Here is a 57,671-nt window from a genome sequence, read left to right on the forward strand (position 1 = left end):
GCACTGCGGCGCGATACGACGCTGCCACGGCGGGTGTCTCGGTACGCAGTCGCTTCAGTACCGCCACACCGCGCCTGAGCAGCTCGACGGCATGCGCCTTGTTGCGCTTGCGAACTCGGACGCCCTCCTGCGAGCGGTCGGTGACGATCGCGTGGGAGAACAGCGAGACGTGCCACCAGTGCGCATCGTCGGCGGAGATGGCAACGGGGCCCGGATCCACCGTGCCGCGCCACTGGTTGAGCACGCGTTTGGCGAGCACGGCAAATTCGAGTTTAGAGTTGGGCGTCGGGCCCGCCGGGGTGATGAACATATCGGCCGGACGCACCCCCGGTACGTCGTTGGCGTTGTGCCGCTTGGTTTCTCCGTACGCTGCACGCTCACGCCGAATAGAACCGGCCGCGTCCATGCCGCCGTCGAGCAGATGTTCCGGACCGGCCAGGAAGTCCTCGACGGACTTGATCAGCGTGTACGCCATGCCGTACTGCATCGACACCAGGTAGCGAAGCAGGTCGGTGAACAGCTGCTTGGCGAGCGTCCTACCGTCGAGTTCGATGTGCAGGGCGGCGGTGATCATGCCGTTGCGCAGGTTGAAGTAGCGGTGCCACTCGTCCCAGTCCTTCCACGCGAAGTCGGCGTGCCACACCGCTGCGCCCGGCAGCGTGACGGTGGCGAATCCGTTTGCGCGCGAACGGTATCCGTACTCGATGTCGTCCCACTGGAAGAACAGCGGCAACGGGTAGCCGACCTGCCCGACGATCTCCGACGGGATGAGGCACGACCACCAGCCGTTGTATCCGGCGTCGACGCGGACGTCCTGCTGACGCTTGCGCTTGAATGCGCTCTTGTCCGATACCGCGTTCTTGACGTGGACTCCGGCCTCGAGCTTCTGCAGGTTGGCCACCTCGGCACCGACGTGCACGCGGTCGGGGTGCAGCAGGTACAGCATCTGGGCACCGATGATCGCCGGCTCGACGGTCATGTTCGCGAACGAATTCATGCGCACGATTGCCTCGGGCTCGCACAGCACGTCGTCGTCCATGAAGATCACGTTGGCCGGATCGCCGCCCTTGCCCTGCACCTCGTAGAGCCCGCGAGTGAATCCGCCCGCGCCGCCGAGGTTGGGCTGCGTGATGTAGACGAGCTTGTCGCCCAGTTCGGCCGCGACGCGCTGGAACTTCTCGCGCGTCTGCACCTGATCGGTGCCCTGATCGACGACGTAGACGTTGTCGACACCGAGCAGAGCGATGGGATCGTCGGCCATGGCAGCGACGGTGTTGGCGCAGTCGTCGGCGCGATTGAACGTGCAGATCACCACCGAGGTGGGACGCAGCTTCTCCGGTGCGGCGACGGTCCATTCCGCGTCCTGCACCGACAACTCGCTGGACGTCGTGGTGAAGCGTACGAACAGAGCGCCGCCGTCGAGGAACTGCGTCGTCGCAACGGGGACCGACAATCGCGTCGACGCGTTCGCGGAATCGACGGTGGTGCTGGCCATCGTGCGCTGGTGGCCCTTGTAGTCGGTGGCCACCAGATCCACGCGGCCCGCGCCTGCAACGGTGGCCTGGAAGACCACCTCGGTCACCGTCGTCCACCGCTGCCAGTAGCTGGCCGGGAACCGTCCGAAGTAGCTGTTGGTATGTACGACGCTGCGCTTGGCGATCCGGACACCGGTGCGGGTGCGCTCGGCGTTGCCCTTGCGGACCTCGCTGTACATGTCTGCGCTGACCAGGGGCGACGGGCCGTCGAACAGGAGCCTCTGAACTGTCAGTTCGGCCGTGTCGTCACCGCCGGCGGCAGCCGGCACGTCCGAGGAACCGAGACGATCGAGAGCAGTGCCGTCCATACCGAGAAATACCCCATCCAGTTCGAGTAGTGACAGTTCGAGCGATCACAGGTGTGGCCGTACCGAGAAGAAGACCACTGACCATGGTTGCACAGCCCACGGCCGATCCGTCCGACGCTCGCCGCACTGCTCGCCACCTACTCCCCTTCCCGCCCCCTCTCCATCAGCACGCGAGCGGCGTCGGCCGGGTGCGTGTACGGCCACCAGTGACCCGCCTCGACGTGAACGACGCGCAGGTCGGGGATCCACCGATCGAGACCGTCGGTGAGGTTCGTCGACAGCATCGGGTCGTGTGTCGGGACCACCACGGTGGTCGGGACGACGCAGCGCGGATCGGGTCCACGGAACACCCGCCGCAGCACGTTGGCCCGGTACAGCGCGATGCCGCGCTGCTGGTCGGCCGCCGTCGGGGTCGGCTCGCCCTCGGCCTGCAGTCGGGCCAGCAGAGCCGGTATTCGCGTTCGCAGGACGGGCACGTGAAACCCGAAGACGTACCAGGACCTGGCCAACTGGCCCACCAGTGACGGCCACCGATGCGGCCGGACCGACCGCGCCCGCGCCACCTGCCGCAGATGATCCAGACTCGGGCCCGACACCGACGTGTACGACGCGAATGCGGTGCTCGCCCGAGGCGAGGCCATCGCCTCCCACATCTGGACCGACCCCCAGTCGTGGGCGAAGACGTGGACCTTGCCGGTGAGGCCCGGAATCGACTCGACCACCGCGAAGGCGTCCCGCGCCAGCTGCTCGATGGCGACGTCTGCCGCGGGCTCCAGCACGGACGCTCCGCTGCCTCGTGTGTCGTAGGCGATCACCCGGACCGCGTCACCCAGCGCGGTGATCAGCGGGCCGAACACGTGACGGTTGTCGGGATAGCCGTGCACCAGCAGCACTGTGGACTCAGCCGACGGGTCCCCGTATTCGAAGACGGGAAGCTCAGCACCGGCGATGCGTACCGTCCAGTGAGTCATCCCGCGTCGGTCAGGGCGTGCAGTGCGCCACCGCGCAGCAGGTGAGCAATCATCCTCAGCCGCATGGCTTCCTGCTCGGGCTGCGGATGGACCACGGCTGCCAACGCCTCGCCGTCGAGCAGGTGGACGACGCTGAAGACCACCGTTTCCAGATGCTGCGGATCGATCACGCCGGCAACGGGAAGCGCACGAGCAAGTTCGGCGATCTGCTCGTGATATCGAACGGTGAACGGCTGCAGTCTCTCTCGCAGCTCGTCGTCGCTGCGGGCGGCGGTCAACAGCTCGTACCAGGCCCCGTTGATCGGGGCGCGGCACGCTGCTCTGAGCAGTTCGAGACAGTGCTCGATGGACGCGCTCCCGAAACCGGACAGGCCGCGGCGAAACTCCTCGAACTGACGTCGACGAACCTCGTCGGCTGCGGCGACGATCAGGTCGAGCCTGGTGTCGAAATGCCGAAACATGGCACCGGACGACACCCCGGCCCGGCTGACGATTTCACTGACACTGGTTGCGGCGTAGCCCTTCTCGCACAACGATGCAATAGTCGCGTCGAGCAGTTTTCCGATGGTCTCGGTTCGGCGCTGGTGTTGACTCGCCACTCACACACGCTCCCGGCGTCGCGGGGCCGTGGGAGTGCCTGCCCGCAGGAAGCTACCGGCCCGCTCCGACACACCGAACCAGGGCGCAAAGGTGCCGCCGGAGAACACCACTCGGCCCGCGACCAGAGTGGCGGTGACTGCTCGGTCGTTGCGATTGACCATGCGACTCAGGCCACCGAATTCCGGCATGGTCTCCTCGCGATAGGCCAGGACATCCTCGTTCAGGCCCTCCGGGTCGATCACGACGATATCGGCACGGTCCCCCACCCGCAGGTGACCGGCGTCGACACCGTAGAAGTCGGCCAGTTCGCCGGTGAGCTTGTGCACTGCCTTCTCCACGGTCATGAACGGCCGGCGATCGTTTCGCGCGTCGTGCACACGGTGCAGCAACCGAATGCCGAAGTTGTAGAACGCCATGTTGCGCAGATGAGCGCCGGCATCGGAGAACCCCACGGTCACCCCGGGCTGATTGATCAGCTTGTCCATCTGCCGCTTGCGATGATTGGCAACCGTCGTGTGCCAGCGCAACTTTCGGCCGTGCTCGACCACCAGATCGAGGAATGCGTCCACCACGTGCACACCGCGCTCGGCCGCGACCTCCGCGATGTTCTTTCCGACGACCGAGGCGTCGGGGCATTCGGTGATCTCGGCGTCGGCGAAGTCGCGATGCCAGACGCGCGAGCTGAACTTCTTCTCGAAGTCGGCACGGAACCAGCGGCGGTAGGCCTCGTCGGACAGCAACTCGTTGCGGCCCAACTTTTCTCGCAGATGCAGTGCGGCGCGGCCGGAGCCGAACTCCTCGAACACCACGAGATCGATGCCGTCGGAATACACGTCGAACGTGGTGGGGAGGTGCTGCCAGCGGAACTGGCCCTTGCCCGGGCCGTTGACCATCCGGGCGAGCGGTCCGAAGACGCGATGGATCCACGGCGACGCCTTGGCATCGGCCGCCGCCAGCAGCGAGATCTTGAGCGGAGTGCGGCCGACCCCGGTGGCCGAGGCGAGGAAGAACAACATGTCGTACTTGGTGTTCAGGTTCGGGATGCTCTGCAACAACCGACCGCGTCGACGCAGAATCTTGTGCAGAGAACGGAATTCGCTCCACCGCGCGTACGAGGACGGCAACGAACGAGACCGGTATCGATCGCCGTCCAACTTGTCCCACGGGTTCGTCATGGTCGACATTCCGAGCAGCCCGGCATCGAGCGCCTTCTCGAGCGCGTCGGACATGGCATGCCATTCCTCGCGAGTGGGCTTCTGACTGCGATCGGTCGAGCGGTCGAGCCCCATGACGTGCGCACGGAGATCCGAATGACCCACCAATGCAGCGATATTGGGACCGAGAGGAAGGTGCTCGAGTGCCGCGATGTACTCCTCGGGACTCGTCCACGTCTTGTGCGCATCGACGGCCTTCAGCACATGATCGCGGGGCAGCGCCTCGACCCGACTGAACAGGTCCGCGATGTCGACCGGAGTGGAATAGAGCGTCGACAACGAACAGTTGCCCAGGAGAACCGTCGTGACCCCGTGCCGGACGGATTCTTCGAGACCCGGCCCGACCAACACCTCTGCGTCGTAATGGGTGTGTACGTCCACGAACCCCGGCGTGACCCACTTGCCGGTGGCATCGACCACCTCGGTCGTCGCGCTCGGCTCGAGGGGAGTGGACGACACGGCCCGCACGACGCCGTCGACGATGCCCACATCCGCCCGAACTCCAGGGCCGCCGGATCCGTCGTACACGGTTCCGCCGGCGATGACGACATCGAAAGGGATGTTCGGGTTCATGTGACCTCCGTCATAGAATGACGAAACAGTAACTTAGAGAGTGGTCACTCGCAATAGCCGCTTTCCTGCGGACATCTGCGTGATGCATGCGTCGGCGTTTCGGCTCGGGAGCAAGACGACAGCTACAGTCGGGTGTCTTTGCCCGAACTCACGGAGTTGACCCTTGCCCACCACGGATACCCAGATCGCGAGCAGCTCCCTGCCCGACAGCAGACGAGAGCGCCTCGTATGGGGAGCGGCAATTGCTGCCGTCGTCGTGCTGGGCTATCTCCTGGTGCTCAGCGTCGACCCTCGCTTCTTCTACATCGACGACACCGAATCCGGTGCCATCCCCAACTGGCTTCAACTCGGGCGCATCATGCGCGACGGTCACTTCCCGTCCCTCGTGCTCGATCAGTGGATGGCGGGCAACTATCCCGTCGAAGGCCAGGGCGGACTGTGGAACCCGGTGCAGATGGCGATCAACTACGTCTCGCCCTCGATCGACAACCTGGTACTGCTCGCGACGGTCGTCAAACTGGGCTTCTCGATCCTGCTGGCCTGGGGTGTGTACCGCGTCGCGCTCGTCTACGGGGCACGCGCGAACTGGGCCGCCGTCGCAGGCGCGAGCGCGCCGTTCGTCGGATTCACCCTGTTCTTCGAGAACACCTCGTGGGTGACGGCCCTCATCGGCACCGCGTACATCACCAACGCATGGGCGAGCTCGGTGAAGTACGCCCGCGGCCACAGCGGCCCCGTCGTGCCGTTCGTGTTCCTCTACCTGGCCATCAGCGTGGGATACGTCCACGCCGCGGTCATGGCCGGCGTCATGATCGGCTCGGTCGCCATCGGTGAACGGCTGTTCCAGCGCCTGTGGCGTCCGGCGCTGAAGGTGTGCAGCGTCGGCATCGCCGCGGCCGCCTGCGGGGCCGTCACCTTCCTGCCGGGAGTACTGACCTCCGCGGTCACCTGGCGCAGTGGTGACGAGGGGACGTTCAACGACAACTTCCTGACGGCACCGTGGTCGGAATCGTTGACCGCCAGCATCCCGACGGCCGTGACCAGTATCGAATCGTGGGCAGGCGAGACCACCGAAGCCCCGGTCACCTACATCGCCTGGTTCCTCGTCCCTGCGCTCGCGTTCATCGCGTGGCGTCGGGTGCCCGCGGCCTTGCGTGAGCTGGCCGCACCACTGATTCTGTTGGCGTTCGCGCTGGTCTTCACCGCGGGCCCCAGCGATATCGGCCCCATCCGCTGGCCCGCGCGCATCCTCCCCTTCGTCGCCATCGTCGCGTTGATCCTCGTCGTCACCCTGATCAGCCGATACGGAACTCTGGACAAGCTGCGGCCCCGACTGCTCGCCGCCGGCCTGCTGACGCTGGTGTTGCTGCTGCGTGCCGGCTCGTCGGGTCCGGAGTTCTTCGGCCGCCACATCGTTGCTGCGCTCGCGATCCTGCTGGTCGGCGCACTCGCCCTGCTGCTCGCCCACCGCTTCTCCACCCGGGCCACCGCCGCGCTGATCCTGGTCACGATCGCGCCGATCGCGATGTACCAGGTGGCCGGATACCAACCGCCGTTCGCCAAATGGTGGCTCCCCACCTCGCAGTCCGAGGCCAAGGCGCAGTTCCCGCAGTGGCAGGGCTCGACGCTGCAGCTCGGCAGTCGTGCGCTGACCGAGACCGAAGCCGACGGGCCCGACGACCCGCAACTGCCGTGGCACTCGCAGGTCTACGGCAACTCCGCCAAGGTGATGGGCCTGGATTACGTCAACGCCTACACCCCCGTCGGCTACCTCGATTTCGCAAACCTGCTGTGCTTCGAGCACGAGGGTTCGACCTGCACCGACGCCTTCGATCGGCTCTTCGAGATCGAGCCGTACACCGGCAAGACCTATGCCGATCTGATGCAGCTCGACCGCGTCGTACTGCAGAAACTGCAGTATCCGCTGGCCGAGAGGGAGGCCGCGCCCGCAGGCTGGCAGTGGGTCACCGCGCCCACCCCCGACTCCGCTCGGCAGGTCTACGTCCTCGAACGCGTCGATGGATTGATTCCTGACGCGTCGGGACGCGTCGTAGCGACGGTGAACGCCTCCGCCGAACCGATCTCGTCCGACGCGGACTCCGAGCACGTCACCGTCTCCGCGCCCGCCGGCGGCAGCGTCGTCTTCTCGCGGTTGGCCTGGCCCGGCTACACCGCCACTCTGAACGGTGAGCCGCTGCAGACGAAGGGCCTGGCCGATATCTTCCTGTACGTCGACCTGCCGCCCGGCACCGACGCAGCGGACCTGGAACTCACCTTCCGGCCGCCCGGTGAACGACTCGGACTCGCTGCCATGGCCGGTGGGGTGATGGTGCTGATCGGCCTGGTCGTACTCGATGTTCGACGACGTCGACGCCCCTCCGCGCCGGAGTTCGGCAGTACGACGTCCAGCAGATAGGGTCAGACCTCGTGACGTCCGACGCTGCTGCTCCGCACCGCATCTCCATCGTGGTTCCGGTCTACCAGGGCGAACGGACGCTCAGCGCGCTGATGGACGAGATCATCCCGTTGACGCAGGTCACCTACACGCCCCTCGGGCGGCCGATGATCGTCGAAGAAGTTCTCCTCGTGTTCGATCACGGACCCGACAACTCCGCAGCCGTGATCCGGCAGCTGACCGAGGCGCATACGTTCGTTCGTGGCGTGTGGCTCAGTCGTAATTTCGGCCAACACCCCGCCACCCTCGCCGGCATGGCTTCGAGCGGCGGCGAGTGGATCGTCACGATGGACGAGGACGGCCAGCATGACCCGGCCGCGATCGGCGGCATGCTCGATACCGCCCTCGACCGGCAATCCACCGTCGTCTACGCCAAGCCGACGAACGTCGCACCGCACGGACTCTGGCGCAACGCCGCCTCACGCGGAGCGAAGTGGCTCATCGCCAAGGCTCTGGCCGGAGACAACACCGTCGACTACCAGAGCTACCGCCTGGTCCTCGGCGAAGTCGGTCGATCCGTTGCCGCCTACGCCGGCTCCGAGGCATACCTCGACATCGCACTCGGGTGGATTGCAGGCGACGTCACGACGAGCCCGGTGGCCCTGCGAGAAGAAGTGGACCGTCGATCGGGATACCGGCTGCGGACGCTTCTGTCGCACTTCTGGCGAATGGTGCTCTCCAGCGGCACCAAAGGTCTGCGGCTGGTGTCCTTCATCGGCATCGCCTTCGCGCTACTGGGCCTCGTTCTCGTCGCCTACGTGCTGGTGTCGTACTTCGTCTTCGATTCCGGTGCCGAAGTGCGAGGCTGGGCATCGACGATGGTGATCCTGCTGTTCGGCTTCGGAGCCACCCTGTTCTCACTCGGAGTGGTGGCCGAGTACGTCGGCGTCAACGTCAAGACCGCCATGGGCAAGCCGCCCTACCTGATCGTGACCGACCCTGGAAACGGGCCGCTCGGACGCACCGAACCGTCGACCGATCCCGCACCGCCGGCGTGAACGCGACGCACACCTGGGTCGTCGGCAGCGGCGGACTGCTCGGCGCATCGGTGACGCGGGAAGCTCGACGACGCGGACATCACGTGCACACCAGTGCAATCCCGTGGTCCGACCGATCACTGGCCGAAGAAACTCTGCTGCAACGCTGTTCGGCCTTCTTCGACTCGTTTCGGACCGGCGCGTGGAACGTCGTCTGGGCCGCCGGAGCCGGCGTGAACGGCACCAGCGCAGCACAATTCGCCGAAGAGAACGATCTGATCCGGACCGTACTGGCCCGGGTCGAGTCCGTCGCTGCGGACCGCACGGACACCGGAACGGTGTTTCTCGCGTCGTCTGCCGGAGGCGTCTACGCCGGCGCACCGGGAGCCCCACACGACGAAGAAACACCGCCGATCCCGTTGGGTGACTACGGTTTCGCAAAACTGCAGTCCGAGTCGGTCGCGACCGAATTCGGCGTCCGCACCGGGGTCAACGTTGTCGTCGGCCGATTCGCCAACCTCTACGGCCCGGGACAGAATCTCGCGAAACCTCAAGGGTTGATCTCGCACCTGTGCCGCGGATACCTGATGGCCTCACCGGTGTCGATCTACGTCCCCATGGACACCCTGCGCGATTACCTCTACGTCAGCGACGCCGCCGAAATGGTGGCCGACGCCCTCGCCGTGTCCGCCGAACGACGTATCGCGCCGACCGTCAAGATCTTCGCCTCGGGTGAGGCCGTCACCATCGGTTCCATTCTCGGCGCCTGCCGAACGGTCTTTCGTCGACGCCCCAACGTAGTGCTGGCGGCCTCTCCCCTCGCGGCGTTCCAAGGACGCGACCTACGACTGCGGTCGACCGTCTGGCCGCAGATCGATCGACGCACCCACCGCACACTGCCTGCGGGTATCGCCTCGACCCTGTTCGCGACGCGTCAGGCACTGGCGGTGGGCCGATGACCGAACCGCAGACTCCCGCGCCTCCGGCCGGCATGAACGGTGCCCCGGGACCACTGATGCGCATCGTCAAGAATCAGAAGATCGCATTTCTGCTCGTCGGCGGCGTCAACACCGCACTGGGCACCGCATGGTTCATCGTGTGGCAGTTGCTGATCGGCGAGCGATACGGCTACCACGCCGCCATCGTGCTCGGGTATCTCTGCAACGTACTGTGCGCGTTCGCGATGTATCGCTACCTCGTGTTTCGCGTTCGCGGGCACTTCTTCAGAGATCTGCTCCGGTTCTTCGTGGTCAACTTCGGAGCGTTCCTCGCCAACATCTCACTGATGACCCTCGCCGTCTCGGTGTTCCACTTCCCGCCCATCCCTTCCCAATTGGTCGTCACAGCAGTGATGGCAGTCGTCAGCTTCTTCGGCTACCGCGACTTCTCGTTTCGCAGAAAGAGCCAGGACCCCACACCATGACACCCCGAGTTTCCGTCGTCGTCCCGGCGTACAACAACGCCGAATACCTGGCCGAGACCATCGATTCGATTCTCGCCCAGACGTTCACGGACTTCGAGCTGGTCATTGCCGACCACTCGTCGACCGACGGCACCCTGGCCGTTGCCCAGAAGTACGACGATCCACGCATTCGCCTCCTCACCACACCCGCGGGTGGCGGGGCACAGGCCAACTGGAATCGCGTCACCGAGGAAGCGTCGGGGGAGCTGATCAAACTCGTGTGCGGTGACGACACCATCCACCGCACCGCGCTCGCCGCCCAGGTACAGGCCTTCGACGCCCATCCGACCGCGGTACTCGTCGCCGCGCAGCGCACGTTGATCGACGCCAACAGCAAAACCGTCATCGCCGCGCGCGGACTCGGCGGACTACAGGGAAAGACGTCGGGTCGAGTGGCCGCGAGAACAGCAGTTCGGGCCGGAGCCAACATCTTCGGTGAACCCGGTGGCGTCATGATGAAGCTCTCGGAACTGCGCGCAGTCGGACTGTGGGACAACAGTCATCCGTACCTGATCGACCAAGCCACCTTCATCGCCGTAGCGCTGCGCGGCGACATCGTGGCCATTCCCCAGCCGCTGGCGTCGTTTCGCATCAACTCGGGACAGTGGAGCGTCGAGCTTGCCACCCAGCAGGCCCGTCAGGCCGCCGACTTCCACCGCTCCCTCCAGGCGAGCGACCCGACGTTGTTGTCCGACAGTGACGTTCGCATCGGCAACGCCAAGGCACTCATGACCTCGTTCATGCGGCGCGCCGTGTACCTGCTGCTGCGACATCGGATGTCGCGCAGCAGCTAGCGTTTCGGATTTTCAGGGCAGTACGGATTCCTTCGTCGCATAGACGGCCTCGGTGGCGTCCTTCTGCGGTCGCCACCACTGCTCGTTGTCGCGGTACCAGTCGACGGTCGCCTTCAACCCTGCTCGGAAGTCGACATAGGTTGGTGTCCAACCCAATTCGGTGCGGAGTTTGGTCGAGTCGATGGCGTAGCGCAGATCGTGGCCGGGGCGGTCGGTGACGAAATCGAATGCGTCGGGTGCGTTGCCGGTTTCTTCGAGGATCGCTTCGAGGACGGTGCGGTTGTTGGCTTCGCCGTCGGCTCCGATGAGGTAGGTCTCGCCGATGCGGCCACCGTCGATGATGGCCCAGACGGCGCTGTTGTGGTCGTCGACGTGGATCCAGTCGCGCACGTTCTGCCCGGCACCGTAGAGCTTGGGGCGTGAGCCGCTGAGGATGTTGGTGATCTGACGCGGGATGAACTTCTCCACGTGCTGGTACGGGCCGTAGTTGTTGGAGCAGTTGGAGATGGTGGAGCGGACCCCGAACGAGCGGGTCCAGGCGCGCACCAGCAGGTCGCTCGACGCCTTGGTCGACGAGTACGGGCTCGACGGGTTGTACGGGGTCGATTCGGTGAATCTCGCCGGGTCGTCGAGTTCGAGGTCGCCGTAGACCTCGTCGGTGGAGATGTGGTGGTAGCGGACGTCGTGTTCGAGGACCGCATTGAGCAACGTGGTGGTTCCGATGACGTTGGTGTGCACGAACGGCCACGGGTCGGTCAACGAGTTGTCGTTGTGGGATTCGGCGGCGAAGTGGACGACGAGATCCGTTTCGCGAACGAGGCGGTCGACGAGATCGGCGTCGGCGATGTCGCCGTGCACGAAGTCGATGAGATCGGCAACGGGGTCCAGGGAGGCCTTGTTGCCGGCGTAGGTGAGCTTGTCGAGCACGGTGACCTGGGAGTCGGGGCGCTGCGCGAGGGTCTGATGTACGAAGTTCGCGCCGATGAACCCGGCCCCACCCGTGACGAGAATTCTCATGAACAGGCACTTTACCGGTGGAGGGTCGTGCGGGCCGTTCTTGTCGGGCGCGCGTGCTAGCTTCTGTTCGACTTCGGGGGGAGTACGTCAATGGGTCTGGGAAAAATTCTTGTCCGTCTCGCGGCACTGATAACGCTGCTGTTCGGGCTCATGTGGGCAATTCCGCAGCTGGCTCCGCAAGTGCCGGAACCGTACGAGGGTGTACGGGCTCTGCCACCGGTGTCGCCGAAACCCACGGGCTCGACGACCGTGCCGCCGCCCCTGCCGCCGGGTTTTCCGTCGATGGAACGCCCGCCACCGCGAATCGACGTACCCGACGGGCAGCCGCAGCCCATCGCCACCAAATTCGGCTGGACTTACGACATTCCGGCTGACTGGGAGAATTGGAACGACGGATTCTCGGAGTGGGTCGGCGAGGACGGATCGACCGCAACATACGGCGCAATGGGTCTCCACGGACGATTCGATTGCGAAGGCGGTGAGTTCGAGTCTTCGGCAATCAGCGGAATGACCGGTCGTCGTGCCGGTGACTTGACTGTCCTCGCCTATCGAGAGGTGCAGAAAGCGTCGATGATCTTCACCAACGAAGATGGGTCTCTGGAACCCACCGTTCGCATCGAGGACCCCAAGTATCTGCAGATCGACGGAGCTCCGGCTGTCCACTACACAGCCCTGGTGGAAGACATACCGGATTCGCCGTACTGCCCTCCTCCCCGCGCCACATTCGACGTCGTCACGACTACCGGTTTCGCCACCGCAGAGGTCGCGGTCTTCGTCGTGCTTGCCGACCGTGATGTCGAGAACGCACTGACCGACGAAGACGTCGAAGGCCTCATCTCCTCACTACGGAAGAGCTCGACGGAATGACCGAACAGCTCGCGGCAAAAACACCCGAAATCGCCGGTCTCGGTAATCTTCTCGATCGCATCGGTGCCGATACCCTGGCCAGTCACCACTACTTGCTCGACAACGCCGGCCTCGGCGAGAACGTGGTCGGAGAAATTCTGAAGAAGCTGCGTCCGTATATCGCGCGCTTCCAAGAGATGACCCGCACCCGACACGTTCACCTGTCGGCCAACTGCGGCGAGATGGGGGCCGAGCTGAACAAAGCTGCCTGGTTGTATGCCGATCAAGACCGAAAGAATTACGACCTGCTCAACGCCCACACATCTCTGCCACCGCTACCCGGCAGCGACCGCGGGAGTTCGGATCACGCCGCGGCCGGGCATGTAGACGAATTCGACGGTGCCGCTGACTACGGTCATCCTCACAAAATCGATTATCCTCCAACCAATCCCGCCATCGACGACATCCGCGACGTGCTCGCCGATGCCTCCGAGTGGCTCGGCGAGATCGACCGAACGATCTTCGAACTCTCCGGGTGGAGTCCGCTACGCGAAGCGACCATTCCTGTCACCGGCAACTGGAACGAAATCCGTCGAATCGGTCAGGCGTACCAGATTGCGGGCGACGCCATGGAAGCCGCAGCCGAGTCGTTGGCTGCAGGAGTACGCCGCGTCGACGGTCACTGGAACGGTGCAGCCGCACAGGCATTCACCGACTATGCCGACCGACAACTCGCCGCAATGCGATGGGAAGGGCATGCCGGCCGAACGATCGCCGCAATCTGTACAGCCATCGCCGAGCAACTTCGTGGCGCAGCGCTGGCAGTGGTCCGCAAGATCGTCGAATTGCTCGAGTCCGAAGTGGCCGTCGACAACGCCCGCGGTGCGCTGAAGGTCGTGCTCAAGAAAGTGCCGGTGGTCGGCACTGCATGGCAGGTGGAGAGCATCATCGAAATATGCTTGACGGCAATGGATCTGACCAAGGATCTCATTGTGAAGATCGAGCAGGTGGTCGACGACTTCGGCGGGTTCCTCGACGCGCTCGGCGACCCCGAAGGCCAGGTGGGCCAGAAGATCGACGACACACTGCGGCCGCTGAACGACCTCCTCGACTACGGCAAGCAAGCCGTCGAAGCGGGCAAGACCGCGGATATCCGACCGGTACTCGACACACCGGACGAGGACTTCTCCGTCGGCACCGGCGACGAACCATGGCGGGACGCATGATCGAGTCACTGCCTCCGCACGCCCGCGCTGCCTACGACCGACTGATGGCATCCTGCGGAGAGCTCGAAGCCACGCGTACACGCGCCTCGAACGCAGACCTGAAAACCCGGACCGTCACAACGGAACTACTGGCCCGCGTGGCGTCCTCACCGCGAGCGTCGGCCGACCTGATCCACTACGCACGCCGCGTCGCGTCGGGTGAATGCAGTTGGGAACGAATCCAGGTGGACGCGAATCCGCTGCCTCCGGAGGTGGACGAGCTCACAGCCGATCCGCTGATCGTGTGGCCGTCGGAATGGCCGACATCGACGACCGAAGCCCCGTCTCAGCCCTATCGAATCCCGTGGGAGTGAGTGCCGCTGGACGTGTCAGGACCGTCGAACAGTGCGCCCGGCAAAAGCCGCGATGCGCTCGTACGCGTTTGCTCCGTCGGGTGCAGGCTGCTCGGGATCGAAGGCACCACCCCTGCGCTCATCGGTCATATTGGCCGACATGAACACCATCCCCTCCTCCGCCACGGTCTGGTCGAAGTCGTCGGTACCGCGCCCGAGCGCGGTCGCAAGGTCCCACGCGTGCACCGAAAGTTCAGCAGCGACCATGCCGGCCGGCAGCGGTGAACCTGCGTCGAGCTCGGTCAGCAGTTCGCGGGTCCGGGCGGTCCACAACGGAACCGGATCCGAGGAGGGCTCGGGTGCGGCCGACCAGTCGAGCTCCCCACCTCGCGCCATCGTCACCAGGTTGGCCGCGGTGTGCACCAGGTGGTCCGTCAGGTCAGCGACTGTCCACTCCGTGCAGGGCGTGGCCGACGCGCGCTCGGCGTCGGTCACTGCGGCCAGCAGTTCGGTGATCTGAGTGGCACCGGTGGCGATCTGGCTACTCGTCGTCACGTGGCTTGTCCTTTGTTCGGTCGACGGGCGGATCCGTCGGAACGGGGCAGGGCTGGCCGGAGTCTATGGGCAGTTGCCACCTCGCGCGCCGGAAACGAAGGTGCACGACCGAGCGGGTGATCGGAGGGTCTGGAAGACTTCGGGCTCATGCGGGGAATCATTCTGGCGGGCGGCACGGGCTCACGGCTTCATCCGATCACGATGGGAGTGAGCAAACAGCTGGTCCCGGTCTACGACAAACCGATGATCTACTACCCCCTCTCGACCCTGATCCTCGCCGGCATCCGCGAGATCCTCATCATCACCACACCCCAGGACGCCGACCAATTCGCACGACTGCTCGGCGACGGCTCCCAATTCGGCATCTCCCTGACCTACAAGGTCCAACACGAACCCAACGGCCTCGCCCAAGCCTTCGTCCTGGGAGCCGAACACATCGGCACCGACTCCGCCGCCCTGGTGCTCGGCGACAACATCTTCTACGGCCCCGGCCTGGGCACCCAACTCTCACGCTTCGACACCATCGACGGCGGAGCCGTCTTCGCCTACGAGGTCTCCGACCCCACCGCCTACGGCGTCATCGAATTCGACGACAACCGAAAAGCCGTGTCGTTGGAAGAAAAACCCACCGCCCCGAAATCCAACTACGCCGTCCCGGGCCTGTACTTCTACGACAACGACGTCATCGCCATCGCCCGCGACCTCGCCCCCTCCGCCCGCGGCGAATACGAGATCACCGACGTCAACCGCCACTACCTCGACGCCGGCCGCCTCCAGGTCGAAGTCCTCCCCCGCGGCACCGCCTGGCTCGACACCGGCACCTTCGACTCCCTCCTCGACGCCTCCAACTACGTGCGCACCATCGAACAACGCCAAGGACTCAAGATCGGATCCCCCGAAGAAGTCGCCTGGCGACGCGGATTCATCACCGACGACGAACTACGCGCCCGCGCCGAGACACTCGTCAAATCCGGCTACGGCCGCTACCTGCTCGACCTGATCGACCGAGGAAACCGATGACCTTCCGTGAACTGACAATATCCGGCGCCTACGAATACACCCCACGCCAGTTCGGTGACGACCGCGGCGTGTTCTTCGAATGGTTCAAAGCGAGCCTGTTCGAGGAAACGACCGGGCGAGCCCTGGATCTGAAGCAGGCGAACTGCTCGGTCTCCGCCGCCGGAGTGCTGCGCGGAATCCACTTCACCACCAACCCACCCGGGCAAGCGAAATACGTCACCTGCGCCCGCGGAGCGTTCCTCGACGTCATCATCGACCTGCGCGTCGGCTCCCCGACGTTCGGGCAATGGGACAGCGTGCTGATCGACGACGTAGACCGCAGAGCAGTGTTCCTCTCCGAAGGCCTCGGGCACGCCATCTTGTCGTTGGAAGACAACTCCACCGTCATGTACCTGTGCGGCCTCGAGTACACCCCGGCACTGGACCGCGACATCAACCCCCTCGACCCCGCCCTGGGCATCGACTGGCCCACCACCGGCCGCGACGGATCGCCTCTCACCTACGAGCTCTCCGCCAAAGACAAAGCCGCCCCCACCCTCACCGAAGCCCTCGAAGCAGGGAACCTGCCCACCTTCTGAGTAAGTCGTTGCCGGGGCGACACCGCGGCCGTGCGGCGTCGCCCCAACACCCGATGCGAAGGCTACAGACGGTCTTTCCGTCGACCGCGCGTGCTCCACAAAGGTTGAGCCGCAGCAAGTTCCGTTTCCGTCGCCGTCCGGAACGGAGACGCCGACTGGTCGACCTCCGGGCGCGCATCCTGCCCTCGGGTGGCTCGCAAACTGAGTATCACGGAGACCGCGAGAATCGACGAGATGACACCGAGCGAGACGGCGGTGGGGATGTAGAACACGTCGACCTTGAGTGCCATCTTGATGCCGACCCAGATGAGGACCAACGCCAGTCCCACCTTCAGATACACGAATCGGTGCATCAGGTCCGCGAGCAGAAAGTACATCGCGCGCAGTCCGAGAATGGCGAATGCGTTGGCGGTGAACACCAGGAAGGGGATGTCGGTGACGGCGAAGATCGCCGGGATGGAATCGACAGCGAAGACGATGTCCGTGACCTCGACGAGTACGAGCACCGCCAACAGTGGAGTGGCCAACGCAACGCCCCCGATGCGCACCACGAACTTCTGCCCGTAGAACGCGTCGGTCATGGGAACGTAGCGACGGAACAACCGCAGCGTACGAGACTGTTCGGGATCGAGATGCTCGTTGCGCTGACGCACTATGCGGTATCCGGTGAAGATCAAGAAGGCCGCGAAGAGGTAGAGCACCGCGCTGAAGCTGGCGATGAGGGCAGATCCCCCGGCGATGAAGATGCCACGAAAGACCAGCGCACCGAGTACGCCGAAGAACAGGACGCGGTGTTGCAACTCCCTGGGCACCGCGAAATACGTGAAGATGATGGCCCACACGAACACGTTGTCGACCGCCAGCGACTTCTCGATCAGGTAGCCGGCGAAGTACTGCTGGCCGAACTCGGCACCGGCGGTGGCCCAGATCAGTGCACCGAATCCAACGCCGAAAGCGACCCAGATACCGGACCAGACAGCCGCTTCGCGCACTCCGATGACGTGTGCTCGCCGATGGGCGAACAAATCGACCGCAAGCATAGCGACGATGAAGCCGAGTACTGCCACCCAAGCCCAAAATGGAACGGACATGACAACCTCCAGTTCGGTGAACTGGAGGTCTCTCCCGCCCGACGTGGGCCGCTCGCCGGGCCCGGATTGCCGGGCCGTGGTGACGACGAAGCTGCTGGGGGATACTCCCCTCCTGGGGCACATTGAACCAGGACTTCGGCCCGGGATCAAGGAAACTCAGCGCCCCACAACAGTTACCGAATTTTGAAGATCACGAACCGCTGCACCAGGAAGTTGATGACCGTCGCCGTTCCCTGCGCGACGACGAACGCCACGTTGGCGTACCAGAAGCCGTCGGGCAGAACCTGGTAGAGCCAGGTGTAGATCCCGACCTGGACGGCGAAGGTGACTCCGTACAACGCGACGACGGCGAAGAACCGAGCACGGGACGGTGCCGCGTTGAACGTCCACCGACGGTTGATCAGGTACGCCGTGGTGGTGCCGAGCACGAACCCGATTGCCTTGGCCAGAGTCACCCCGACGCCGAACACGAAATGCAGGATCAGATTGACGCCCTGATCGACGATCGCCGACAACACACCCGTCGCCAAGAACCGCACTACCTGCGTCTTGAGATCGAGGGCCGCGTCGGCGATGTTCTCGGTCAGTGGCAGCTCGACGGGCAGCGGGACGTGATGCTGCAGCTCGTCGTCCTCGGGCGACCAGTCGTCGTTCCCGGAGCCGTCTTCGATGGAGCGATCAGGGGTGGACACGAGGACTGACATTAGCTGCTATCGCAATGCGGGTACCCTCTTGAGCGATGTCCACGACAGCCGACGACGCACTCTTCCCCCTGGAACCACAGGCCGGGAACACTGCGCCGCTACCCACGCAGACCCGCACACTCACTGGTTGGGGCCGCACTGCGCCCTCCACCGGCGAGGTGCTCTCGACCTCCGACCCCGAGCTCATCGCGAACGCGGTCAAGCAGGTCGCCGAGCAGAACGACTCCAAGCCGGCTTACCTCCGACGCGGCGTCATCGCCCGCGGCCTCGGCCGCTCCTACGGCGACAACGCGCAGAACTCCGGCGGACTCGTCATCGACATGAATGCCCTCAACGGCATTCACAGCATCGACGCCTCGACGCGCATCGTCGACGTCGACGGTGGCGTCAACCTCGACCAACTGATGCGTGCTGCACTGCCGTTCGGTCTGTGGGTTCCGGTGCTTCCTGGTACCCGTCAGGTCACCATCGGCGGAGCAATCGGCACGGACATCCACGGCAAGAACCACCACAGCGCGGGCAGCTTCGGCAACCACGTCCGCTCGATGGAACTCCTCACCGCTGACGGTCAGATCCGCCACCTGACGCCGACCGGCAAGAACGCCAAGCTCTTCTGGGCGACGGTCGGCGGCAACGGCCTGACCGGCATCATCCTGCGCGCGACGATCGAGATGACGCCCACGGAAACGGCCTATTTCATCGCCGACGGCGACGTCACCAGCACCCTCGACGAGACCATTGCCCTGCACAGCGACGGCAGTGAGAACAACTACGACTACTCGAGCGCCTGGTTCGACGCCGTCGCTCCGCCCCCCAAGCTCGGCCGCGCAGCTCTCTCACGTGGATCGTTGGCGCGCCTCGACCAGCTTCCCGAGAAGCTGCAGAAAGATCCGCTGCGCTTCAACGCCAAGCCGCTCGTGAAGTTCCCCGATATCTTTCCGAACGGGCTCGCCAACAAGTACACGTTCTCCGCCGTCGGCGAGGCCTGGTACCGCAAGGCCGGCAACTATCGGAACAAGGTTCAGTCCCTGACAGCGTTCTACCACCCACTCGACATGTTCAGTGAGTGGAACCGCGCCTACGGCTCCAAGGGATTTCTGCAGTACCAGTTCGTGGTGCCGCCGGAGGCCGTCGACGAGTTCAAGAAGATCATCGTCGACATCCAGAAGTCCGGGCACTACTCGTTCCTCAACGTGTTCAAGCTGTTCGGGCCGGGAAACAAAGCGCCACTGAGCTTTCCGATTCCAGGCTGGAACATCTGCGTGGACTTCCCGATCAAGCCGGGCCTCAACGAGTTCGTCCGCGAACTCGACAAGCGTGTGCTCGAGTTCGGCGGTCGTCTGTACACCGCGAAGGATTCGCGCACCGACGCCGAGACGTTCCACTCGATGTACCCGCGGATCGACGAATGGATCAAGGTCCGTCGATCCGTTGACCCCACAGGCGTTTTCGCCTCCGATATGGCTAGAAGGCTGGAACTGCTGTGACGATAGACGCCGTAGGTAACCCACAGACGATTCTCGTTCTGGGTGGCACCAGCGAGATCGGTCTCGCGATCACCGAGGAGTACCTCTCGAAGTCTCCGGCACGCGTCGTTCTCGCTGCGCTGCCCAACGATCCGCTGCGTGAGAGTGCCGTTGCACAGCTCACCGCCAAGGGCGCGAAGTCCGTGGACGTCATCGACTTCGACGCACTCGACACCGCTTCGCATCCGAAGGTCATCGACGCGGCCTGGGCCAAGGGTGACGTCGACGTCGCGATCGTTGCCTTCGCCGTCGACTTCGATGCCGAGCAGCTCTGGCAGGACCAGCGCAAGGCCGTCCTGGCCGCGAACATCAACTACACCGCATCCGTGTCGGTCGGCGTTCTGCTGGGCGAGAAGATGAAGGCGCAGGCGTACGGCCGCATCATCGTCATGTCCTCGGTGGCAGGCGAGCGGGTCCGTCGCTCCAACTTCGTCTACGGCTCCACCAAGGCCGGTCTCGACGGTTTCTACCTCGGACTCGGAGAAGCGTTGCGCGAGTTCGGTCCTCGGGTCACGGTCGTTCGTCCGGGCATGGTGCGCACCAAGTTCAGCGACCACGTCAAGGAAGCGCCGATGACCGTCGACAAGGAGGTCATCGCGAAGCTCGCGGTGAACGCTTCGCGCAAGGGCACCCCGCTCATCTGGACTCCCGCACCGTGGCGTCTGGTGATGATGGTGCTGCGACACGTGCCGCGGCCGATCTTCCGCAAGCTGCCCATCTGATCTCGATGACTGACGGGGTTGCACCGGCTCGCAGAACCGCCTCTGCCGTCGGGGAGATCGTTCTCGGTGCGCTCGTCGCAGTCGTGGTGGCGACGGTCGGGCTGTACGCCTTCTCACTGGTTCAGTGGCCGGCGTTCAACTCGTCCAACGTCACTCGCGCTCTGACAACTCTGGGCCAGGTGGTAGCCGCGGCTCTGTTCGCGTCGTCGATCTACCTGTACCGAATCCGTAAGTGGCCGTGGATCGCTCGAATCACAGCGTGGGTCGGGCTGTCCGGCTTCGTTACCGTGACCCTCGGAATGCCCTTGGCGGCAACCAAGCTGTACCTGTTCGGCATCTCCGTCGACCAGGAGTTTCGGACCGAATACCTGACGCGGCTGACGGATTCGGCGTCGTTGCGCGACATGACGTACGCCGACATCCCACCGTTCTACCCCGCCGGTTGGTTCTGGCTCGGTGGACGGGTCGGCAACCTGCTGGGTATGGACGGCTGGGAAGTGTTCAAGCCGTACGCAATCGGACTGCTTGCTGTCACGTCGGTGGTCGCTTTCGTACTGTGGAAGGCCCTGATCCGCAGTGACTGGGCTGTCGCCGTCAGCGCTGTCACGACTGCATTGGTTGTCGCCTACGCCTCGCCCGAGGCCTACAGCGCCGTCATCGTGCTGCTGTTCGCCCCGGCATTGCTCCTGGCCTGGGGCGCGTTGCATCGCCCCGTCGGGATGAATGCGGCATCCAGTCGGTCAGACGGCAAGAATGGGACATTCATCCCCACGGGGGGACGCGCAGCAGGCGGCTGGGGAGCGGTAATCGGTACCGGCCTGTTCCTCGGCCTGGCCGCGACGTTCTACACCCTGTACCTGGGTCTGGCCGCGTTCACCGTCGTGCTGATGGCCTTGTTCGCCGCCGTTCTCGCCTGTCGCGAGCGCAAGACCTGGCGGGCCCTGATTCCCATTGCACTCAAAGTGGCTGCGATCGCCGTCATCTCGGGCCTCATAGCGGCGACGGTATGGCTGCCGTATCTCGTCGACTTCCTCCGCGGCGCACCGTCCACATCGGGCACCGCACTGCACTACCTGCCCGAGGCCGGTGCAACGCTTCCGTTCCCGATGTTCGAGTTCTCGATGATGGGCATTCTGTGCCTCTTCGGAACGGTATGGGTCGCAGTACGTTTCTCGTCGTCGCGTCGAGCACAGGCACTCGGAGTCGGCGTCGTCGCGGTCTACCTGTGGACGTTGCTGTCCATGGCGGCCACGGCTGCGGGCACCACACTGCTCTCGTTCCGACTCGAAGCGGTTCTCATCGTATTGCTCGGCAGCGCAGGCGTTTTCGGATTCCTCGAAGGCAGCCACGCGATCTACCAGGCCATCAACGAGCCACCGAAGTTCCGCATCGCTGCCGTCGTCGTCGCGACCATCGGCGCAATGGCCTTCGCGCAGAACATCCCCCAGGTACTGCAGAGCGAGATCACCGTCGCGTACTCCGACACCGACGGTGATGGCAACCGTGCCGATATGCGTCCGCCGAGCGCCGTCTCGTACTACCGCGAGGTCGACGACGCCCTGACCGAACAGACCGGTCGACCGCGCGACGAAACCGTCTTGCTCACTGCGGACACCTCGTTCCTGAGCTACTACCCGTACTTCGGATTCCAAGGACTGACGTCGCACTACGCCAATCCACTGGCGCAGTTCGATCAGCGGGCCGACGCCATCGAGCGGTGGACCGAGCTCGAGACCCCCGACCAGATGATCGAGGCGCTCGACACCAGCCAGTGGCGCGCCCCCGACGCCTTCCTGTTCCGCCGCGGTGCCGACGGCTACACCTTGAGACTGGCGGAGGACGTCTACCCGAACGATCCGAACGTGCGGCGCTACACCGTCACCTTCCCCGAGTCACTGTTCGAGGATCCACGCTTCACCGTGACCGATATCGGCCCCTTCGCACTGGCGGTGCGCACTGCATAAACGCCATGCGCGCCGGATCGAGACCGCGGCCGCAGGCCGAGTACGTCACGGCACAAGCGGGTTACCCGCGGCAGGCGCCGGCAGCACCTGACGAGCCGTGATCTCATCGCCACACGAGTCACACTCGAGCCTCACGTGTGCGTTGCCCCCACAGTCGCGGTGCGTGTAGTGCACGGGGACACCGTCGGGTGCCATGTACGCGTCGCCCCAGTCTTTGAAGGCCATCAGAATCGGATAGATGTCGTGGCCCTTGCGGGTCAGCCGGTATTCCGCGTAGGTGGAATCGGTCTGCACCTTGGCGAGAATGTCGTGCTCGACGAGGCGGTCGAGTCGATCCTGCAGCCGACTTCGTGAGATCCCCATGGCGCTCTGGAAGTGGTTGAAACGGCGAACCCCTGCGAACGACCACTTCAGAATCACCAGCGTCCACCGGTCACCCAGAACGGACAGAGACCTCGAAATCGAGCAGGGCACATCGGCCAGCTCCGCATGACGCATACCGTCGACCTTACCCAGCAGTCTCGAAACGAGACTATTGCTGCTACTTTGTAGTCTCGAAATGAGACCAGGGGTGTACATGGACGCTGTGACAGACGATCGAGGGCAGCAATTCTCGGCACTCGCCGGAATTCTCGAAGAACGCTGGACGTGCAGACAGTTCCGGCCGGATGCAGTGCCACGCGGCGATATCGAGCGTGTGCTCGCCCTGAGCCAGCGCACACCGTCGTGGTGCAACACCCAGCCGTGGCAGGTCATCGTGACGGAAGGGGAAGGGACAGACCGCTTCCGCCGGACACTCCAGGACCACGTCCGCGGCGGCGGCCCCGTGCAGAGTGACATCCCCTTCCCCACCCAGTACGCCGGCGACTATCGCGACCGTCGCCGTGCGTGCGGACTGCAGCTCTACGACAGTGTCGGCATCGAGAAGGGGGATCCGCGCGCCCTTGCTCAGATGCTCCGTAACTTCGACTTCTTCGATGCGCCACACGTCGCCGTGATCACCACCGAGGCCGATCTCGGCGAGTACGGAGCGATCGACTGCGGTCTGTACGTCAACACCTTTTTGCTCAGCGCACACAGCCTCGGCATCGCAACCGCCCCACAGGCCGCCCTCGCGTCGTACTCCGATTTTCTGCACGATTACTTCGACATACCGGAGCACCGGCGCATCGTGCTCGGTATCTCGTTCGGATACGCGGACCTGGAGCACCCGATCAACTCGTTCCGAACCGAACGGGCAGACGTGACGAACGTGACCACCTGGATCGGTGACTGATCCGTACATAGGGGTGGGGCGGCGTCGCACTCCAGCCGGTGTGACCCAGCACGTTCGAGTTTTCGCCGACCGTGATCTTTCTGTAACCTCGACGCGATGACCACCCACGACCAGAGAGTTCTCGAGCGGCAGCCGACCACGGCACCGGCTCGACACTCCGGCGTCGGGCGAGGCGACCTCGTGGCGGCCGTCGGATTTCTGATCGCCGCCGTGTACGTCCTACAGGGTCAGTGGCGCAATCTGAACGGCGGCTACCTCTACAACAGCGGCCAGGACCAGACGATGTGGGAGTGGTTCTTTTCCGTCGCCGCCCATGCCGTCGCGCATCTGGACAATCCACTGTCCAGTGACCTGCAGAATTACCCGCTCGGGGTGAATCTGATGGCGAACACGGCGATGTTCGGCATCTCCATCCCGCTCGCTCCGATCACGCTGTTGTTCGGACCCACCGTCACCTGGGCAATCGCCCTCGCCGCCGGCCTCGCAGGCACCTCGTTCGCCTGGTACTGGCTGTTCTCGCGTCAGCTGAACGCGTCCAAGGGTGCCGCCGCAATGGGCGGCGCACTGTGCGGGTTCGCGCCCGGTGCCATCTCCCATGCCAACGGCCACCCCAACTTCGTGGTGCTGTTCCTGCTCCCGGTCATCGCGATGCTGGTCACCCGCATCGCACACGGCGGCGGAACCACCAAGAACACCGTCGGGCTCGGCCTGATCGTCGCGCTGCAGATCCTGCTCGGCGAAGAACCGCTGCTGATCTTCGCGATGTCGTTCGCCATCTTCGCCGTCGTCTACTACCTGTCCCGGCCGCGTTCCCTGTGGCGGGCCGTACGCAATGCCGTACCCCGGCTCGCGGTGTCGGCGACCATCGCGCTGGCCATCGTCGCCTTGCCGCTGTGGTGGCAGTTCTTCGGACCGCAGTCGTACTCCTTCCTCGAACACGGCCCGATGGGCAACGACGCCAAAGCCCTGTTCCAGTTCCCGACGCAATCCATCGGTGGCGTCGCCACCCCAGGTCAGAACGTACGGATCAACGCCACCGAGGAGAACGCCTACTTCGGCTGGCCGCTGCTCGTGCTGTGCCTCGTGGCGGCAGTGTGGATGTGGCGTGTTGCCTGCGCCAGAGCCGCGGCTGCCACGGCCATCGTCATGAGCGTGCTCTCGCTCGGCGCAACGCTGATGATCGGCAAGAACGACACCGGCATCACCCTGCCGTGGACGAAACTCGCCGAATACCCACTCGTCGAATCCGTCCTCGAGACCCGCTTCGCCCTCGGCGCGGTCCCCGCACTCGCTCTGTTGCTCGTCCTGGCCACCGATCGGACGTTCCGCAACGGACTACGGCCGTTGCCTGCATTCTGGATCGCCGGACTCGCCCTCGCCCTCGTTCCGCTGATCCCGACGCCGCTGGTCACCGTCGACAAATCCCCCACACCTCGGTTCTTCGCCGACGGCGATTGGCAGAACTACGTCGACGACGGTTCCGTCGTCACCGTCCCTCTCCCACGGCCCGAGGACGCCCGGCCGCTGCGTTGGCAGATGGACGCGGACATGGGCTTCACGCTTGCCGCCGGATACTTCGTCGGACCGAGCGATCAGGAAGAGAAGGTCGCCAAGTACGGTGCCGTCGATCGCCCGACGGCGCTGCTGCTCGGCTCGGTCTACGACTCCGGCACCGTTCCGGAAATCACCGCCGATCAGCGCAGCCAGGCGGCGCAGGACATGAGCTTCTGGGAAGCCGACGTCGTGGTACTTCCGCCGAGCAAGAACACCGTCGCCCTGCGCAGCACGGTCACCGAGCTGCTCGACGTCCAGCCGCAATACACCGGCGGCGTATGGGTGTGGGATGTGCGCTCGCTCGTCCAATAGCATCGCCGGTGTGCCTGCGACCGCTCCGAACATCACGACTGCCCGGCTGATAGCGATCGTCACCGGCATCATCGGTGCCGTCCTGGCCATCGCCACTCCGCTGCTGCCGGTGCAGCAGGACGTCTCCACGCTGTCGTGGCCGCAGAGCTCGTTCGGTAGTGTCAACGCTCCGCTGGTGAGCTACTCCCCGCTCGATCTGGACGCGACGATCCCGTGCAGTACTGCCACTCGGCTCGACGGCGGCGGCACGGTGATGTCCACCGCTCCGATCGCAGCGGCGAAAACCGAGCAGCGAGCACTGACCGTGCGGGTCGACGACGATCGACTGCAGGTGCTGCTTCGCGATCGCGTTCTCGCCGAGGCTCCCGTATCCGACCTGGCCTCCGATTGCGCGCTGACGATCTCCTCGAACGCCGCTCGCACGGTGGTCGACCTCGGCGGCGCGGCCACCACTGTCGACGGCGACGTCCGACCTCAGGTCGTCGGCATCTTCACCGACCTCACCGCGTCGGTCGACGGTCTGAACGTGCGCGTGGACATCGACTCCCGTTACTCCTCGACCCCGACGACGTTCAAGCTGCTGGCGATGATCGTCGGCGCGCTGGCCGTCGTCGCCTCCCTGTTCGCATTGCATCGCCTCGACAGCGTGGACGGTCGGCGTCACCGCCGCTTCCTGCCGTCACGCTGGAAGTCGGTGACCGGCGTCGACGCCGTCGTCGTCGGGGTGCTGGTGTTGTGGCACTTCATCGGTGCCAACACCTCCGACGACGGCTACCTGCTCAACATGGCACGCGTCTCCGAGCACGCCGGATACATGGCCAACTACTTCCGCTGGTTCGGCGTTCCCGAAGCACCGTTCGGCATGCCGTACTACGACATGCTGGCCGCCCTCGCCAAAGTCAGCACCGCCAGCATCTGGATGCGCCTGCCTGCCACCATCGCCGCACTGCTGTGCTGGCTCGTCATCAGCCGCGAGGTCATCCCCCGCCTCGGGCGCGCGGTACTGACCAACCGCGTCGCGCTGTGGACCGCAGGCCTGGTGTTCCTCGCCTTCTGGCTGCCCTACGACAACGGACTGCGCCCGGAACCCGTCATCGCCCTGGGCGCGCTGCTCACGTGGTGCTCGATCGAGCGTGCGATCGCCACCGGACGACTGTTGCCCGCCGCGGTCGGCACACTGATCGCCGCCTTCTCGCTCGCCGCCGGACCCACCGGACTGATCGCCGTCGCCGCGCTGCTCGCCGGACTCCGCCCGATCGTGATGATCATCGTCAAACGAGCCCGCCAAGTGGGGTTGCTCGCGGTCCTCGCGCCGCTGATCGCGTCGGGACTGGCCGTGGTGATCGCGATCTTCGCCGACCAAACTCTGAGCACCGTGCTCGAAGCGACCCGGGTGCGCTCGGCTCTCGGACCCAACGTGCCCTGGTTCGAGGAACGGGTGCGCTGGGACGCGTTGATGACCATCTCCCCCGACGGCTCGCTCGCCCGACGATTCGGCATGTTCGCGATGCTGCTCTGCATCGTCGTCTGCATCGCGGTGATGCTCCGCAAGAACGGACGCATCCCCGGTACCGCCACCGGGCCATCGCGTCGGATACTCGGAATCGTCTTGGGCGCACTGGCTTTGATGATGTTCACCCCCACCAAGTGGACCCACCACTTCGGTGTGTACGCCGGTCTCGCCGCGTCTCTCGGCGCACTGGCAGCGGTGGCCGTCACGGCGGCTACCGTCCGATCCCCGCGAAACAGAACGCTGTTCACCGCCGCAGTGCTGTTCCTGACGGCCGTGGCGTTCACCAGCTCGAACGGCTGGTGGTACGTCTCGAGCTACGGCATTCCGTGGTTCGACAAGCCGCCGTCCATTGCCGGCAAGGGCTTCTCGACCATCCTGCTCGGCCTGACCGTGCTGACCCTGCTGTATGCCGCGTACCAACATGTCCGATTGCCTTATCGCACAGCAGAAACCACCACGCGTCGACGCTTCGCACCCTCCGCGTTGACCATCGTCGCAGGCGGTGTCGTCGCATTCGAAGTGCTCTCGTTCGCCAAAGGTGCTGTGGCCCAATACCCTGCGTACTCCATCGCGCGATCCAACTTCTCCGCACTCGCCGGCAACTCGTGCGGACTCGCCGGTGACGTGCAGGTGGAGACCGACGTCAACGGGTCCGTCCTGCAGCCGATCGACCCCGCCCCGGACGCGCTGGGAGCAGGTGGCAGCACCGGATTCACCCCGGACGGCGTCGCCGAAGACCTCACGGCCGACTCCGAGGACACCGCCCAGGGCAGTGCCAACTCCATCCGCCCCGAGGACTCCGAAGAGAGCGCGTCGGCCACCTCGTCGAACTCCGCAGGCACCTCGGGCGGAACCAACGAGAACGTCGGAATCAACGGCAGCACAGTCGCTCTGCCGTTCGGACTGAACCCCGAAACGACCCCGGTCCTCGGCAGCTTCGGAGCGACCGAGCCCGCGTCACTGACCTCCGGTTGGTATTCGCTGCCTGGAGAGGGCGACCTGATCGCCATCGCCGCCGCAGGCCGAATTCGCTCGGTGGACAAGGACGGCATCGTCACCCCGGGCCAACGCGTCGAACTGGAATACGGACGCCGCGACGGCGGCGACGTCCAGGCACTCGGCCGTGTCACGCCTCTCGACATCGGCCCCGCACCGTCGTGGCGCAACCTGCGCGTACCGATGAACGACCTACCCGCCGACGCGAACGCCGTTCGCATCGTCGCCGAGGACAACGACCTGGCCGGAGATCAGTGGCTCGCCGTCACTCCCCCACGCGTCCCGAAAACTCAGACGCTGAATTCTCTGGTCGGGTCCACCGACCCCGTTCTGCTCGACTGGGCGGTCGGGCTGGCGTTCCCGTGCCAGCGTCCGTTCGATCATCGCTACGGCGTCGCCGAGGTGCCGCAGTACCGCATCCTGCCCGACCGAACCGGAGCCGAATCCACCAACGCCTGGCAGGATTCTTTCGGTGGCGGCCCGCTGGGGTGGACCGAACTGCTGCTCGGTGCCCAGACTCTGCCGTCGTATCTGGCCGACGACTACGCCCGCGATTGGGGGTCGATCGAGAGATACACGCCACTCGATCCGGCTGCCGCGACCGCCCGGATCACCGTCGAGCAACAGTCTCGGTCGGGACTGTCCAGCGACGGCCCGATGAAGACCGGCTGATTCCCTGTTTCTCCATCGGATCCGGGGACGGCGCCTGTGTGACCTCGAAGTCACGCTCGCATAACATCGACAATCGTGCCCGACGTCGTGACAGATTCATCAGCTGGTCCCCCCGTCCCCGCTCCGCTCGGAGCCTCGGACGAACTTCGTGCTCAGGTACGGATTCCCCGGCTGATCGCGATGGTGGCCGGCATACTCGGCGTGCTGTTCGCACTGATCACTCCGTTCGCACCCGTCACGCAGACCACCGCGAGTATCGAGTGGCCGCAGAACGGCCTCCTACAGGACGTGGACGCCCCGCTGGTGTCCCAGGCACCCCTGCGACTGTCCGCAACCCTCCCGTGCTCTGCTGTGGCCGCACTACCCGCGTCGGGCGGGCTGTTGCTGGCGACCGCACCCCCGCAAGGTGAGGGTGCAGCCCTCAACAGCCTGTTCGTTCGCGTCGGCGAGTCGAACGTCGATGTCCTCGACCGCAACGTCGTCGTCGCGACGGCACCGCGCGCCGACGTCCAGAGCACGCGCTGCGCCGCCATCGAGATCACCTCGAACGACCAGTACACCTCCGCAGCCTTCACCGGGCTGACCGACGAGAGCGGCCAACCCGTCCAGGGTCGGCTCGACGGCGACCTCCGTCCGCAGGTCGTCGGCATCTTCAGTGATCTCAGTGGCGCGGCCCCGGCCGACATGTCGGTCACCGTCGACGTCGACTCCCGCTTCTCGTCGACTCCGACCATCCTGAAGTCGTTGATCATGGTGCTGGCGATCGCCTGCACGTTGCTGGCCATGGGCGCGCTCGCACGGCTCGACGGCACCGATCGCCGCGCGCACCGCCGCTTCTTCCCGTCGCACTGGTGGAAGTTCACCGGCGTCGACGTCACGGTTCTCGGAGTCCTCGTCGGCTGGCACTTCGTCGGCGCCAACACCTCCGACGACGGCTACCTGCTCACCATGGCCCGCGCGGCCGAACATTCCGGCTACATGGCCAACTACTTCCGCTGGTTCGGCGTCCCCGAGGCACCGTTCGGCTGGTACTACGACGTCCTGGCCGTCTTCGCCAAGATCTCGACCGCAAGCCCGTGGATGCGCCTGCCCGCCCTGATCGCCGGAGTCCTGTGCTGGATGGTGATCAGCCGCGAGGTGGTGCCGCGACTCGGACGCGCGGTGCGCAAATCGAACGTGGCGCTGTGGACCGGTGGACTGGTGTTCCTCGCCTTCTGGCTCCCGTACAACAACGGACTGCGTCCCGAGCCGATCGTCGCCCTCGGCGCATTGCTGACCTGGTGCTCGATCGAACGCTCCATCGCCACCGGCAGACTGCTTCCCGCAGCCGCGGCCTGCCTCATCGGTGCCTTCACCCTGGCCGCCGCACCCACCGGATTGATGTGTGTGGCAGCGCTTCTCGCCGGAGCCCGACCCATCGCTCGCATCGTGGTCCGACGCCACCGGCAGGTCGGCACCCTCGCCATGCTGGCACCGTTGGCCGCGGCCGGAGTACTCGTCCTCGTCGTCGTGTTCGCCGACCAGACCTTCGCGACCGTCATCGAGTCCACCCGAGTGCGCACCATCATCGGCCCCAACGAGGCGTGGTACCAAGACTTCCTGCGGTACTACTACCTCTTCGTCCAGACCGTCGACGGTTCCGTGGCCCGCCGCTTCGCGTTCCTCGCGATGCTCCTGTGCCTGTTCACCACGCTGTTCGTGCTCCTGCGACGCCGGCGCATTCCCGGCATCGCGAACGGGCCTGCCTGGCGACTGCTCGGCGTCGTCCTCGGAACCATCTTCTTCATGATGTTCAACCCCACCAAGTGGACTCACCACTTCGGTTCCTACGCCGGAATCGCCGGTGGGCTCGCCGCACTGACCGCAGTGGCCGTCTCGGCCAGTGCACTGCGCTCACGCCGAAACCGATCCCTGTTCACGGCCGGCCTGATGTTCGTTCTGGCACTGTCGTTCTCGGGCATCAACGGCTACTGGTACGTCTCGAGCTACGGCGTGCCGTGGTTCGACAAGACGGTCTCGCTCGGCGGAAACGAATCCGGCTCGCTGTTCCTCGTCCTCTTCGGACTGGTTCTCGCCGTCGCGGCATTCCAATACCTACGTGAGGGATACGCTCCGCCACAACCGAAACCGACGTCGGCCCGCGGTAGACGCATTCGCACGTTCGCTGCCGCACCACTGACCGTCATCGCCGGAATCATGGTGCTGTTCGAGGTCCTCTCCCTCGTCAAGGGTGCCGTCTCCCAATATCCCGCCTACTCGCTCGCGCGCTCCAATGTGCAATCGGTACTGGGTAATTCGTGCGGACTCGCCAACGACGTGCTCGTCGAAGCCGATCCCAACGCTGATGTGCTGAGCCCCCTGCCGGGTGAATTCGATCCCGTCGCAGGCCCCCTCGGCGGAGCCAGCGACACCCTGCGCAACTTCACCGCCAACGGGATCCCCAGCGACCTCAGCGCCGACGCCGTGGAAGTCAAACCAGGACAGGGCAATACCGACCAACAAGCCGTCGGACCCGCCTTCGAGGAAGGCCAGAGCTCGGGCACAGCAGGAGGCACCGGCGCACTGGGCGTCAACGGCTCCACCGCCGCCCTCCCCTTCGGACTCGACCCCGCCACCACACCCGTCCTCGGCTCCTACCAAGAAGGAATCCAGGAACCGGCCGAGGCCACCTCGAGCTGGTACCAGCTACCCGCCCGCAGCGACGACGCACCACTCGTCGTGTTCTCCGCGGCCGGACGTATCTGGTCCTACGACGACACCGGTGCCCTCACCTACGGCCAGTCGCTGCTGCTCGAATACGGCAAGCGCCAGCCCGACGGAAGCGTCCAGGCGCAGGGCACCTACCTACCTCGGGACATCGGACCCGCACCCTCGTGGCGCAACCTGCGAGTTCCGTTGGCAGACATCGCACCCGACGCCGACGCCGTCCGCATCGTCGCCAACGACCCCAACCTCACCGGCGACCAGTGGCTCGCATTCACCCCGCCGCGAGTACCGGTGATGGAGAATCTGAACACCATGATCGGCAGTGAGCAGCCCGTTCTGCTCGACTGGGCCGTCGGACTCCAGTTCCCGTGCCAACGGCCGTTCGACCACCGCTACGGCGTCGCCGAGGTACCGGGCTACCGCATCCTCCCCGACCGCCCACTGGCCGTCAGCTCCACCGACACCTGGCAATCCGGCGAGAACGGCGGACCGCTCGGATGGTCCGAACTACTCGCCAAGCCAGTTGCCGTCCCCACCTACCTCAAAAACGACTGGGCCAGGGACTGGGGCTCACTCGAGCGCTACGAGCAGTACTACCCCAGCGCCGTGCCCGCCGACCTGCAAACCGGAGAAACCACGCGATCGGGATTCTACGAGGACGGAAAGCTGCGAGTCTTCGAGAAATAGTCCACCCAGCCTCACCCGCCCCTCCGCGTGGTGTCGCCCGCTCCTTTTTGGGATCAATGTCCCTTTGTTGCACTCTGACTGACTGAATCCCGCATTCATGCGGACGGGGGTTGGCGTACGGCCGATGGAGCGGGGTTTGGCGCACGATCGATGGATCGGGGGCTTACCACCGACCCCCGACAGTCTTCGGTGCACAAGACACGCCCTCGAGGCATTTGTGCACAACCTCGTCGACCATCCACAGGGAACCCCTGAACGGCCGTTTTCGACGTCGAAGTGTCAGTGTCGCGTTCGACAGTCGAGGCATGAAACGGGGAGTTTGGGCCACAGACCTATCGATGCTCGAGGACGTCGCCGATCACGGCGTCGTGACAAGGGCACAGCTTCGCTCGGCCGGTGTCGCGGACGGGACGGTAGCCGGCCGATGCGCAGCCGGCGGACCTTGGCAGCACTTGCTCCCAGGGGTGGTGCTGCTGCACAACGGCTTCCCATCTCACCGACAGCGAATGGCTGCTGCCCTGGCGTACGGCGGTCCACACAGCATCCTCACTGGGAACGCGGCATTGAGTGTGCATGGCTTGGGGCCGAATCCACCGTCGAATGAAGTTCACATTCTCGTCCCGAACGAGATGCAGCGAGCATCCGTCAAATTCGTCCGATCCGAACGCACCTGGCGCATGCCCGAAACGGTGTTCGACCACGGTCCGCGCTGCGCTCCGGTATCCCGGAGTGTCGTCGACGCGACCCGCGCACTACGCGGACGATCTCAGTGCACGGCTTTGATTGCGGAGATCATCAGACGGGGTGCGGCATCACTCGAAGAGCTGGCAATCGAATTGGCGGAGGGGCCGAGACGCTACAGCGCATCGACACGGTTGGCGATCAGGGATCTGGAAGGAAACGCTCACTCCGTCGCCGAGGCGGACGCTCAACGGCTCTACCGATCGAGCGGACTCCCACCAATGATTCACAATGCCCGGCTGTTCACCTCGGACGGTACATTCCTCGGTAGCCCCGACGGCTTCCTCGACACAGTCTGCTTCGGGTGGGAGATCGACTCCCTCGCTCATCACCTCTCGCCGATCGATCATGCGAACACGATGGCTCGCCGAGCTCTCCTGCAACGCCACGGCGCGATCGTGGTGTCACATCTGCCGCAGGACATCCGGGACGACCCCCAGCGCGTACTCGCGGATCTTCGGGCCGGCTATCAACAGGCTCTGGCGCGGCCCCGTCCGAACCTCGTTCTTCGACGGAGCGCGACGTCGACCGGATGAATGTCTCTTGCAAGCACTCCAACTGCAACAAAGCCACATTCATTCGCTTCTGGCTCGGGGAGACAGACGAATGAATGTGGCTTTGTTGCAGTCAGAGCGACTGAAACCCACATTGATCCCAAAAGGGAGCGAAGCGACCCCGACGCAGGACCGGCGCGCTTGGCTAGATCGGCAGCAAAGAGTGCTTACGCGGACTCTTGTGTACTTCCTTGTCTTTCAAGATGTGCAAGGCCTTGCGAATTTCGAGGCGCGTCTGCGAGGGCTCGATGACGGCGTCGATGTAGCCACGTTCGGCAGCGATCCACGGCGTTGCGACATGCTCGTTGTAGAAGTTGATGAGCTGCTTCCGCAGCGCCGGAGCGTTCTCGCCTGCCTCGGCGAGTTGCTTGCGACTCATGATGTTGATGGCGCCCTCGGCACCCATGACGGCGATGCGGGCTGTCGGCCAGGCGAGGTTGATGTCGGATCCGAGCTGCTTCGAGCCCATCACCGCGTATCCGCCGCCGTACGACTTACGAATGACGACAGTCAGTTTCGGCACCGTCGCTTCGACGAACGAGAAGATGAAGCGGCCACCGCGATGGATGACGCCGAGGGTTTCCTGGTCGACGCCGGGCAGGAAGCCGGGTGTGTCGACGAGGAAGATGATCGGAATGTTGTAGGCGTCGCTGAGGCGAATGAACCGCGCACATTTGTCCGCTGCCTTGGCGTCGAGTGCCCCGGACAGGTGCATCGGCTGATTGGCGACGATTCCCACCGGCCGACCGTCGACGCGGGCGAAGCCGGTGATGACGTTCTGTGCAGTCTGGGCGGCGATCTCGTGGAACTCGCCGTCGTCGAAGATGCGCAGGATGATGTCGTGCATGTCGTAACCGGCGTTGTCGGCGTCGGGCATGAACGAGTCGAGCGTGCGATCGGATTCGGTGATCTCCGGCTCGAGCCCCGGGTTGATCACCGGCGCCTCTTCCTGGCAGCTCGACGGCAGGTAGCTCAGGTAGTTCCGAATCCAGTCGAATGCGGCCTTCTCGTCGGCAGCGACGTGGTGCACGTTGCCGTTGATGGCCTGGACACGGGCACTACCGAGTTCGTCGAGGCTGACGTCCTCGCCGGTGACGGACTTGATGACGTCCGGTCCGGTGACGAACATGTACGCCTCTTCGGTGGCGACGACGATGTCGGTGTTGATCGGTGCGTACACCGCGCCACCGGCGCATTTACCGAGGATCAGAGAGATCTGCGGGCACAGGCCGGAGAGCGCCTCATGGCGTCGACCCAGTTCGGCGTACCACGCGAGGGAGGTGACGGCGTCCTGCACGCGAGCTCCACCGGAGTCGTTGATGCCGACGACCGGGCAGCCCATCTTGATCGCGAAGTCCATGATGCCGGCGACCTTGCGGCCGAACATCTCGCCGACGGTTCCGCCGAACACGGTCTGATCGTGCGAGAACACTGCGATCGGACGGCCGTCGACGGTTCCGTGCCCGGTGACGACGCCGTCGCTGTAGAGGGCACCCGGATCGTTCGGGGCCTTTACCAGCGCGCCGATCTCGACGAAACTGCCGGGGTCGAGCAGCGAGTTCACGCGATCTCGGGCGCTGGGTATGCCCTTCTTGGCGCGCTTGGCGATGCCGATCTCGCCGGCCGGTTCCTTGGCCAGCTCCAGCCTCGCCCGTAGCTCGGCCAGCTTCTCCGCAGTGGTGCCACTCAAAATCTACGCTCCGGTTCTTGCAGACTCGATGTTCTCGAGCGTCTTCGACAGATGGGCCGCAATTTTTCCAATGTACGGCTCGTCGACGACCGCGAGGTGGTCGCCTCCGACGTAGACGATCTCGAGGTCCTTGACCACCGGTCCCCAACCACCGTGCTCTTCGCGGGTGGCGTATGCGGGCTCGAGGGCGATCGCGTCGTCGTGGTACTTATCGGCGAGGTACAGCGTGACGTGCCCGCCGTACTCCTTGAGCTCGGCTGTCTGGATAGCCCGATTGTCGAGCCACGACGTCCGCTGATGCTCGATGATGCCGCCGGGAATCTTTGCCCCGCTGAGCTTGACCAGATCAGTGATGATCCGAATCTGACCCTCGTCGTCGGAGTCGACCAACTTGTCGTACGGGATCGGGTAGTCGACGTTGTACGTCTTCTTGGCGAACGCCGCGTACCGCTCCCAACGCTTGCGGACTTCGACCTTGGTGTCGGGAATCTTGGTGCCGGGCATGACGGTATCGAGCAGCCCCACGTAGGCGACCTCGATGCCTTCCTCTTCCATCTGACGCGCCACCTCGTAGGCGAGGATGCCGCCGAGCGACCATCCGACGAACACGTACGGTCCCTCGGGCTGGATCGCCTTGATCAACGGCACGTACTCCGCGGCGCGCTTGGCGATGGGCCCTTCGACGCGCTCGAGGCCGTACATGGGCGTGCCTGCCGGCAACTTCCGCAGCAACGGCTCGTAGGCGACGGTGGAGCTACCGGCCGAGTGGAACGCGAATACCGGTGTGGCCGTAGAGCCCTCGGGACGGGCCCGAAGATTGCGCACGACACCGTCGATCTCGCCGTCCTCGAGATGCGGGCGTACCTTGTCGGCGAGCTGCTCGATGGTCTCCGAGTCCAGTACGTCGTCGAAAGTGATCTCGCCGCCGGCCCGCTCGGTCAGGCGAGCGGCCAACTTCTCGGCCGTCTCGTCGTCGAGGATCGGCAGAGTGTTGAAGATGCCCTTGGCTGATTCCTTCGTCACCACTGCCCACGTTGCGAACGTCATCCGCTCGGCGTTGTCACGTGGGGGCACATCTGATCCGGCGGCCTCGGCGAACGCTTCCTTGCCGCCCAGGTCGGTCTGCGCTGCGACCACCGGTGCGGGTTGGTATTCCGCACTCGGCACCGCGGTCTCCGGTGCGGCGACGGCCGTCTCCAACGCTTCGTCGCGTGCAGTCGCGCCACTCTCGGCAGCCTGCTCGGCAGCCTTTTCGGCGGCCTGCTTGTCTGCCAGCGCCTGCACCTCGTCGCGGTTCTCGATCGCGTAGCGCAGGTACTTCTCCACCTCGCGCAGGTTCGCATCACGCACGGCCTGCAATTGCACTGTGGGGATGTCGAATTCGTACTCGACGCGGTTCTTGATCCGAACGGCGCTGAGCGAATCCAGCCCCAGTTCGATCAGCGGCACCTCGGGAGGCAAGTCCTCGGGTGCGTAGCCCATCGACTCGGCGACGATGATCGCCAACCGATCTTCGAGCTTCTGATTGCCGTTGGGATCCCAGCGGTCACCGAACGTCTCGACGACCTCGGGCAACTCTTCCATCGGAGACGAGGACCGCTCTTCCACCGCCACAACGGGTTCCGGCCGCACATCGCCCGAGGTGACTACAGCCTCGTGCAGCAGGGTGAACGCCGAGCCCTCGTGCGCATGGACCTGGACCGACGCACCACCGAGGTGCGAGGTCAATGTGGTGACGACCGTGCCGGCCGCGGGCACCGATGCGTGCGAGACCGAAGCACCCAGAGCCACATCGGAGAACACCTGCGACGCAGCGGCGGTGACCAACGCATCGAATCCCGAGACGGCCGAGGCCTGAACTTCCCAGACGTGGCGGCCGTCGGGCAGTGCCACCCGGGCACCGGGAACGCGAGAGTTACCGCTGGAGCTGACCTGCGAGTTGAGCCAGAACTCCTTGCGCAAGTACGCAGTTCGCGGGATTGCAGCGTACGGACCCGACTCGAACAGCGTCGCCAGTTCCAGCGCATGACCGTGCACGTACAGCTGCGCCAGCGCGGCGAGGAACGTGTCTGCCTCGTCTTCCTTGCGCTTGAGCGTCGGAATCAACGTGGCGTCGGCCAGGCCGGCAGCCCACGCGGTAGCAGCGACCGACATCAGCGCGACGGGGTTCGGGGCGAGCTCCACGAACGTTGTGTGCCCGTCTCCCACAGCAACATTGACGGCCTGGGTGAACCAGACCGGGTGACGCATTCCCTTGGTCCAGTAGTCGACGCCGTGAATCGCCGCATGTCCGACGCGGTAGTGCGCCTCACGATCGACCGAGGAGTAGACCCCGGCGGTGAGCTTGCTCGGTTCGATTCCGGCGAGCTCGGCGGCGAGCTCACCGAGCAGTACGTCGACGGCTGCGGTGTGTCCTGCTCCCTTGACGTCGAGCAGACGGGCCATTTTGCCTGCGGCCTCGGCCTTTTCGACGAGGGCTTCGACCTCGGCGCGGGGTCCACCGACCGTGGTGTGCGTCGGCGCGGCGTACACGCAGGGCTCCACGTTCGGGAACTGATCGGTGAGGGTCTTGACCTCGTCGGGGGTGTACTCGACGAGTGCCATGGCACCCTGCGAGGCGGCACCGAGGCCGTCCTGGCCCTCGGCCAGCAGCCGCGAGCGGGCGTAGATGATGCGGACGGCGTCTTCGAGGTTCAGGCCTCCGGCAACGTACGCGGCGGCGACCTCACCCATCGAGTGGCCGATGACGGCCGACGGCTCCGCACCGTGTGCGCGAAGCGTTGCGGCCAAGGCGATCTGGATGACGAAGATAGCGACCTGGGAGTTCTCGAACTCGTAGGTCTGCGAGTCGTCGAGGATGATCTCGCGGATGGAGTAGCCGGCTTCGTCGACGAGCAGCTCGTCCACCTTGTCCACCTCGGCGGCGAACACGGCGTTGGTTCGGTACAGCCGCGATGCCATCTTGCGGTGCTGCGAGCCGAATCCGGAGAACACCCACACTGCGCCGTTGGACGCAGGCGAGTCCGCGGAGAACACGCCCGGTCCGGGCTTGCCTGCCGCGATGGCGCGCAATCCGGCGATGGCCTCGGCCGTGGTGGACGCGAGAACCACTGCGCGCGAACGCCCGTGGTTACGCCGAGCCAACGTGCGGCCGACATCGACGAGAGGCGTCGTGCTGCCCTCTTCGGTCTCGAGCCAGTCGGCCAGTTCCGACGCCGCGCGCTTACGACGCGACGGCAACGCCGCAGACACCGCGAGAATCACTGTCTCCGGAGCACTGTCGGACTCCGCCAGGATGGTCTCGGCCTCGGCGACCGGGCTGGTCGTCTCGGCATCGAGCTGCTCCTCGTAGACGCCCTCCACCACCGCGGCCTCCGGATCCACGGCAGCGGGGTCGAATTCGGCCGAGGTCTCACCCGGTACGTACTCGCGTACGACGACGTGGGCGTTGGTGCCGCCGAAGCCGAAACCGGAGATGCCGGCGACGGCCTTGCCGGTGTACCGCGGCCAGTCGGTGGCCTCCGGGATGACCTTCAGGTGTGCTTTGTCGAAGTCGATGTACGGGTTGGGGCCCACGTAGTTCAGTGACGCCGGGAGTTTGTTCTCCTGCATCGCCAGCACGACCTTGATCAAACCTGCTGCGCCTGCGGCAGATTCGAGGTGTCCGAAGTTGGTCTTCGCCGAGCCGAGCAGTGCCGGCTTGTCCGCGTCGCGGCCACGGCCGACCACGCGGCCGAGCGCGTCGGCCTCGATGGGATCGCCCAGGATGGTTCCGGTGCCGTGCGCTTCGATGTAGTCCACGCCCGACGGGTTGATGCCGGCGTCGCGGTACGCGAATCGCAGTGCGTCGGCCTGTGCATCGGGGTTCGGCGCGAGGAGTCCGTTGGAGCGGCCGTCCTGGTTGATGGCGGATCCGGCGATGACAGCGAGCACCTGATCGCCGTCTCGCTCGGCGTCCTCGAGTCGCTTGAGCACGACGAGGCCGCCGCCCTCGGAGCGAATCATGCCGTTGGCGTCGGAGGAGAAGGCCTTGATCCGGCCGTCGGGAGCGAGGACACCGGTCTGACCGAAGCCCACGGTGATCGGCGGGGCGAGCAGCATGTTGACCCCGCCTGCGACGGCGAGATCGGATTCGCCGGTGCGCAGGCTGCGCACTGCCTGGTGGACGGCCACGAGGGACGACGAGCAGGCAGTGTCGACGGCGATCGACGGCCCGCGGAAGTCGTAGAAGTACGACACGCGGTTGGCGACGATGGCGGTGGAGGTGCCGGTGAGTGCGTAGGGGTGCACGGCCGGATCGCTGACGGCGATGAGCTGGTAGTCGTTGGACGAGCTGCCGATGAAGACGCCGACCTGGCGGCCCTTGACCGAGCTGGCCGGGATGTGCGCGTGCTCGAGCGCTTCCCAGGTCAGTTCCAGCGCGAGGCGCTGCTGCGGGTCGACATTGACGACCTCGTTGGGCGACATCGCGAAGAACTCGGCGTCGAAGGTCTTGACGTCGTCGAGGTAGCCACCCTTGGTGACCGTCGCATCGACGGCTGCGGCGATGACGGGATCGGAGGTGAATTCCTTCCACCGGCCCTCGGGCAGGTCGGTGATGCCGTCGCGGCCCTCGATGAGCAGCGACCACATCTCCTCGGGGGTGTGACCGGTGCCGGGGAAGCGCGACGACAGTCCGACGATCGCGATGTCGTGGGCGTCGCCCGACTGCACTCCGCTGGTGTAGAACGCGTCGTCGACGGTACCCACCGGCTCGTCGGGTTCGCCCTCGATGATGATCTTGGCCAGAGACGCGATGGTGGGGTGCTGGTAGACGACGGTCGCGGTCAGCGTGACCCCCACCAGCTCCTCGATCTCACCGCTCAGTGCGACGGCATCGCGAGAGGACAGACCGAATTCCTCCATCGGACGGTCGTCGGAGATGGCCGACGCGGGTTGACCCGTCGCGTCTGCAACCCAGTTGCGTAGCCAATCCCGCAGTTGGGCGACCGTGAGGTCCGTCCCGTCGGCACTCTGAATCTTGTCTGTCTCTTGTTCAGCCATTACTCACCAAGCTATGTATCGAAGGAACGGGAGGCCCAGAGATCAGTCGGGTAGTTCGGCGTCCGGGAATGCCGTCTGCTGGTAACCGCCGCGCAGGGTGCCCTCGATGTAGGCGGCCTTGCACGCGCGTCGGGCGATCTTGCCGCTCGACGTACGCGGGATGGAACCGGCCGGGACGAGCAGGACGTCGCGGACCGTGACGCCGTGCCGCGCCGAGACTGCGGTGCGCACCTCGTCGGCGATCGGAGCCGGGTCTGCCTTGCCCGAGCCGGGAGCGCGCTCGGCGACGATGACGAGCTGTTCGGAGCTGTCGTCCGAATCCTTGGTCAACGCGGCACCACTGAACTCGAACACGACGTCGGGCAGCTGGTTGAGCGGCACCGCGAACGCCGCCACGAAGCCCGGCCGCAGAGCCTTGCTTGCTTCCTGCGCCGAGAACTCGATGTCCTGGGGGTAGTGATTGCGGCCGTCGACGATGACGAGGTCCTTCACGCGGCCGGTGATGTAGAGCTCGCCGTCGTGATAGACGCCGAAGTCTCCGGTGCGCATCCAGTTGGCACCCTCGGGGGCACCCGTGGCGTGCGACCCGTCGGCGACGCGGTGGACGAGCTTGTTGTGGAAGGTTTCGCTGGTCTCGGTCTCGCGACCCCAGTAGCCCTTGCCGATGTTCTCGCCGTGCAGCCAGATCTCGCCGACGTGTTCGTCGGGCACCTCGGTGGCGGTTTCGGAGTCGACGATCGCGGCCCACTGACTCCGGGCGACGGTTCCGGTCGATACCTGCGGGATGGCTCCGGGAGCGTCGGGTGCGACGACGACGAAATTGCCTGCGTTCAGCTCGACACGGTCGACGTAGACGACCTTGGCCTCGTCGGCGTGCTTGCTCGTCGAGACGAACAGCGTGGCCTCGGCCATGCCGTACGACGGCTTGATCGCGGACTTCGGCAAACCGTACGGGCCGAAGGCCTCGTTGAACTTCTTCATCGACGACGTGGTGACGGGCTCGCTGCCGTTGATCAGGCCGATGACGTTCGACAGGTCGAGACTTTCACCGTTCTTGGGCAGTCCGCGCTGGGCGGCGTGCTCGAACGCGAAGTTCGGTGCCGCGGCGAACGTGCCTGCTCCGTCGGAGACCGCGGCGAGTTCCTTGATCCAGCGCCACGGCCGCTGCACGAACGCGCGCGGGCTCATGATCGTGATGTATTTGCCACCGAGGGCCGGGAGGATGACGGTGAGCAGACCCATGTCGTGGAACATCGGCAGCCAGGTGACGCCGCGCGAGTCGTAGTTGATCTCCATGCTGTCGACCATCTGCAGCGCGTTGACGCCGACCGCGCGGTGCGTGATCTCGACGCCGGCCGGGGTCCGCGTCGAACCCGACGTGTACTGCAGGTAGGCGATGTCGTCCAACCCTGCCTTGGGCTCGACCCACGTCTCGCCGACGCTGTCGGGAACGGCGTCGACGGCGATGATGCGGGGCCGCTCGGCAGCGGGGAGCGCGCGGAAGAACGCGCGAACGCCCGCCGCGGAGTTGCTGGCGGTGAGGATCGCGCTGGGCTTGCAGTCGCCGAGGACGGCATGCAGGCGGTCGGTGTGGCCGGGCTCGTCGGGATCGAACAACGGCACCGCGATGGTGCCCGCGTAGATCGCACCGAAGAACGCGATGACGTACTCGAGGCCCTGGGGAGCGAGGATCGCCACGCGGTCACCGGGCTCGGTGACCTGCTGCAGACGGGCGGCGACAGCGCGCAGCCGCTTGCCGAACTGTGACCAGGTCAACTCGTGCGCTTCACCGTCCCGTTCCCGGGAGTAGTCCATGAACCGGTACGCGAGCGTGTCGGCGTTCTCTTCGACGTTCGCCTCGACGTGGCGGACGAGTGTCTGCCCTTCACCGATGGTGATGTGGCCGTTCTCATCGATGAAATCATCGAACGTGTGGCTCATTTGCTTCAATCTCCTCCGACACGAATCGCTGCCACACATCGTGCGTGACCTGGCCTTGCATCGACGACGTTCATCGATGCAGACCCCGAACAGCGTTTTATGTTACTAAGTGGTAACTCCAGCGGTGGCGGTTTCGGTCGACCTCGAGGCCGACTCCATGCTACCGACACGCGCCTGCGTCACTCGCCTTTCAGCAAGTCGACAACCGGAGCGAATGCTTCCATTTGTGTGGGGAAAACCCCGACATAGGACATCGTCGTCCGCGCGCGAACGTTACGGATCTGATCGGCGATTTCCTCGTACGTTCCGAAGGCGAGGTACGGCGACGACAGAATGTCCTCGACTGTGAGCTTGACATCGACGTCCACATTGGGCGGATAACCGTTGTCCAGCGCGGCCAATGCCATCTCGGCCATCTGCTCGCGATCGTCGGTGACCACGATGGTGGTGATCGCCCAGTTCAGCTCGATGTCGTCGAACCGATCCCCTGCGGCGGCCCGGATGAGCTCGACGCGCTCGAGAGTCTTCTCGATGGTCATGCCCGAGAGCAGCAACTTACCTTCCTTCGAGGTGCTCGGCACCACGGAGATGATGTCGGCGTGCTTGGCCGCCAGCGCGAGCATCTTGGGGCCGCCGCCGCCGATGCAGATCGGCGGACGCGGTCCCTGACGCGGACGAGGGCTGCCCTTGAGACCGGTGATCGTGTAGTGCTTGCCCTCGTAGTTGCATTCCTGGCCGCGCAGCAACACGTCGAGAATGTCGAGGGTCTCCGCGAGCTTCTCGATGCGGACGCCGGGACGGTCGTAGGTGATGCCGGCCTTGTCGTATTCCTCGCGCATCCAGCCCGCGCCGAGTCCGAGTTCGAGCCGTCCGCCGGAGAGCACATCGATGGTCGCCGCGTCCTTGGCGAGCACCGCAGGATGGCGGAAGCCGTTGGCGAGCACCGCCGTGCCGAGCCGAATCTTGTCGGTGGCGACGGCGAGAGCTCCGAGCGCCGCGATCGGCCCGACCTGATTACCGAGATGATCGGGAATCATGAAGCTGTCGTAACCCAGTTCCTCGGCCTGCTGAGCCAGCTTGATGAACTTCCGAGCCCCGCCCTCCTCCGCGTTTCCCTCTCCGCCTGCAGCGAAGCGGAATTTGCGCGGCCCGGGGGTCGCGGCCTCGGCGGAACTCATCTATTGCTCTCCTCTGGGGTCTGGAGCGGCCGGCACCTGGGGTCTGAGGTGGTCGGCACCGGGGGTCTGGGCACACCGTGCGGGCAGTCGGCCGGGGCCGATCCGCGCAGGTCCAAGGCGTCACTCTAGCCGCTCGCGGGAGCGGATCCCACCGACTGGGGGTCGCAGACCACAGGTTTGTGCCCTGCACCAGTTGGCGACACGCCGCGTTGTGACCTGTCCGTTATCCATGACACCGGTCACTGCGCTACCCACGACCCCGATCACGCCGTCGTCCACACGACCCGATCACGAGTGCGGAGGCGTCGGCGCATTCTCGATCAGATCGGCCGCCCACGCCGCCGTCCACTGGGTGGCCGTCGTGCCGGAACCGTCGACGACGAAACTGTTGTACGACGCGTGCACCGGATTGCCCGCCGCCCCGATCAGAATTTGGATGCTCTGCGGAATGTTGCGCAGCGACAGTCCATCCGACGGGGACGCACAGATCAGGTCGCCGGGTGCACAGATCTGATTGGTCCGGTCGTCGAGCGCGCCGAATCCGCCGTCCCGACGCCCCGTCATGGTGATGCCGGGGAGGTCGAGTCCCCCGAGGGCGACCTCGGCTCCGACGCCGTCGAGCGGTCCCGGCACGTCGGTACCCGACACTCCGTCGCGGCGGCCGTCGGCGATGAGGGTGACGCCGAGGACACGATCGGCGGAGATGGGTCCGTTACCCGCGCCGATATCGGCCGCGATGTCGCCGGAGATGACTGCTCCCTGAGAGAAGCCGGCCATGACGAAGTTGGTCAGTGGGCACCGCGCTGCGACGTCCGACATCTTCTGCACCGCAACGTTTTTGCCCTCGGTACGGCTGTTGTTGTACGACTGTTGGCCGTCCGGCGGCAGCGCGATGGGGTTCGAGAACTGTGCGACGTAGGGCACCGTGTAGACGTCCGCGCGAGATCCGGGGAACTGCTCCTGCAGCGGCCGGGTGACGTTGAGCATCAGCGACACCGGATTGGCGGTCGGGTTGTACGGGTCGTCGGTCGACGACGACTCCCACGTACCGGGGATGGCAATGACCTGGACGTCCGGGCAGTCCGCCGGTTGCGAGGTCGGCTGCTCGGGCCCCGGCGGCGGTACCGGTCCCGGTCCGGGTCCGAGACGCCCGGCGAGGAGGTACCACAGGGCCACGATGACGAGCCCGATTATCACCGCGAAGGCGATCACCGGTAGAACTCTGCGTTTACGTTTGGCCATCAGCGCGAACTACGGCGTGCAGTACGTCGCCTGCGCGGCGGCGATGTAGGTCTGGGCAGCCTGCTGGGCCTGCGTCTCGTTCATCTGCGTTCCGGCTGCACTCGCCTCGACGCCGACGTTCGCGGTGACGTAGGTCGTGATTTCGTCGGCTGCGACGCCCTGCGCCTGCGCGGCACAGATGTAGTTGGCCGTCGACACCGCGATGTCGCCGTTGCCCGCCGGAGTGACGCCCTTGCTCTTCAGCTCGTCGAGGAAACGCTGGCCGCGGTTGTCGATCTGGCTCTCCGTCGGCCCCGGGAAGTCGTCCGGCACGGCCTGGGGTTGCTCCGGCGGTGCCGTCGCAGCCTCGCCCGGGCTGGTGGTAGGAGCGACAGTAGTGGTGGTGCTCTCGGCCGCCGACGTCGACGAACTCGCCTCGGTCGTCGTCGCAGCTGCCGTGGTGGTGCTCGTCGGCGCGCCGGTGGCCGTCGAGTCGTCACTTCCACACGCCACCAGCATCGAGCTCGCCGCCACGGCGAGCACGCCGAGTGACAGAGTTCTGGCCAGAGAGTTACGCGTCATCGATCGAAATCCTTCGGTCGTCGGGTCGCAGGCGAGAGTACAGCCACGCTCTGAGAGAACTCTGAAGCCGTGACTGCCTCCGGTCACGGAGCGATCGTGGCCTTGCCGTCCTTGACGGTGATGATGCCGAACTGGAAGTTCTGTTGCTTACCGCCACCGTCGATGTCGAACTGATCGCTGGTGGGGTAGCCGAGGCGGCCACCTTCGTAGCCCACCGATCCCCAGGCGTCGAAGATCGGGCCGTACGGCATGGACCAGGCTCCGCTGACCGGGCTCCAGTAGATGTTGCCGGTCTCGAACTGATTGAACCGTCCGCCGTCCCGGATGGGGCCGATCTCGTTGGACTTGGGGAACCCGAGAGGTCCACTCTCCCAACCCAATTCACCGTACTTACCGAGAATCATGCCCTGCACAGAATGCACGCCCGCGTCGGGAGAGGTGTAGATCGCGCCGATCTCGAAGCCCTGCACCGAGCCGGGCTTGTTGGGTGTTGCCACCTCGTCGAGCACCGGGTATCCCAGAGGACCGCCCTCGTACCCCTGGGCTGCCCACTCGTCGAGCACGGCACCCTTGACCACATGGGCTCCGGTCTGCGGCGTGAAGTAGACCATGCCGTTCTGGAAGGCGTTGAAGCGACCGCGGCCGTCGGGAGTGGCGATCTCGCCGGTCTTCGGGAAGCCGAGCGCACCCTCGGGGCCCTTGTTGCCCTGGTAGATACCGCCGATAGCGCCGGCAACCACCTGCGCCCCGGTGTCAGGCGCGAAGAAGACCCGACCGAAGGTGAAGTCCTGAGCTCGTCCGCCTGCGACGTTGTACTCCGCGGTGAGGCAGGGACCCAGCCACGAGTTCGCGCCGCTCGCATTGCCGATCATGCCCGCGACACTGCAGGCGGGCTTGTCGACCTCGACGCCGAGTGCCGTGGCGAGCTGCGGCCACAGCTGGTGCAACTCGAACTGCCAGTACGGCCACGAGTGCGTGCCCGACGGGCGGTAGTTGACCTGCGCGGGGATTCCGAGCTGGTTGAGCTTGGTGGCGAAGGTCTGGGAAGTGAGTCGCGAGAGGATCTCGAGCCCCATACCCGCGTAGTTGGTGCTGACGCCCGGAATCGGCGACGGCTGATCGTACGGGCCGGTCGAGCCGTTGCCACTCGAGATGTAGAGGCTGACGCCCTTCAGCTTGTCGGCCAGCAGGTACGGATCGTGCTGAGCCCACAGCGAGTTGGACGGTGCGCCCCACATGGCCTTGGAGTTGTAGCCGCCGGCGTCGGTCATCGCGTACTGGATGGCCTGCGGCATGCCGAGCGAGGTGGTGGTCAGGATGCCCGACAGCGAACCGGCGAACTTGAAGAAGCCGGGGTTGCGGGCCGCGAGGAACATCGCGGACGTGCCACCCATCGACAACCCGACGACGCCGCGGTTGTCGGTGCTGCGCCAGTCCTTGGCCAGGATGGGCGGCAGCTCCTTGGTCAGGAACGTCTCCCACTGGTAGTTCTTGCCGTTGTCCTGATCGACCCAGTCGGAGTAGAAGCTGGACTGTCCGCCGATCGGCAGCACGACGTTGACGTTCTTGTCGGCGAAGTAGGCCTCGGCGTCGGTCTCGGCCGTCCAGCCGTTCTCCTGGTCGGTCGCCCGGAGGCCGTCCAACATGTACACCTGCGGGAACGTGGCCTGCGGGTTGATGTTCCAGTCACGCGCGAGCAGCAGCTGCACCTGGATGGGCGTTCCCATCGAGGGCGACTGGATCCACAGCGCGACGCGGCGATCGGAGAGCCAGTCCACCGAGGTGACGGTTGCTCCACCGGTCTGGGTGTAGGCGGGGCCGGTCTGCGCCATCGGGGCGGCATGAGCAACCGGGGCTGCAGTGGCCAGCGTCGTCGTCGCGAAGGGAATCATCAGCGCGGAGGCGACAGTCACTGCTGCTGCCGCTCGCCGAGCCCGTGTGCCGGCCGATGGGGTACGACCGAACCGAACAAGCTCAGTGCGCATGATGGTGACTCTCTTTCCTGTGACGACCGAAGGTCTCGTCTCGAGACATGCTTCGTATGTCTTTCTACACGTGCCCGATGGCCACGAACAGCAGACTCGCTGTGACTGGTGGTGCGAATGTGAATTGGGGAGGCTCGAAGAGCCTGCGCTTGAACCGACAATGCCGCCCGACGCGAGAGCGTGGGGCGGCATTGTCGGAGAGCACGTTACGGAACCGAATCAGGCGTTCAGCGCGTCCAGGATCTGGGTGCGTGCCTTCCACAGCTCGGCACCCCAGTACGGCCAGGCGTGGATTCCGTTGGCCGGGAAGCTGTAGGTCGCCGGGATACCGAGGGTGCCCATGCGGATCTGGAATGCACGGGTGTTGGCGAGCGAGAGTGCCTCGAGCGCCATGCCGTTGGCGGTGTTGTAGAAATCGATCGGCGCGGCCGGGCGGTCGAACTGGCCGGGCAGGCCACTGGCTGCGGAGATGTACAGCGACAGACCCTGCAACCTGGGTGCGAAGACGAACGGGTCGTTGCGCAGCCACGCCGGGTTCCAGGGCGGTCCCCACATGGAGTCGACGTTGAAGCGACCGGCATCGAGCATCGCGATACGAATCGCCTCACGCATGCCCGGGGCCGAGATGTTCAGGTAACCCGAGAGCGAGCCGGCGAACTTGAACTGGTCGCGGTGGTACGCGGCGAGCGTCAGGGCAGCCGAACCACCCATCGACAGTCCGAGAACACCGTTGTTGTTGCGCGAGACGCCGTAGTTCTCCAGGAACGCCGGGAGCTCCTGCGTCAGGAACGTCTCCCACTTGTAGGTGACTTCCTGGCCGTTGAAGTTCGACGAGGTGTACCAGTCGCTGTAGAAGCTGGACTGTCCACCGACGGGCATGACCAGCGTCACGTCGTCGTTGGCGAACTGATCCTGCGCGTTGGTCTCGAAGGTCCAGGCGTTGCGATCGTCGCGGGCACGCAGGCCGTCGAGCAGGTAGAGAGCAGCGTTTCCGCCGCGCGCCGCCCACTGGACCTGGACCTTGATCGGACCCATCTCGGACGGGACGATCAGGTCCTCGCGGCCACCGGCCGGGGTCTGATGGACGACGGCAGTGGGGGCAGCGACTGCGACTGCGCCGCCGACGACACCGGCTGCGATCGGCAGAACGAGTGCGGCAGCACCCACGCCGAGCAGGCGCTGACGCCAGCGTGATGACGCCTTCGGGTTACTGCTGAGGCCGGCAAATCGCATGAATCGTGCTCTCTCTCATCTACGCGGTCTCCGCTGTCGTAGCGGCCCCCGGCAATCGAACAGGGCTGACTGACGGCCCATGAGGCCGGGGTGAAGCTGTGGTGTGTCGAAAAGTTGAGGTTCTGCTGCATAACAGGCGAACCGCTCGATGGAGGTTATTCCATCGAGCGGTTCCAAGGCAAAACTGTGATCAGCGTCCCAGTTTCGCCTCTGCAAGTTTCTGAAACAGGAGACTATCCTGCGCGGTCCCCGCTGAACAGCCCTGAAAAGTCGTGAAATATCACTACAGGGCCGAAAGCGGGGACTGCGACAGTAAACGCTGCCGGGTGGATCAGTTACCGATGTTGGCGCTCAGGTCCGGTGCCATGACGCGGATCTGCTCGCCCCAGTAGCCCCACTGGTGGGTACCGACGGCCGGGAACGCATACGTGACGTTGTTGGCACCGATGCTCGCCATGCGGATCTGGAAAGCACGGCTGTTCGCCAGGGCGATGGCCTCGAGGCCCATACCGTTCGCGGTGTTGTAGTAATCGATGAAGCTCTGTGGGCGATCGAGACCGCCGGGCAGACCGCTGCCTGCGAAGACCCACACGCGCGTGCCGTTGTCACGCAAGCGAGGCGCGAAGACGAACGGGTCGTTGCGCAGCCATGCCGGATCCCACGGCGGGCCCCACATCGCGTCGATGTTGTAGCGGCCGGAGTCCAGCAGAGCCAGGCGCATCGCCTCGCGCATGCCGGGCGCGGAGATGTTCAGGTAGCCCGACAGCGAACCGGCGTAGCTGAACTGGTCCGGGTGGTACGCAGCCAGCGTGAGGGCTGCGGAGCCGCCCATCGAGATGCCGATGACACCGTTGCGGTTCGGGTTGAAGCCGTAGTTCGCGCGCAGGTTCTCGCGGAGGTTCTGCGTCAGGAAGGTTTCCCACTTGTAGGTGGTCTTCTGACCGTTGAAGTTGGACGGTGCGTACCAGTCGGAGTAGAAGCTCGACTGTCCACCGACCGGCTCGACGACGTTGATGTTCCACGAGGCGAGAACTGCTCCGGCGTCGGTCTCGTGCTCCCAGCCCGAGATGTCGGTCGTGGCGCGGAGGCCGTCGAGCAGGTAGACGACGCGGTTGGTGTTACCGTCCGCTGCCCGCCACACCCGGCTCTTGATCGGGCCCATGCTCGAGTCCGTCCAGACGTCGATGGCGTTGCCGTCGAACGCTGCGTTGGCAGTTGCGCCACCGCCCGCCACGGCCAAGCCCAGTGGTAGCACCACTGCCATCAGCATGGATGTTGCGGCGCGGCGTCCCCAGGAGCCCGCTCGCTTGTCCCCGGACCGGCTCTTCCATCTACCCAGCATGCACTCGACCTCTCAGCAGCTTCGTCACATCGGTTACGCAATCAACGATTGATCTCGCAAGTTCATCATGTACGCGCCCGACCCAGGGTCTGGCGCATACATATCCTCCGCACTTATCGCACGAAGTACGTCGTCCGTTACAGGATCGAGACAGCTCATCTTCGCGTCGAGACCGAATCGGCGCAACCCGGTGATCTTCTCGTGTTCTGTCGGCTAATTATCGGCCTTCAATACAGGTGCCGGAAGATCACATCGCTGTATTTCGTATTTCGGCACCCGGTCGAATCGATAACCGGCATAGAACAACGAACGTTTCACATTCCGGACGAACAGATCCTTCGTCAACGGTGCTCGGTAGGACGTCAGCATTTCTTGGGTGTCCGGGCAGGTCAACGCCACCTGAGCTTCGGTCACCCAGTCCTCGTCCATGTACCAGGGCAGGTACGGATGGATGCCGACCAGCCCCAGATCGGCGACGACCCAGTCCGGGTAGAGGTTCTTGTCGTGACCGATGCGGCCGTTCTCGAGGCGTTCGGTGTGCGATGCCAACGGGTACGCCAGCCCCATCTGATCGATGACCCGCACGTCGAGGCCGACGTTCATGCTCGTCATCCCCAGGTTGAGGAAGTAGACGGTGTGACCGAATCCACCCTCGGGGATCGGGAGGGGCGGCGGGACGACATCCCAGTAGGTGAATTGCGCGGACGGCAGCAGCAATCCGCCGTCCGGGGTGTCGTCGATCGCCTGAACCATCGCCCGCATCCGCGGATAGTCGAGATAGTCCGACGCCAGGATCGGATGAGCGTGCCCGGTGTTGAGCGAATAGAACGCTCGTTCGTCGACGATTCCGCTTCGTCCGACGATCGAGCCCTGGGGCATTCCCGTCGTGTTCGCCGCAATCACAGCCCAGACGACGATCCCACCCCAGACGAATACATCTGCGACGAAAACAGCAGTCGCACGATTACCGGACCATCGTTGCGGGAGCGCGACGGGCAATATCGAAATGGGCAACAGCAGCGTGAACAGGGCGGGCAACAATGTTCGCCCGTGCATGAAATCGCCACCGACTCGAATTGCGTAGACCGCGAGCAACAATCCACTGACGAGCACGAATACGACGACAGCGGTCGGCGTGCGCAACGCGGCGAGCAGGCCGCCCACTGATCTGGGAAGCGTCGGGCGCACTCGTGTCACCGACAGGGCGGCACCGAGCAGGAGCAGCACCAGCGGGAGCCACAGTAGGTACGGTCCCATCAGGTTGGTCAGATACGCCCACCCTTGCGACCACTTGGCACCGCCGGCGTCCTTGGACACTGCGGTGTTGGGGTACGGAAGGCCGTAGTAGCCCATACGCCAAATTTGGTACAGCACGGGAACCGCGCCGGCGAATGCGAACACGCGCAGCCTCGACAACCACGTCTGTGGGGCGAGGAAAAGCATCGCCAGTGCCAGAACCGACACGATGGACAGCTCGGGGCGCACCAGCGGGCCCAGGCCCGCGAAGAAGGCCAGCAGCAGCAGTTCGACGCCACCGCCGCGGCGTTGCCCCCACCGCACCATCAGCAGCCACAAAACCGCCAGCCAGAAGATGACCAGGCAGGTCTCTAGCCCGGACGTCGCGAAGTCACGGGCCGGCGGTACCGCGATGTACACCAGGACGCCCGCGGGGAGGAAGAGAGTGCGTGACGCAGTGCGACCACGCAGGGCGAATGTGCCGATCATCGCGATGACGACGGCCGCTGTGGACAGCACGAGCGCGATCGTCAGGACCACGTACTCGAGCCGGCCGTCGCTGAGCCAGCTACCCGCGTAGACGAGGTACGTCCAGATGGTGCTCGTGTTGGTCTCGACCCGCTCGCCCGCATTGAACACCGGGCCGTTGCCGGCCAACAGGTTGCGGACGGTGCGCAGGACGATCAGGCCGTCGTCGGCGATCCAGCGACGTTCCCAGGCACCCCACAGAAACAGGGCACCGGTGACGACGGTCCCGACCCAGAAGACCGCCCTGGTCGAGACCGCCGGTGCCGGGGTGTCTTCTCGCGTGTCTCGCTGGTCAGGCGAGGTAGACAGCGACACCAACCACTCCGATCCACGCTATGGCGAGTAGCTGGAGAACCCTGTCTCCCAACGCGATCTCTTCGGGTTCGCCTGCCTCGCCGCCGTCTACGTCCACTGCGTATCGCAGGATTGCGATAGTAAACGGAATCATCGAGATGGCGAACCAGTTGGAGTCCGTTTCGGCGTCCTGTTGAAAAGCCCACAGGCCGTAGCAGATGACGACGGCCGTCGCGGACAGCGTCCACACGAAGCGCAGATATGTCGTGGTGTAGTTCTCGAGCGACTTACGGATCTTCGCCCCGGTGCGTTCGGCCAGTTGCAGCTCGGCGTAGCGCTTGCCTGCCGCCATGAACAGCGAGCCGAACGCCATGATCAGCAGGAACCACTGCGAGAGCGGGATCGAGGCAGCGACGCCACCGGCGATCGCGCGGAGCAGGAAGCCCGAGGAGACGATGCAGATGTCGAGGACGGCCTGGTGCTTGAGGCCGAAGCAGTACGCCAGCTGGATGACGATGTAGACGCCGATGACCAGCGCGAGCTTCCAGTTCGCGAAGAACGACAGGCCGACGGCGAGCCCGAGCGACACCACGGCCATCGCGTAGGCGATCGTGACGGGCAGGACTCCTGCAGCGATCGGCCGGAACCGCTTGGTGGGGTGCGCGCGGTCGGCCTCGACGTCCATGGCGTCGTTGACCAGGTAGACGCCGGAGGCGGCGAAGCAGAACACGATGAACGCGAGCGCGACGGACAGCAGCACGTCGCGATCGGTGACCGAGCCTGCCGCCAACGGCGCGGCCAGGACCAGCACGTTCTTGACCCACTGACGCGGGCGAAGCGCCTTGACGATGCCGTCCGCCAGATTCTTCGGCGGTGCGCCTACGGGTGCGGCATCCTCGCTCATTTGTCTCCTTCGAACTTCACGACGGCAGCAGCCGTCAACGCGCCGAGTGCAGATCCGGCCAGCACGTCGGTGGGGTAATGGACTCCGAGCACCAAGCGCGAGAGCAACATGGGTGGGACGAGGACCGCCGGTAACGGTAGCCCGGTCACGCGGCCGAGGAGAACCGCAGCCGCTGTGGTGGATGTCGCATGTGACGACGGGAAACTCAGCTTGCTCGGCGTCGAGACATTGATCCGGACGGCCGGATCGTGGGGACGTGGCCTGCGCACGATGCGCTTGATGACGATGGACGCGGCATGCGATCCGACGGCACCGACGGCCACCGACGCCCACTGGCGTCGCCGCGGCGCGTCCAGAGCAGCGCCGATACCTGCGATCGCCACCCAGCCGAGGGCATGTTCGCCGAAGTGCGACATCCCGCGCGCAACGGTGATCGCACCGGGGGCGCTACCGACCGTGGCCTGCACCTTCTCGAGGATGCGCACTTCGGTCGGCACCTCGGTCTGGCCTTTACGCCTGGTAACGAAAGACACGTTCCCACGTTTCCTTACTGGTCAGGTGCGGCACGGCATCACGGTAGCGGGCCTTGAGAGCAGGGAATTCGGCTGCCAACTGTTTGCGCAACGACAGCGCTTCCTTCAGCAACGCCGCGGCCTGCGCGCGGTCGCGCTTGCGGTAGACGACGCCCCGACCGTCCGCGGTGGTGACGGTGACGCCGTCGACCTGGGACAGCAGGAACCAGCGTGCGTCGAGAGTCGGCACGTTGAGCTGCGGACGCTCGTGGTGCTGCTCGTGCGCAGGCTTGACGTTGTGCAGCAAGCCCTTGGCCAGACGACGGACCTTGGAGATCGGGTTGGTCGGCAGGCCGACGGCTCCGACTTCCTCACCCGATGCGAGCGGCAACTCCGTGGAACTGCCGACAACGACGGCGTCCGGGAATTCCTTGCGCAGTGCATGCACCGTCGGCAGCGCCGTGGGCAGAATCTCGAGGATGTGCTCGGGACCGGCCAGGAAGTCACGGATCGCAAGGTTCTGGATGGCGACCGTCGAGTACTCGAGGCACAGCAGGTGTTTGACGGTGGCCTTGATGGTGTCGAGCACCAGGCCCTTGCCGTCGCCGGGCATGTGCAGCGACGCGACAACGAGACGGTTGCGCAGGTGGAAGTACGCCTGCCAGTCGATGGCGTCGTCCTTGTCGCTCCACGCCATGTGCCAGATCGCGGCACCCGGCAGCGTCACCGTCGGGTAGCCGGCTTCGCGTGCGCGCAAGCCGTATTCGGCGTCGTCCCACTTGATGAACAGGGGCAACGGCTGCCCGAGTTCCTCGGCGACGACGCGCGGGATCATGCACATCCACCAGCCGTTGTAATCGACGTCGATGCGGCGGTGCAGCAGCTTGCTGGTGCGCAGCGGGTCCTCGGAGAAGTCGTGGTCGTATTCGACGTTCTGCGCGCCGGTCCACATGAAGTTCCCGCGGTCGATCACTTCACCCATGACGTGCAGGTGACTACGCGCCTGCAGATTCAGCATCTGGCCGCCGACGAGCGTGGGCACCTTGGCGAAACGCGACATCGCCAACGCCCGCAGAATCGAGTCGGGCTCGATCTCGATGTCGTCGTCCATGAACAGAATGTGTTGGCAAGCAGTGTTGTTCAGCGCCTCGTACATGATCCGGCTGTAGCCGCCGGACCCACCGAGGTTCGCCTGATCGTGGATCGCGAGACGGCCACCGAGCGCAGCAGCGGCCTCGTCGAAGCCGGGTTCGTCCTTTGCCTTGCGGGTGCCCTGATCCGGCATGATCACGGCCTGGATCACGTCGAGCACCAACGGGTCCGAGCCAAGGGCGACAAGCGCTTTGACGGCGTCGGTGGGTCGATTGAACGTGGGGATGCCGACGGCGACGGTCGCCTCACCGGGAGCGTCGATCGGCGCGTACCAACCGGCGCTTTCGAGGACCACCTCGGAATCGGAGGTGATGTCGAACCAGATCCACCCGCCGTCCTCGAACGGGCCGAGGTCGATCAGAAACTCTTGCGCCGCATCGCCGTCCACGGCCTCGCGGCCCTCGACGTGGATGCGCGACGCATCGGCCTTGGACCGGTAGACGTCGATTCGGCAGTGGCCGGACACCTCGACGCGCAACACCACGGACTTCAGGATGCTGTAGCGCCGCCAGTAACTCGCCGGGAATGCGTTGAAGTAGGTGCAGAACGACACCTCGGACTCGCCGCCGATGGTGAGCGAGGTACGCGAGAGCGAGTGCGCGCGTTTGGCATTGGTGGTCGCTTCTTCGAGGTACAGCGTGCGCACGTCGAGCGGCTCACCCGACCGGGGCAGCAGTACTCGCTGCAACAGCGATTTTCCGAGGACCGGCGCGACGTCTGCCACCCCGTCCTCGAGCAGGTGCTTGGCGGTCATTTGTCCCCCGCCAGGGCGGTGCCGGTCTCGAAGTGCGGGGCCAGGGTGTTGTCGTACATGTTCAGTGCGCTCGCGATGGCCATGTGCATGTCGAGGTACTGGTACGTGCCGAGTCGACCACCGAACAGCACACCGTTGGAGGCCGTCTCGGCCTTCGCGCGGTTGCGGTACGCCTCGAGCTTCTGCCGATCGTCGGGGGTGTTGATGGGGTAGTACGGCTCGTCGCCGCTCTCGGCGAAACGTGAGAACTCGCGCATGATGACCGTCTTGTCGGTCGGGTACTCACGCTCGGGATGGAAGTGGCGGAACTCGTGGATCCGAATGAACGGCACGTCGCCGTCGTTGTAGTTCATCACCGGCGTTCCCTGGAAATCGCCGACCGGGAGCACCTCGGTCTCGAAATCGATGGTGCGCCAGCCCAATTCGCCCTCGGAGTAGTCGAAGTAGCGGTCCAGCGGCCCGGTGTAGACGATCGGGGCGTTCGGGCTCTCGGCGACCAACTCGTCGCGAACATCGAACCAGTCGGTGTTCAGGCGGACGTCGATCTTCTCGTCGCGTGTCATGTTCTCGAGCCACGCGGTGTAGCCGTCGACCGGCAGCCCCTCGTAGGTGTCGTTGAAGTAGCGGTTGTCGAAGGTGTAGCGCACCGGCAACCGGGTGATGTTGCCCGCGGGCAGTTCCTTCGGATCGGTCTGCCACTGCTTGGCCGTGTAGTCCCGGATGAACGCCTCGTAGAGCGGACGTCCGATCAACGAGATCGCCTTCTCCTCGAAATTCTGCGCGTCCTTGGAGTCGAACTCACTGGACTGATCCTCGATCAGGGCCCGCGCCTCGGCCGGGGAGAAGAACTTTCCGAAGAACTGCGAGATCAGCCCCAGGCCCATCGGGAACTGGTACGACTGACCGTTGTGCAGCGCGAAGACGCGGTGCTGGTAGCCGGTGAAGTCGGTGAACTGGTTGACGTAGTCCCACACGCGCTTGTTGGACGTGTGGAACAGGTGCGCACCGTACTTGTGAATCTCGATACCCGTCTCGGGCTCGGCTTCCGAGTACGCGTTGCCGCCCAGGTGGTGCCGCCGGTCGAGAACGAGAACACGCTTGCCCAGCTGGGACGCCGCCCGTTCTGCCACGGTCAGACCGAAGAACCCGGATCCGACGACGATGAGGTCGTAGCGGCCGGTCGCGGTGGCGTCGGAAGAGGTGGTCTCGGGGCTTACAGCAGTCACGGGCAACCAGGGTATCCGACGATCGTGACGGCTCCACCCCGCCAGGCATCGCCCGGCCGGTCCGGTGTCAACCCGGCAGGCGTCGGAGCAGGTAGGTATCCATCACCCAGCCGTGTGCCTCTTTGACCTCGGCGCGGGCGCGGCGAATGTCGTCGAGCACGTCGTCGAGCGGCCCGGCCACGAGCTTCTCGTCGGTCGTACCCAGGTTGGCTCCCCAGTGGATGCCCCACCCTGCGCCGGTCAGCGCACTGCAGGCCAGGTTGCCGTCGAGCATGACGACGAGGTTGTCCAGCCCGGCTGCGACGTCGCCGGCCAGGTTCCTGCCGGTGGTGATGACGATCGGGCCCCCGATGCGATTGAGCACGAGTCGATGACTCGCCGCCAGCATGGACACGCTGGAGATGCCGGATGTGACATCGAACTCGATGTCGCCGCGCAGTTCGGCGATCCGCTCGACGACGCGGATGGTGCTGTCGTAGAGCGCCGGGTCGCCCCAGACGAGAAATCCGACGACGGTGCCGTCGGCGAGACCGTCGAGCACGTCGGCGTACGCCCGGGCGCGGGCGTCGTGCCAATCGAGGACCGCGGTCTCGTACTGCCGAGGTGACCGGTCGCGTGGGGGATCGGGCACCTCGATGACCCGGTAGCTGCCACCGTGGTGGCGCTCGAGGATCTCCTGCCTGGCTGCTGCCAGATCCCCGACGGACGCGCCCTTGTCGGCCACGACGAACACGTCCACGGCCCGCAGCTTCTCGACGGCCTGCACCGTCACCTGATCCGGGTGACCACCGCCGATGCCGATCAGATGGATTTTCACGAGCGGTCCCGGCAGGCGTCGTACAGGTGGGATTCGGCGACGACGCGACGAGCGAGAGCAGGACCGACGAGGATCACTGCGGCCTGACGCAGGCCGGCGGCCTCGACCTGGTCGGCGATGTCGGCCAGAGTGCCGCGCAGAACCATCTCGTCGGGCTTGCTGGCATGAAAGACGACCGCGGCGGGGCAGTCCGAGCCGTAGAACTGCGCCAACTCGTCGGCGAGGACACGGGTACGGGTGATGGCCAGATGCAAAGCCAACGTGGCGCGAGTGGCGGCGAAGTTGGCCAGCGCCTCGGTGTCCGGCATCGCCGTCGAGCGGGCCTGCGCGCGAGTGAGGACCACCGATTGCGTCACCTCGGGAACGGTCAGCTCGACGCCCAACGTGGCCGCAGCGGCCGCGTAGGCGGGCACTCCCGGCGTGATGTCCCACGGCACACCCGCGGCGTCGAGTCGAGCCGACTGTTCTGCGATCGCGGAGTAGAGGGACGGATCACCCGAGCACAGGCGTGCGACGTCGTCCCCGCGCTGGTCGGCGGCGACGAGTTCGGCG

Annotated in this window: 43 protein-coding genes (2 of these 43 running past the window's edge); 18 read left to right on the forward strand and 25 right to left on the reverse strand. The window is 65.2% G+C overall.

The features are described from left to right. From VF34_RS12810 to VF34_RS12825, 4 genes are all read right to left on the reverse strand, one after another. On the reverse strand, nt 1-1,843 hold the 5' portion of the coding sequence (locus VF34_RS12810) for a glycosyltransferase (protein WP_032374157.1). It extends 53 nt beyond the left edge of the window; the window shows 1,843 of its 1,896 coding nt (coding positions 1-1,843); its start codon is at nt 1,841-1,843; the stop codon falls past the left edge of the window. A 137-nt stretch (nt 1,844-1,980) separates the two neighbouring features. After that, nucleotides 1,981-2,814, reverse strand: coding sequence for an alpha/beta fold hydrolase (locus tag VF34_RS12815; RefSeq protein ID WP_032374158.1), 834 nt, complete (start codon nt 2,812-2,814; stop codon nt 1,981-1,983). Continuing rightward, complete coding sequence (locus tag VF34_RS12820; protein WP_032374159.1) at nt 2,811-3,413, reverse strand: TetR/AcrR family transcriptional regulator; 603 nt, start codon at nt 3,411-3,413, stop codon at nt 2,811-2,813. The genes VF34_RS12815 and VF34_RS12820 overlap by 4 nt, the downstream gene beginning before the upstream one ends. Further along, complete coding sequence (locus VF34_RS12825; RefSeq protein ID WP_032374160.1) at nt 3,414-5,201, reverse strand: N-acyl-D-amino-acid deacylase family protein; 1,788 nt, start codon at nt 5,199-5,201, stop codon at nt 3,414-3,416. 163 nt (nt 5,202-5,364) lie between these two features. Here VF34_RS12825 and VF34_RS12830 point away from each other — a divergent pair, with 163 nt between their 5' ends. Genes VF34_RS12830 through VF34_RS12850 form a run of 5 tightly spaced genes read left to right on the forward strand, consistent with a single transcriptional unit; the run spans nt 5,365 to nt 10,889 of the window. Beyond that, nucleotides 5,365-7,617: a hypothetical protein gene (locus VF34_RS12830; RefSeq protein ID WP_155289563.1), complete on the forward strand. Its 2,253-nt coding sequence runs from the start codon at nt 5,365-5,367 to the stop codon at nt 7,615-7,617. A gap of 41 nt (nt 7,618-7,658) precedes the next feature. After that, a complete protein-coding gene (locus VF34_RS12835) occupies nt 7,659-8,654 on the forward strand; it encodes a glycosyltransferase (RefSeq protein WP_032374278.1) in 996 nt (331 codons plus the stop codon). Continuing rightward, nucleotides 8,651-9,592, forward strand: a complete 942-nt coding sequence (locus tag VF34_RS12840; protein WP_032374161.1) for an NAD-dependent epimerase/dehydratase family protein — start codon at nt 8,651-8,653, stop codon at nt 9,590-9,592. Before VF34_RS12835 ends, VF34_RS12840 begins: the two co-directional genes overlap by 4 nt. Continuing rightward, nucleotides 9,589-10,056, forward strand: a complete 468-nt coding sequence (locus VF34_RS12845) for a GtrA family protein (protein WP_032374162.1) — start codon at nt 9,589-9,591, stop codon at nt 10,054-10,056. Before VF34_RS12840 ends, VF34_RS12845 begins: the two co-directional genes overlap by 4 nt. After that, nucleotides 10,053-10,889, forward strand: a complete 837-nt coding sequence (locus tag VF34_RS12850) for a glycosyltransferase family 2 protein (protein WP_032374163.1) — start codon at nt 10,053-10,055, stop codon at nt 10,887-10,889. The genes VF34_RS12845 and VF34_RS12850 overlap by 4 nt, the downstream gene beginning before the upstream one ends. A 12-nt stretch (nt 10,890-10,901) precedes the next feature. Here VF34_RS12850 and rfbB read toward each other — a convergent pair whose 3' ends face one another. Continuing rightward, nucleotides 10,902-11,906: a dTDP-glucose 4,6-dehydratase gene (rfbB, locus tag VF34_RS12855; protein WP_032374164.1), complete on the reverse strand. Its 1,005-nt coding sequence runs from the start codon at nt 11,904-11,906 to the stop codon at nt 10,902-10,904. 90 nt (nt 11,907-11,996) lie between these two features. Between rfbB and VF34_RS25290 the strand changes: the two genes are divergently transcribed. From VF34_RS25290 to VF34_RS12870, 3 genes are read left to right on the forward strand one after another with little or no spacing between them, the layout of a single operon-like run. Next, entirely contained in the window at nt 11,997-12,773 is a 777-nt protein-coding gene (locus tag VF34_RS25290; RefSeq protein ID WP_052063013.1) for a DUF8017 domain-containing protein, read from the forward strand. Continuing rightward, nucleotides 12,770-13,978, forward strand: a complete 1,209-nt coding sequence (locus tag VF34_RS12865) for a WXG100 family type VII secretion target (protein ID WP_032374165.1) — start codon at nt 12,770-12,772, stop codon at nt 13,976-13,978. Before VF34_RS25290 ends, VF34_RS12865 begins: the two co-directional genes overlap by 4 nt. Beyond that, nucleotides 13,975-14,331 carry a hypothetical protein gene (locus VF34_RS12870; protein WP_032374279.1) on the forward strand — a complete coding sequence of 119 codons (357 nt, stop codon included), beginning with the start codon at nt 13,975-13,977 and terminating at the stop codon, nt 14,329-14,331. Before VF34_RS12865 ends, VF34_RS12870 begins: the two co-directional genes overlap by 4 nt. A 15-nt stretch (nt 14,332-14,346) precedes the next feature. Here the strand turns inward: VF34_RS12870 and VF34_RS12875 are convergent, their stop codons facing one another. Further along, complete coding sequence (locus tag VF34_RS12875) at nt 14,347-14,865, reverse strand: maleylpyruvate isomerase family mycothiol-dependent enzyme (RefSeq protein WP_052063015.1); 519 nt, start codon at nt 14,863-14,865, stop codon at nt 14,347-14,349. 147 nt (nt 14,866-15,012) lie between these two features. Here VF34_RS12875 and rfbA point away from each other — a divergent pair, with 147 nt between their 5' ends. Together rfbA and VF34_RS12885 are read left to right on the forward strand one after the other, a co-directional pair. After that, nucleotides 15,013-15,885 carry a glucose-1-phosphate thymidylyltransferase RfbA gene (rfbA, locus tag VF34_RS12880; RefSeq protein WP_032374166.1) on the forward strand — a complete coding sequence of 291 codons (873 nt, stop codon included), beginning with the start codon at nt 15,013-15,015 and terminating at the stop codon, nt 15,883-15,885. Continuing rightward, complete coding sequence (locus VF34_RS12885; protein ID WP_032374167.1) at nt 15,882-16,463, forward strand: dTDP-4-dehydrorhamnose 3,5-epimerase family protein; 582 nt, start codon at nt 15,882-15,884, stop codon at nt 16,461-16,463. The genes rfbA and VF34_RS12885 overlap by 4 nt, the downstream gene beginning before the upstream one ends. Before the next feature lie 62 nt (nt 16,464-16,525). On the opposite strand, the gene VF34_RS12890 is transcribed toward VF34_RS12885, so the two are convergent. Both VF34_RS12890 and VF34_RS12895 read right to left on the reverse strand, forming a co-directional pair. After that, nucleotides 16,526-17,554 carry a TerC family protein gene (locus tag VF34_RS12890; RefSeq protein WP_032374168.1) on the reverse strand — a complete coding sequence of 343 codons (1,029 nt, stop codon included), beginning with the start codon at nt 17,552-17,554 and terminating at the stop codon, nt 16,526-16,528. A 173-nt stretch (nt 17,555-17,727) separates the two neighbouring features. Next, the gene (locus VF34_RS12895) at nt 17,728-18,246 is read right to left on the reverse strand and encodes a GtrA family protein (RefSeq protein ID WP_080733317.1); all 519 of its coding nucleotides are present in this window, start codon (nt 18,244-18,246) and stop codon (nt 17,728-17,730) included. 47 nt (nt 18,247-18,293) lie between these two features. On the opposite strand from VF34_RS12895, the gene VF34_RS12900 reads away from it, so the two are divergent. The 3 genes from VF34_RS12900 to VF34_RS12910 are packed head-to-tail and all read left to right on the forward strand — an operon-like array spanning nt 18,294 to nt 22,470. After that, entirely contained in the window at nt 18,294-19,745 is a 1,452-nt protein-coding gene (locus tag VF34_RS12900) for a decaprenylphosphoryl-beta-D-ribose oxidase (RefSeq protein ID WP_027494795.1), read from the forward strand. Then, entirely contained in the window at nt 19,742-20,506 is a 765-nt protein-coding gene (locus VF34_RS12905) for a decaprenylphospho-beta-D-erythro-pentofuranosid-2-ulose 2-reductase (protein WP_032374169.1), read from the forward strand. Before VF34_RS12900 ends, VF34_RS12905 begins: the two co-directional genes overlap by 4 nt. Before the next feature lie 5 nt (nt 20,507-20,511). Then, entirely contained in the window at nt 20,512-22,470 is a 1,959-nt protein-coding gene (locus VF34_RS12910) for a galactan 5-O-arabinofuranosyltransferase (RefSeq protein ID WP_045841506.1), read from the forward strand. Between the two features lie 45 nt (nt 22,471-22,515). Here VF34_RS12910 and VF34_RS12915 read toward each other — a convergent pair whose 3' ends face one another. Then, on the reverse strand, nt 22,516-22,968 hold the full coding sequence (locus tag VF34_RS12915) for a winged helix-turn-helix transcriptional regulator (RefSeq protein WP_032374170.1): 453 nt from the start codon (nt 22,966-22,968) through the stop codon (nt 22,516-22,518). Nucleotides 22,969-23,047: 79 nt separating this feature from the next. Here VF34_RS12915 and VF34_RS12920 point away from each other — a divergent pair, with 79 nt between their 5' ends. From VF34_RS12920 to VF34_RS12940, 5 genes are all read left to right on the forward strand, one after another. Beyond that, nucleotides 23,048-23,746 (forward strand): nitroreductase, encoded by a 699-nt coding sequence (locus VF34_RS12920; RefSeq protein ID WP_045841680.1) that lies wholly within the window; start codon nt 23,048-23,050, stop codon nt 23,744-23,746. A gap of 96 nt (nt 23,747-23,842) precedes the next feature. Next, nucleotides 23,843-25,612 (forward strand): hypothetical protein, encoded by a 1,770-nt coding sequence (locus tag VF34_RS12925; RefSeq protein ID WP_032374171.1) that lies wholly within the window; start codon nt 23,843-23,845, stop codon nt 25,610-25,612. Nucleotides 25,613-25,622: 10 nt separating this feature from the next. Beyond that, a complete protein-coding gene (locus VF34_RS12930) occupies nt 25,623-28,793 on the forward strand; it encodes an arabinosyltransferase domain-containing protein (RefSeq protein WP_230595289.1) in 3,171 nt (1,056 codons plus the stop codon). Nucleotides 28,794-28,868: 75 nt separating this feature from the next. Then, nucleotides 28,869-32,186, forward strand: coding sequence for an arabinosyltransferase domain-containing protein (locus tag VF34_RS12935; RefSeq protein ID WP_032374172.1), 3,318 nt, complete (start codon nt 28,869-28,871; stop codon nt 32,184-32,186). Between the two features lie 305 nt (nt 32,187-32,491). After that, nucleotides 32,492-33,463 carry a hypothetical protein gene (locus tag VF34_RS12940; RefSeq protein WP_032371690.1) on the forward strand — a complete coding sequence of 324 codons (972 nt, stop codon included), beginning with the start codon at nt 32,492-32,494 and terminating at the stop codon, nt 33,461-33,463. A gap of 163 nt (nt 33,464-33,626) precedes the next feature. On the opposite strand, the gene VF34_RS12945 is transcribed toward VF34_RS12940, so the two are convergent. From VF34_RS12945 to cobM, 16 genes are all read right to left on the reverse strand, one after another. Further along, nucleotides 33,627-35,171 carry an acyl-CoA carboxylase subunit beta gene (locus VF34_RS12945; protein WP_027494804.1) on the reverse strand — a complete coding sequence of 515 codons (1,545 nt, stop codon included), beginning with the start codon at nt 35,169-35,171 and terminating at the stop codon, nt 33,627-33,629. Between the two features lie 3 nt (nt 35,172-35,174). Further along, entirely contained in the window at nt 35,175-40,214 is a 5,040-nt protein-coding gene (pks13, locus tag VF34_RS12950; protein WP_045841508.1) for a polyketide synthase Pks13, read from the reverse strand. Between the two features lie 42 nt (nt 40,215-40,256). After that, a complete protein-coding gene (gene fadD32 / locus VF34_RS12955) occupies nt 40,257-42,155 on the reverse strand; it encodes a long-chain-fatty-acid--AMP ligase FadD32 (RefSeq protein WP_027494806.1) in 1,899 nt (632 codons plus the stop codon). Between the two features lie 179 nt (nt 42,156-42,334). Continuing rightward, nucleotides 42,335-43,333, reverse strand: coding sequence for an LLM class F420-dependent oxidoreductase (locus tag VF34_RS12960; protein ID WP_027494807.1), 999 nt, complete (start codon nt 43,331-43,333; stop codon nt 42,335-42,337). 288 nt (nt 43,334-43,621) lie between these two features. Then, the gene (locus VF34_RS12965) at nt 43,622-44,575 is read right to left on the reverse strand and encodes a cutinase family protein (protein ID WP_027494808.1); all 954 of its coding nucleotides are present in this window, start codon (nt 44,573-44,575) and stop codon (nt 43,622-43,624) included. 9 nt (nt 44,576-44,584) lie between these two features. Continuing rightward, the gene (locus VF34_RS12970) at nt 44,585-45,136 is read right to left on the reverse strand and encodes a DUF732 domain-containing protein (protein ID WP_032374174.1); all 552 of its coding nucleotides are present in this window, start codon (nt 45,134-45,136) and stop codon (nt 44,585-44,587) included. Nucleotides 45,137-45,219: 83 nt separating this feature from the next. After that, complete coding sequence (locus VF34_RS12975; RefSeq protein ID WP_080733309.1) at nt 45,220-47,121, reverse strand: alpha/beta hydrolase-fold protein; 1,902 nt, start codon at nt 47,119-47,121, stop codon at nt 45,220-45,222. Between the two features lie 219 nt (nt 47,122-47,340). Then, nucleotides 47,341-48,354, reverse strand: a complete 1,014-nt coding sequence (locus tag VF34_RS12980) for an alpha/beta hydrolase (RefSeq protein ID WP_027494811.1) — start codon at nt 48,352-48,354, stop codon at nt 47,341-47,343. 331 nt (nt 48,355-48,685) lie between these two features. Continuing rightward, nucleotides 48,686-49,696 carry an alpha/beta hydrolase gene (locus VF34_RS12985; RefSeq protein WP_174557192.1) on the reverse strand — a complete coding sequence of 337 codons (1,011 nt, stop codon included), beginning with the start codon at nt 49,694-49,696 and terminating at the stop codon, nt 48,686-48,688. A gap of 213 nt (nt 49,697-49,909) precedes the next feature. After that, a complete protein-coding gene (zomB, locus tag VF34_RS12990; protein WP_032374175.1) occupies nt 49,910-51,775 on the reverse strand; it encodes an arabinofuranosyltransferase AftB family protein in 1,866 nt (621 codons plus the stop codon). Further along, nucleotides 51,753-52,658 (reverse strand): decaprenyl-phosphate phosphoribosyltransferase, encoded by a 906-nt coding sequence (locus VF34_RS12995; RefSeq protein ID WP_027494814.1) that lies wholly within the window; start codon nt 52,656-52,658, stop codon nt 51,753-51,755. The genes zomB and VF34_RS12995 overlap by 23 nt, the downstream gene beginning before the upstream one ends. After that, on the reverse strand, nt 52,655-53,191 hold the full coding sequence (locus tag VF34_RS13000; protein WP_174557191.1) for a phosphatase PAP2 family protein: 537 nt from the start codon (nt 53,189-53,191) through the stop codon (nt 52,655-52,657). Before VF34_RS13000 ends, VF34_RS12995 begins: the two co-directional genes overlap by 4 nt. Continuing rightward, nucleotides 53,169-55,076 carry a glycosyltransferase gene (locus VF34_RS13005; RefSeq protein ID WP_032374176.1) on the reverse strand — a complete coding sequence of 636 codons (1,908 nt, stop codon included), beginning with the start codon at nt 55,074-55,076 and terminating at the stop codon, nt 53,169-53,171. The genes VF34_RS13000 and VF34_RS13005 overlap by 23 nt, the downstream gene beginning before the upstream one ends. Continuing rightward, the gene (glf, locus tag VF34_RS13010) at nt 55,073-56,302 is read right to left on the reverse strand and encodes a UDP-galactopyranose mutase (protein ID WP_032366753.1); all 1,230 of its coding nucleotides are present in this window, start codon (nt 56,300-56,302) and stop codon (nt 55,073-55,075) included. Before glf ends, VF34_RS13005 begins: the two co-directional genes overlap by 4 nt. 67 nt (nt 56,303-56,369) lie before the next feature. After that, on the reverse strand, nt 56,370-57,119 hold the full coding sequence (cobF, locus tag VF34_RS13015) for a precorrin-6A synthase (deacetylating) (RefSeq protein ID WP_032374177.1): 750 nt from the start codon (nt 57,117-57,119) through the stop codon (nt 56,370-56,372). Next, nucleotides 57,116-57,671: the 3' portion of a precorrin-4 C(11)-methyltransferase gene (gene cobM, locus VF34_RS13020; protein WP_032374178.1), read on the reverse strand. It continues 188 nt past the right edge of the window; the window shows 556 of its 744 coding nt (coding positions 189-744); the start codon falls outside the window, past its right edge — the gene reads right to left on this strand; its stop codon occupies nt 57,116-57,118. The genes cobF and cobM overlap by 4 nt, the downstream gene beginning before the upstream one ends.

Source organism: Rhodococcus sp. PML026, from assembly GCF_000963615.1.
In the GTDB taxonomy this organism is placed as follows: domain Bacteria; phylum Actinomycetota; class Actinomycetes; order Mycobacteriales; family Mycobacteriaceae; genus Rhodococcoides; species Rhodococcoides fascians.

Bases quoted from the DNA above. Each gene is read 5' to 3' on its own strand.
- VF34_RS12815 (WP_032374158.1), bottom strand. From the start codon at position 2,814: ATGACTCACTGGACGGTACGCATCGCCGGTGCTGAGCTTCCCGTCTTC.
- VF34_RS12825 (WP_032374160.1), bottom strand. From the start codon at position 5,201: ATGAACCCGAACATCCCTTTCGATGTCGTCATCGCCGGCGGAACCGTG.
- VF34_RS12845 (WP_032374162.1), top strand. From the start codon at position 9,589: ATGACCGAACCGCAGACTCCCGCGCCTCCGGCCGGCATGAACGGTGCC.
- VF34_RS12850 (WP_032374163.1), top strand. From the start codon at position 10,053: ATGACACCCCGAGTTTCCGTCGTCGTCCCGGCGTACAACAACGCCGAA.
- rfbB (WP_032374164.1), bottom strand. From the start codon at position 11,906: ATGAGAATTCTCGTCACGGGTGGGGCCGGGTTCATCGGCGCGAACTTC.
- VF34_RS25290 (WP_052063013.1), top strand. From the start codon at position 11,997: ATGGGTCTGGGAAAAATTCTTGTCCGTCTCGCGGCACTGATAACGCTG.
- VF34_RS12865 (WP_032374165.1), top strand. From the start codon at position 12,770: ATGACCGAACAGCTCGCGGCAAAAACACCCGAAATCGCCGGTCTCGGT.
- VF34_RS12870 (WP_032374279.1), top strand. From the start codon at position 13,975: ATGATCGAGTCACTGCCTCCGCACGCCCGCGCTGCCTACGACCGACTG.
- rfbA (WP_032374166.1), top strand. From the start codon at position 15,013: ATGCGGGGAATCATTCTGGCGGGCGGCACGGGCTCACGGCTTCATCCG.
- VF34_RS12885 (WP_032374167.1), top strand. From the start codon at position 15,882: ATGACCTTCCGTGAACTGACAATATCCGGCGCCTACGAATACACCCCA.
- VF34_RS12890 (WP_032374168.1), bottom strand. From the start codon at position 17,554: ATGTCCGTTCCATTTTGGGCTTGGGTGGCAGTACTCGGCTTCATCGTC.
- VF34_RS12900 (WP_027494795.1), top strand. From the start codon at position 18,294: ATGTCCACGACAGCCGACGACGCACTCTTCCCCCTGGAACCACAGGCC.
- VF34_RS12910 (WP_045841506.1), top strand. From the start codon at position 20,512: ATGACTGACGGGGTTGCACCGGCTCGCAGAACCGCCTCTGCCGTCGGG.
- VF34_RS12915 (WP_032374170.1), bottom strand. From the start codon at position 22,968: ATGCGTCATGCGGAGCTGGCCGATGTGCCCTGCTCGATTTCGAGGTCT.
- VF34_RS12920 (WP_045841680.1), top strand. From the start codon at position 23,048: ATGGACGCTGTGACAGACGATCGAGGGCAGCAATTCTCGGCACTCGCC.
- VF34_RS12925 (WP_032374171.1), top strand. From the start codon at position 23,843: ATGACCACCCACGACCAGAGAGTTCTCGAGCGGCAGCCGACCACGGCA.
- VF34_RS12940 (WP_032371690.1), top strand. From the start codon at position 32,492: ATGAAACGGGGAGTTTGGGCCACAGACCTATCGATGCTCGAGGACGTC.
- pks13 (WP_045841508.1), bottom strand. From the start codon at position 40,214: ATGGCTGAACAAGAGACAGACAAGATTCAGAGTGCCGACGGGACGGAC.
- fadD32 (WP_027494806.1), bottom strand. From the start codon at position 42,155: ATGAGCCACACGTTCGATGATTTCATCGATGAGAACGGCCACATCACC.
- VF34_RS12960 (WP_027494807.1), bottom strand. From the start codon at position 43,333: ATGAGTTCCGCCGAGGCCGCGACCCCCGGGCCGCGCAAATTCCGCTTC.
- VF34_RS12965 (WP_027494808.1), bottom strand. From the start codon at position 44,575: ATGGCCAAACGTAAACGCAGAGTTCTACCGGTGATCGCCTTCGCGGTG.
- VF34_RS12970 (WP_032374174.1), bottom strand. From the start codon at position 45,136: ATGACGCGTAACTCTCTGGCCAGAACTCTGTCACTCGGCGTGCTCGCC.
- VF34_RS12975 (WP_080733309.1), bottom strand. From the start codon at position 47,121: ATGCGCACTGAGCTTGTTCGGTTCGGTCGTACCCCATCGGCCGGCACA.
- VF34_RS12980 (WP_027494811.1), bottom strand. From the start codon at position 48,354: ATGCGATTTGCCGGCCTCAGCAGTAACCCGAAGGCGTCATCACGCTGG.
- VF34_RS12985 (WP_174557192.1), bottom strand. From the start codon at position 49,696: ATGCTGGGTAGATGGAAGAGCCGGTCCGGGGACAAGCGAGCGGGCTCC.
- VF34_RS12995 (WP_027494814.1), bottom strand. From the start codon at position 52,658: ATGAGCGAGGATGCCGCACCCGTAGGCGCACCGCCGAAGAATCTGGCG.
- VF34_RS13005 (WP_032374176.1), bottom strand. From the start codon at position 55,076: ATGACCGCCAAGCACCTGCTCGAGGACGGGGTGGCAGACGTCGCGCCG.